Consider the following 53,978-nt stretch of genomic DNA (forward strand, 5'->3'; position numbering starts at 1 on the left):
ACCAGCACCGACCGCTCGCTGTGGAAGGACCGGGCGCTGGTCGAGCTGAACCGGGCCGTGCTGTTCTCGTTCGACCGGGCGGGCGCGCGCATCAGCGACCACCACACCGAGTCGGAGCGGTTCCTGGCCCACCTGACCAGCGAGGAGCGCTCGGGCCGGGCGACACCGGCGGACTGGTCGTGGATCGTGCCACCGATGAGCGGGGCGACCACGGGGGTGTTTCACCGGTACTACACCGAGGCCGACCAGCGACCGGCGTTCTACCTCGACCCGGAGGCCCGGGAGCTGGGCCGGCGGGGACGCTCCCCGATCACGCCGGAAGCGGTGGACGGGCGCTCGCCCGCCCACCGCCCGTCACTGCGCCGCTGGTTCGGCCGCCGTTCCTGAGGCCGCTGTTTCTAGGCCGCTGTTTCTAAGGCCGCTGTTCCTGCGGACGCTGTTTCTGAGGCCGCCGCCCGGCGCGGGCTCAGCTCCCGTTCTTGAGCACCTCGGTCAGCGCGTCCGCGGCCGCGTCGATCTCGTCCACGGTGACCACCAGCGGCGGGGCGAGGCGCAGCGTCGAGCCGTGCGTGTCCTTCGCCAGGACGCCGCGGGCCATCAGGCGCTCGCTCGCCTCGCGGCCGGTCATCAGGGCCGGGTCGATGTCGATGCCGGCCCACAGGCCGCGCCCGCGGACCTCGGTCAGCCCGTGGCCGACCAGGTCGGCCAGGCGGGCGTGCAGGTGCGCGCCGACCTCCCGGGCGCGCGCCTGCGGCCCGCCGGTGTTCAGCAGCGCGATCACGGCGCGGGCGACCGCGCAGGCGAGCGGGTTGCCGCCGAACGTGGAGCCGTGCTCGCCGGGGCGCAGCACGCCGAGCACGTCGGTGCCGGCGGCGACCGCGGACACCGGGACGATGCCGCCGCCGAGCGCCTTGCCCAGCACGTACATGTCGGGGACCACGCCCTCGTGGTCGCAGGCGAACGTGTCGCCGGTGCGGCCGAGGCCGGACTGGATCTCGTCGGCGACGAAGAGGACGCCGCGCTCGGTGCACAGGGCGCGGACGCCGGTGAGGTAGCCGGCGGGCGGCACGAGGACGCCGGCCTCGCCCTGAATCGGCTCCAGCAGTACCGCCACCGTCGTCTCGTCGATCGCGGCGGCGAGGGCGTCGAGGTCGCCGTAGGGGACGACCCGGAAGCCCGGCGTATAGGGCCCGAAGTCGGCCCGCGCCTCCGGGTCGGTCGAGAAGCTCACGATCGTCGTGGTGCGGCCGTGGAAGTTGCCGCCGGCGACCACGATCGTCGCCGTGCCGTCGGGCACGCCCTTGACCTGGTACCCCCACTTGCGGGACACCTTGATCGCGGTCTCGACGGCCTCCGCGCCGGTGTTCATCGGCAGGACCATGTCCTTGCCGCACAGCTGCGCCAGCTCGTGGCAGAACGGGCCGAACTGGTCGTGCAGGAACGCCCGGCTGGTGAGCGTGACCCGGTCGAGCTGCTCGCGGGCCGCCGCGACGAGCGCCGGGTGGCGGTGGCCGAAGTTCAGCGCCGAGTAGCCGGCCAGGCAGTCGAGGTAGCGCCGGCCGTCGACGTCGGTGACCCAGGCGCCCTCGGCCTCGGCGATCACTACGGGCAGCGGGTGGTAGTTGTGCGCCGTCCAGCGCTCCGCCTCGGCGACCGCGGGGGCGGTCCGGTTGGGGACGACCGCGGTCATGAACGCACCTCCAGCGTGCAGCACTTCGGTCCGCCGCCGGCCTTGTGCAGTTCGGACACGTCGACCGGCACCGGTTGGAACCCCTTCGACGCTAGCGCTCCGGCGAGGCGGGTGGCGGCGGCGGGCAGGACGACCCGGTGGCCGTCGCTAACGGCGTTGAGGCCCAGCACGGCGGCGTCCTCGGCGGTCGCGACGACCGCGTCGGGGTACATGCGGCGCAGCACCTCGCGGCTGCCCGGCGAGAACGCGCCCGGGTAGTACGCGACGTTCGTCGGCGACAGCACGGTGAGCGCGGTGTCCAGGTGGTAGTAGCGCGGGTCGACCAGCTGCAGGCCGATGACCGGCCGGCCGAAGAGCTCCTGCGCCTCCAGGTGCGCCGCGTGCTCGGTGCGCAGCCCGGTGCCGGCGAGGATGAGCTCGCCGGCCAGCAGGATGTCGCCCTCGCCCTCGTTGACGTTCTTGGCGGCGTGGACGTCGAAGCCGTTGCGCGCGAACCAGGACAGGTAGGCCGGGCCCTCGTCGGCCCGCTCCGGGTGGCGGAACTGCGCCCCGTAGACCTTGCCGCCGACGACGGTCGCACCGTTCGCCGCGAACACCATGTCGGGCAGGCCGGGCACCGGGTCGATGAGGTCGACGGTGTGGCCGAGCGACAGGTACAGCTCGTACAGCGTGGTCCACTGCGCGACCGCCCGCTCGGTGTCGACCGGCGCGGTCGGGTCCATCCACGGGTTGATCGCGTAGTTGACCGTGAAGTACGTGGGGCGGCACATCAGATAGCGACGGCTCATGACGAAAAAGCTACGGCGGTCCCGGGCGGCGAACCATTGCGATCCGCTGCTTGTTGGCGCAGGTTCGTTGTCTGATATTGAACCGTGACGGCGATTCGTTGCTACTTCAGCTCGCGCCAGCTCCCCGGCTGGGCCAGCAGCCCGGAGACGCAGTTCATCGCCTCGTCCTCGTCGGTGAACTCATAGCGGCGGCTGCGCCCGTCGGCGCCTCCGTCGCGGGACTCCACCCACCAGAGGCCGGCGTCCTCGAACAGGTACACGTCGCGGCGGGCGAGCCGCCCCCAGGCGCCGTTCCACCAGTGCTTTCTGCGCTCCATAGGAGCGTATTCGAACACACGTGCCAACGTCGCGGAAGTCCGACCCGCCCATATCGATCAGGACGGTTAGCCCGCGCCCCGCCCGGGTACGCCGTTTGTGCCGTTTCGCTCCTGGGGGTGCCGCCATGCCGTCCGACCTCGTCGCCGGACTGGTGGCCGAGCACCGCCGGATCGAGGAGCTCTTCGCCGAGATCGAGACGTCCCCGGACCCGGCCGCACGGCGGGCGGCGCTGGACGCGGCGCTCGCGCTGCTGGCCCGGCACACCGCCCGCGAGGAGGAGCACCTGCACCCCCTGCTCGGCGCCGAGCTCGCCGCCTACGAGGCCGCCGAGCACGCCCGGGTCGCCGAGCTGTCGACCGGGCTCGACGACGCCGGGACACTCGCCGTGCTGCTCGACACCGTCCGCGAGCACATGCAGGAGGAGGAGACGGAGCTGTTCCCCCGCCTCCTCCCGGGTGAGAATCGGCGGGTGTGACGGATCGGATGGGCGGGTAAACCACCATTCATGGCAGTTCCGGAAGACAGGCAACCGCTCATCGCCACGCTCAAGAAGGCCGCCTTCCACCTCAAGGAGTCGGGCATCCCCTTCTGCCTCGCCGGCAGCTTCGCGGTCTACGCCCGCGGCGGCGAGTCGGTCGACCACGACATCGACTTCCTCATCAAGGAGGAGGACGCCGAGCGGGTGCTGACCGCGCTGCGCGAGGTCGGGTTCCGCGGCGAGGTGCCACCCGAGGGCTGGCTGGTGAAGGCCTGGGACCAGACCGACGACGGTGACCTGCTCATCGACATCATCTTCTGCCCCGTCCAGCGCCCGGTCACCGACGCGACGCTCACGGACACCGATGTCATCGCGGTCAACGCCTGCCACATGCCGGTGCTGTCGGCGACCGAGCTCATGATCCACAAGGTCCTGACCTGGTCGGCGCACTACTGCGACTTCGCCCGCGGACTGCCCGTCGCCCGGTCGCTGCGCGAGCAGATCGACTGGCCCCGGGTCTACCGGGAAACGGCCCATTCGCCGTACGCGCATGCTTTCCTGTTCCTGATCGACCGGCTCGGCGTGATGTCGCTCGCCGAGGCCAGCGCGCTGTCCGCAGCCGTTTAGGGGGCTCCCACCATGACCGTCGACCAGTACGTCGAGAGCCGGCTGCAGCACCTGCTCGCCGAGGACGACCGCATCACCGAGCAGGGCATCCGGTTCGTGCACACCGAGGGCGGCGGGATCAGCCTCGTCGGCGAGGTGGAGAGCGCCGAGCGCCGGGACCTGATCTGCCGGGTGGTCGGCGAGGCATTCCCGCAGCTGCCGGTGCGCTGCAACATCGGGCTCACCCGGGTGCACGAGCCGGAGGAGGTCGAGGAGCTGTGAGCAACCCCGACGACTGCGTCCGCGTGGCGGCGGTGGGCGACGTCCACCTCGACGCCGACGTCCTGGGCCGCTACCGGCCCGCCCTGGAGCACCTCGGCGACAAGGCCGACATGCTGCTGCTGGCCGGCGACCTGACCCGGCACGGCACCCCCGAGGAGGCGCGCTGCGTGGCCCAGGAGTTCGGCGGCCTGGCAGTACCGGTGATCGCGATCCTCGGCAACCACGACTACCACAGCGACCAGCAGGACGAGGTGGCGAAGATCCTGGAGGACGCCGGCCTCATTGTCCTGGAGTGCTCCGGCACCGTGCTCGGCTGCGGCCCCCTGCGGGTCGGCGTGGCCGGCACGAAGGGCTTCGGCGGCGGCTTCGCCGGCGCGTGCGCGAGCGAGTTCGGCGAGCCGGAGATGAAGGCGTTCACCCACCACGGCCGTGAGCTGGCCGAGCGGTTCGGCCTGGCCCTGGCCGCGCTTGAGTGCGACGTGCGGATCGCGTTGACCCATTATTCGCCGGTACCGGAGACGCTGCTGGGCGAGCCGCTGGAGATCTACCCGTTCCTGGGGTCGTACCAGCTGGCCCAGGCGATCGACGGCGCGCCCGGCGTGGGCCTGGCGGTGCACGGCCACGCCCACGCGGGCTCCGAGCGCGGCACGACGCCGGGCGGCGTGCCGGTCCGCAACGTGGCCCACCCGGTGATCCGGCAGGCCTACAACGTCTACCAGCTCTCCGCTGTCCTGGCCCCGGCCTAGCTAGATCGGATCCACCAGGTCGGTGCGCAGCCGGGTCAGGGCGTGCGCGAGCAGCCGCGACACGTGCATCTGGGAGATGCCGAGCTTCGCCGCGATCTGGGTCTGGGTCATGTTGCCGAAGAAGCGCATGGCCAGGATGTGCTGCTCGCGGGCCGGCAGGCGGGCGATCAGCGGCCGCAGCGACTCGCGGTCGTCGACCGCCTCCAGGTCGCGGTCCACGCCCCCGAGCAGGTCCGCCAGCTCGGCGCCGCGGTCCTCGCCGCTCGCGGGGACGTTGATCGACAGCGCGCGGTACGCGTGGCCGGCCTCCAGGCCCTCGATGACCTCCTCCTCCGACACGCCCAGGCGCTCGGCGAGGTCGGCGACCGTCGGCGAGCGGCCCAAAGCTTGGGCCAGAGGCTCAGTGACGCGGCCGAGCTCCAGGCGCAGCTCCTGCAGCCGCCGCGGGACGCGCACGTCCCAGCCCTTGTCCCGGAAGTGCCGCTTCAGCTCACCGACGATCATCGGGATCGCGTAGCTGGTGAAGACCGCGCCGCGGGCCGGGTCGTAGCCGTCGACGGACTTGATGAGGCCCAGGTTGGCGACCTGGTTGAGATCGTCCTGCGGCTCGCCGCGGTTGCGGAAGCGGCGGGCCAGGTACTCGGCGAGCGGCAGGTACAGCTCGATCAGCCGGCCGCGGACGCGGGCCCGGTCGAGGCTGTCCGGCGGGAGGTCGCCGAGCAGGGTCAGCAGGGCCTGGGCGGCGGACTCGGCCTCCTGGCCGGCCGGTCGCTTCGAGGCGGTGCAGTGGGCGGTGACGGTCATGAGGGGGGTCTCCCTCCAGCTGCCACGGCCGGGCACGAGCGGCGATGGTGTCCACGCCGGCTCCGGCCGGGGACGAGTGCGCCGGCCGGCACCCGTGGTCTCGAGCGCCTGGCGCATGCCCGCCGCCGCCGACCGGTGGAGTGACCACTAGCCGTTCGGATGATGCGGGTTAGCTAAACGTACCGCTCGGTCACCGCGGAGGCAAGCCGGTGCACGCCTAGGAGGAGACCTCGGTCAGTGCCTCGTCGTCCTCGTCGACGTCCTCGTCCGACGGACCGGCGGCGCCGCCCGTGACGGCCGCGTAGACGCGCTCCAGGTCGGTCGCGGTGCGCTCCCAGGTGTACCGGCTGCGCACCCGGTCGATCGCCGCGCTCGCGTAGCTCATCCGGCGGACCTCGTCGCCGAGCAGCCCGCGCAGGGCCGCAGCGAGGGCGTTCGTGTCGCGGGGCGGGACGAGCACGCCCGTGACGTTGTCGATGACGCTCTCGGCGATCCCGCCCACCTCGTAGGCCACCACGGGCACGCCGCAGGACATCGCCTCCAGCGGGGTCAGGCCGAACGGCTCGTACCACGGGGCGCAGGCGAGCACGTCGGCCGAGCGGTACCAGCCGGGCAGGTCCTCCAGCGGTACCGCACCGATGAGCCGCACCCGGTCCCCCACGCCGCAGCGGTCCGCGAACTCCATGAGGCGGCGGGCCTCCGGGTCGCGGTCGAGCCGGGCCGGGTCCGGGCCGCCGACCACGACGAGCTCCGCGCCGGGCACCCGGCGCAGCGCCTCGATCAGGTCGGCGAAGCCCTTGCGCTCCACGAGCGGGCCGACGCTGAAGATGCGCCGCAGGCCGGGCCGCGGCCGGTCGGCGACCGGGCCGCCCGGCGTGAACCGCTCGCCGTCGACGCCCGACGGGATGATGACCGTGTCGGCGCGCCGGATGCCCATCCGGCCGAGCTCGGTGACCTCGTCCTCGCACTGGGCGACGACCCGGTCGGCGAGCGTGCCGAGCGTGCGTTCGAGGCCGATGCGCGGCTCGGGGCTGGTGTCGCGGTCCTTGAGGAGGCGGCGGCGGACGGTGCCGAGCCCGTGGTACGTCTCGACGACCGGCCGGCGGCGGTCCGCCGTGGCCGTCAGCGCGGCCAGGCCGCTGAGCCAGAAGTGGGCGTGCACCACGTCGGGGCCCTCGCCCTCCTGCCAGCGGGCGGCCAGCGCGCGGCCGAAGTCGCCCATCAGGGGCAGCAGCTCGTCGGCCGGCAGCGGCTCCGGCGGCCCGGCGGTGACGTGCTCGACGGTCACCCGCTCGGCGAACGGCACCTCGCCGGGGGTGTCGGGGTCCTCGCGCCGGGTGTACACGCGCACGTCGTGCCCCTGCCGGCCGAGGGCCTCCGCCAGCGCGGCCACGTGCGTGTGCTGCCCTCCCGTCGCCGGCCCGCCGAGGGCCAGCGGGCTGGCTTGGGCCGAGACCAGGGCGACCCTCAACGCTCACCTGCCGACGACGAAGATGCCTGTTGCACCTCGCGCACCTCCACCTGGCCGACCGGGCTGACCTGCCAAAGGCTCCTACCCGAGCCGGTTGGTGGTAAACATCAACGGGCGAGTCGGTACCGAGCGATTGGAGAACCAGCAATGGCGGACAAGCCACCCGTCGAGGGCGGCAGCGCCGAGCCGGCCGAGGCGCTCGCCGCGCTGGTGGCCAAGCTGCGCGCCGAGCTGACCGGGGTGCGCACCGCCATGCGGAACCGGGCCGTCATCGAGCAGGCCAAGGGCGTGCTGGTCGAACGCCTCGGCATCACCCCCGACCAGGGGTTCGACCAGCTGGTGCGGCTGTCCCAGCGCACCAACATCAAGCTCATCGAGGTCGCCGCGGCGATCGTCGGGACCACCTCGCCCGACCCGAACGCCCCCGACGTGGTGAACCTCATCGACGACGAGCTGCGCCAGCACGTCGCCCGCCGCCGGGCCGAGGCGGCCGCGAAGCCGCCGGCCGCGCCGGCGCCCTCCCCGGCCCGCCGCCGGGCCGGCCGCAGCCCCGAGGTCGAGGCGCTGCAGTCCCAGCACCAGCTGCTCAGCGCCCGGATCGCCGCCGCCCGCAGCTACGACGAGATCAGCGAGGTGCTCGGCACGGCGCCGACCGCCTGGCCGGCGCCGGCGACGGTGTGGCTCACGCTGCTCGACCCGGACGGCGCGCAGCGCGGGGTCGGCTCGTTCGGCGTCGCCGGCGAGGTGCGCAGCCGCTGGTCGCGCATCCCGCCCGACCCGGCGCTGCCGCTGGTCGTCGCCGTGCAGGACGTCGAGACGATCTGGCTCAGTGCCGGCGACGTGCGGTTCCCGGTCATGGGGCAGGTGCCGTTCAGCGGCGCGACGATCCTGGCCTCGCCGCTCATCGCGGGCGAGCGGATCGTCGGCGGCATCCTCCTGACCTGGGACGAGGCGCTGCCCGGCGCCGAGGAGCTGCGGCGGTACGTCACGGCGCTGCTCGAGCCCGTGGCCCGGCAGGTCGACGCGCTCATCGGCGACGAGATCGCCAGCGCCTGGTACCACGTCGAGGGCGACGACACCGCGCAGGCGGCCCCCGCGCAGGTCTGGCTGCCGACGGTCGTCGACGCGCTGCACGACCCGGCGGCGCTGCTGTCCCCGGTCACCGAGGACGGGCAGCTCGTCGACTTCCGCGTGGAGTACGCCAACGTCCTGGCCCGGCAGATCTTCTCCGGCGCCCGCGTCGACCCCGACGAGGCGACGCTCCTGGCGGCGTACCCGGCGCTGGGCAGCGCGACGCTGCTGCCCGAGTTCGCCCGGCTGCTCCAGGACGGCCAGCCGCGCCGGCTGGAGGGGCTGCGGGCCGACCCGCGCACCGACGGGGTCCCCGGACCGCAGACGCTGTCGGTGCACGCGGTGCGGCTGTGGGACCGGGTGTTCGCCGTCTGGCGGGTGGCGACCGAGGCCGACCTGCTGTACGACCAGCTGCTCCAGGCCGAGCGCATCGCCGGCATCGGCTCCTTCTGCTGGGAGCTGCGCGACCCGGAGCCGCGCTGCTCCCCCGAGCTCGTCCGGCTCTTCCACGGCGGGCGGGACGCGGCCCGGGTGCCGGTCGACGAGCTCACCTCCAGCGTCCACCCCGACGACCTGCTGGCCGTGCAGGACGCGGTCCGGCGCACCCTGGTCGAGGGCAAGCACCTGCTCGCCGAGGTCCGCGGCGCGGGCCGGGTCAACGGCCGGCGGCTGCGGCTCACCGCCGAGCCGATCTTCGACGAGACCGGCAACGTGACCGCGGTCCGCGGCACCGTGCAGGACGTCACCGAGGAGCGGGCGATCGAGGGCCGGCTGCGCCGCGCCGAGGAGGCCCTGGCCGCGCAGCGGCACCGGCTGGCCGACGAGCGGCGGGCCGCCGAGGCGCTGCAGCAGGCGCTGCTGCCCACCGACCCGGAGCTCGGCCACACCGAGGGCGTGGAGATCTGCGGGCGGTGCCGCTCACCCGAGCGGGTCGGGACGGTCGACGGCGACTGGTTCGACGCCGCGTCGCTGGCCGGCGGCGGGACGATGCTGGTGCTCGGCGACGTCGACGACCGGGGCCTGTCGTCGATGACGACGGCGGCGCGGCTGCGGTACGCGGTACGGGCCTACGCGATGCTCGACATGTCGCCGGCGGACATCCTGACCGCCGTCAACAGCATGCTCTGCAGGATGGAGGTCGAGCACACCGCGTGCCTGGTGGTCGCCCGCTTCTCCCCCGCGACCCGCGAGCTGCGGTGGGCGGCGGCCGGTCAGGTGGCACCGATCCGCTACGCGGCGTCCGGCCAGGGCTCGGTGCTGTCCGGGCCGCTGGGGCTGCCGCTCGGCGAGGTGGACGAGATGGCGTACACCGAGACCACCGTGACCCTCGAACCGGGCGACCGGGTGCTGCTCTACACCGGCGGGAACGCGCGCGTCGACCGGCGCCGCGGCGGCGGGCTCGACCTCGTCCGGCGCGCGGGCGAGCACGTCGACCTCAGCGACTTCGACGCGGTGGTCCGGCACCTCGTCGGCGCGCTCAACGTGGCCGACGACGAGGACGTCTGCGCGCTGCTGGTGCACGTGCGCTAGCACTCAGGCCGCGCGGGTGTCCCAGTCCCACTCGATGCCGAGGCCGTCGAAGCGGCCCAGCGCGTCGCGGTGGCGGGCCGCGAGCACGATCCGGTCGGGCCCGAGGTGCCCGAGCAGGTCGTCGTCGCCGAAGTACCGCGTCTCCGGGTCCGGCCAGGCCCAGAGCGCGTCGTCGAGCTCGCGCAGCCGGATCTTGACCGCGCGCAGCGCCTCCGGCCCGGGCTCCATGCAGACGAGGCCGTGCAGCGGCGCGTACGTGGCCTCGTAGACGGCGACGTAGACCAGGAAGCGGCTGAGCGTGAGGCCGGTCGGGGACTCGTCGTTCTCGTGGACCTCGGGGTCGTCGCCGGCGTCGGCCGCGTAGGAGTACCAGTCGGTCGAGCCCTCCCAGAACCGGACCAGGCCGCGCCGTTGCCGCAGCTCGTCCCACGGGTGCATGAGGTGGTCACGGCTGAGCGGGAGGGAGTAGCGGGCGGCGATGCGGTACCACCCGGCGAGCGGCTCCGGCACGCCCGGCAGCGGCAGGTCGACCGGCGGGCGATCGGGCAGCCCGTACCAACGGTGGACGAAACGGGCCAAACTCTCGGGCGTCACGACGTCCAGCTCGTACACCCGCACCATGATGCCGGGTGCGCCCCCGCCGGGACGCGGGGGTCTGGACGCCGAGGGCATCTCGCCGGAGACGATTCGGTTGGCCCCGGGCTCCTGCGCCGGAGGACACGGTGTTGTGGCCGCGCCCGCTGCTTCAGTGGTGGTCCCGCCCACCCGGCAGCTGCCGGAGCACACCGACCAGATGCGCATGGACGGCCCGAGCGGCATCGACGGCAGCACTGACAGCGGCGAGCTCGTCGGCATCGTGCGGAAAGAAGGTCAACCGCCCGTCGTCCCGCAACACGACGTGCACCTCGACCCGCTCAAGAATCGCGGTGAGCGCAGTCTGCGCACTTCGTAAGGCGGCCCGCACTTCGCGAGCCTCGCCAACGGGCGCGGCAGGCACCCGCCAGACGTCCTCGACCGTGCACTCCCCCACCGCGGCCACGTCGATAGCCATACGTTGACGGTAAGTACGCCACCACACCAAACGCCAGCACCACGCTCGCCCTGTGGATAACCCCACGGCCGTCCGACCCGGCCGACAGCCACGACAGCTGGTAGGAAAACTGGTGCCAGGACCCCAGTTTTCCTACCACGTAACGCGCGAACGACTGGGACAGACCAGCGCGCCAGGCAGACGGCACCGCGGCGCACTGGGACCGCGACCGTGGAATCACGAGGGTCACTGCACCGCGCACCACGAGCCCCGAACACCCCGCGCCACGAGGCCCCGCGCCGCGGGCAGCCCGCAGCGCGGCGGGGCGGGGCGGCTAGACCGTGGTTGTCTTGGCTACCGCTACCAGTTCGCTTGAGTGGCTGCCGAAGACGCCCACCTTCGGCGGGCGGGGGGTGAAGCCCGGCAGGGCCGTCAGGCCGTCGCTGCCGTCCACCACCCGTAACGTGAACGGGGCCGAGTCGGACAGGACCAGTTCGACCTCGATGCCGTCCGCCGGCGGGGCGTGGAAGACGACGCCGAAGCGGTTCTGGTCGGTCAGGTACGTCACGGCGTCGCGGCCCTCCACCGTCGCCTTCACGACGCGGTGGTCGCCCACGTCGCCGTAGAACGAGATGAAGCGGACCGTGCGCTCCGACTCGATGCGGAAGCGGACCGTGCGCTGGCCGCCGGAGCCTCCGCCGGTGTCGGGGATCGTGGTCACCACCGGGGCCGGGAGGTCGGCCGCCTGGGCCGGGCCGACCGAGAGCATGCCCTCGGGCAGGACCGGGAACTGGCGGTTGAGGGACTGCTGGTTGCGGACGTAGCCCGAGGTCCAGTCGCCCGGGGACTGCTCCAGGCTCACCCACTCGGCGGTGTTGGTGTCGCGGTCGAGCGCGTACATCAGGTGGGTCGGCTCCGGGTGGCCCGCGTCCCAGCGGTCGACCACCATGCCGACCGTCGTGCACACGAGGGCCAGGACCAGGGCCGCGGCCGCCGGGGCCGAGCCGAGCAGGCGGTGCCGGGGCTCGCCGGCCGGGCGGAACAGCGGCTCCAGCACCGGCAGCACCGCGAGGCCCAGCAGCATCGCGAACAGGGCCGGGGCGGCGCCCGTCGCCAGGCCCAGCGCCGGGAAGAACAGGGCCACCGTCGGGGCCAGGATCAGCGTGGCGACGCCCGCGCCGGCGGTCAGGACGGCGACCTTCAGGACGTGGTGGGGCACGTAGAGGGCGCCGATGCCGGCCAGGGCGCCGACCAGGGCCGGGATCGCCACCAGGTAGGACCCGCCGGGGATCGCGGCCGCGAACACCAGGCCCAGCAGGGCGAGCAGGGCCAGGCCGCCGGTCGCCAGCGGGACCGGGCCCAGCCGGCGGCGGCTCAGCGCATACCACGCCAGGAGCACGCTCGCGGTCAGCGCGACCACACCGAAGCGGAACCAGGTCGGGCGGGCCGGGTCGAGCAGTTCGCCGTAGCCGGGGCGGATCGCCACCAGCAGCGCCCACAGGAGCTGGGCGGCCACGGCGACGACGATGACCGGCACGAGCGCCAGGCCGAGGCCGGCAAGGGTGCGCGGCAGCGAGGTCAGGCCCCGGCGGCGGGCCAGGAACGCCAGCGCGGCGACGGCGACCAGGGCGAGGGCGGCGATCGGCCAGGTGAGCGCCGACGGGTAGCGCAGCAGGAACCCGGCGAACGGGAAGTACACGGCGTCGCCGGAGGCGGGCTTCATGAGCGGCGGCAGGTCGGCCCCGCCGAACGCGCGGGCCAGCGCGAGCGCGTTGTCGCCGTGGTGCTGGAGGCTGGAGCGGTTCATCGTCGACGGGCGGTCGAACGGGCTGTGGTAGACGCTGGAGCCGTCGATGTAGGCCGTGTTGAGGCCGGTGAACCGGCTCTGGCCCAGGAACGGCGTGAAGTCGGTGTCGTTGGACAGCAGCCGGTACACCTCGACGGCGAGGCTGGTGCCGACCGGGTGCGGGGTGCGCGCGTAGACGTCGATGAGGTCGGCGTTGCCCACCGAGGTCTGGAACATGACGGCCGGTCCGCTGCTGCCGCGGGCCTCGAAGTTGAGCACGACGGACGGCTTCTGGCCGAGCGGGTGCCGGCTCACGAACGCCTCGGCCCCGCACAGGCAGGCCTCCTCGGCGTCGGTGAAGAGGAAGACGACGTCGTTGCGCGGCCGCTCACCGGTCGTGAGCGCCCGGGCCACCTCCAGCAGCGTGCTGGTGCCGGCGCCGTCGTCGTTGGCGCCGAAGCTCACCTGGACCGAGTCGTAGTGCGCCATGAGGACGACCTGGCCGGTCGAGGCGCTGCCGGGCAGCACTGCCACCACGTTGCGCACGTGGGCCATGCCGCCGTCGCCGAACTTGCCGGCGTTGACCCCGACCGCGTCCTGGACCTCCGGCCGCAGCCCCAGCCCGGTGAGGGTCTCCACGAGATACTCCCGGACGCGGTCGTTGGCCGGGCTGCCGGTGACGTGGACCTCCTGGCCGATCCGCTGGACGTGGGTGAACGCCCGGCCGGCGGAGAAGTCGCCGGCCGGCGCCGACGCCGGGCGGGGCGACGGGGGCTGGACGTCGGCGATGCCGAGGAAGGCGAGCAGCGCGAGCACGGCCACCGCGGCGGCGGCGACGAGCGGTCGCCGCGGCGGTGCGGCGAAACTGCGGTCGGACAAGGTTCGGTCCTCCAGGTGGGGTGAGCACATTCTGCACGCCCCCACCGACGAAAACCGCTGGACCGTCCCGGGCCTGGTCGCCGTCTGTCACCTGGCCGACGCAGCCGACGCGTTCTGCCGGTAAACCAACCCGGGGGCAGGCGCGTCGATACGGAACCCACCAGCGAAGGGGATCCCGATGCAGCGCCTGCTCACCCTGCTGGCCGCGACCGCCCTGCTCGCGGCATGCGCGAACAACGATCCGACGAGCGCCACGGCGAACGCGACGCACAGCAGCACCACGCAGAACAGCACAGCGCCGGCGACACCGGCCACGAGCGACAAACCCGCCGAGACACCGGCAGACGACCCGGGACTCACCATTCGGTACAACTGGGGAGTCCCGACCGAAGAGGTCACCGTGGCGGACCGCGTGAGCGTCCCCCCGGTGCCGATCCTGGTCGAGGTCAAGGCCGGCGACCACACCGCCGACGGCTACGAACGCGTCACCTTCGCGTTCCGGGGCGAGAACTACCCGGGGTACCGCTTCCACTACGTCAAGCAGGTCGTGCAGGACGGCAGCGGAGACCCGGTCCACCTCCCCGGCCGGGGCTACTTCCAGATCGTCTTCAACCCCGCCCACGCGCACGACGACGCCGGCCGGGCCACGGTGCCCAGAGGCCTCCAGCGCCCCGGCTTCCGGCAGATCAGCGGCTACCAGCTGGCCGGCGACTACGAGGCCTACGTGACCTACGGGTTCGGCTTCGCGGCGAGCCGCCCACAGGTCCGCATCGGCGAGCGCCGGCGCCCGGACGGCACCTACGTCGTCGCCGTGGACGTCAGACGGGCCTAGCGTCCGCGCCGGCCGGAGGACCGGCCGGTGGACTCGTTCCAGCGGAAGTGGACGAAGAGGCGGCCCCAGTTGTCGGAGTCCTTCTCGATCCGGTGGTACAGCGCCTTGATCTCGCGCTGGTCGAGGAAGCGGATCACCCGCTTCTTCAGCTGGCCCGACCCCTTGCCGGGGATGATCTCGACGAGGCTGGCGCGCTTGGCCACCGCCTCGTCGATGATCCCGCGCAGCGCGCGGTCGATGTCGCCGCTGCGGTTGAAGATGTCGTGGAGGTCGAGCTTGAGCTTCACCCCACCAGCGTAGTCACCGGGTGGCCGGCGGCCTTCCACGCCTGGAAGCCGCCGGTCAGGTCGGTCGCCCGGTGCAGCCCCAGGTCCTGCAGCGCGGCGGCGGCCAGCGACGATGTGTAGCCCTCCGAGCAGAACACGACGACGGGCAGGTCGTAGCGGTCGGCGACGGGCAGCCGGGCGTCGCTGCGCGGGTCGAAGCGCCACTCCAGGACGTTGCGCTCGACGATCAGCGCGCCCGGGATCTCCCCTTCGTGCGCCCGCTGCGCCGCCGGGCGGATGTCCACCAGGAGGGCCCCCTCGGCGAAGGCGAGCCGGGCCTGGTCGGCGTCGAGCCGGGCCAGGCGGGCCCGCGCGTCGGCGAGGATCTCGTCGATGCCGCGGCCGCTCACCAGTCCGCTCCCGCCTTCGTCACGGACTCGACCGTCAGCCGGCCGTCGTGCAGCCGGTACCGCGTCATGGCGGTCAGCGCCGGCCCGTACACGTGGACGGTGACGGCCGGCCGGGTGCCCGCGTTGACGACGCGGTGCACATGGTGCGGGCCGAAGCGCCGCCCCCGACCGGCCGGCATCGGCGTGTTCATCAGCGAGCCGCCCTGCACGGTCTGCTCCACGATCTCGCCGGAGACGACGGTGAAGGCGCCGGCGGAGCCGCCGTGGTCGTGCAGGTCGGTGGCCTGGCCGGGCAGCCAGGTCAGCACCCAGACCTCGTGGTCGTCGGCGGCGGTGAGCCGGCCGTACCAGCGGGAGGCGGGGTCGAAGCGGGGCGCGAACGGCCAGTCGTCGGGCGTCGAGGCGTACGACTGGGCGACCGCCAGGTGGTCCAGGGCGAGCGAGAGCGTCACGGAAAACTCCAGTATTCGCACGTACTAGATAGGAATTAAAGCACAAAAAGAGGCCACGCGAACCAACCGAGGGGGCTCTAGCGAGGACAGCGCGCGCTGGCGTGTCGAACGAGGTCGACAAACAGCCGTTGGGTCAGCAGCGCCACGTAACCGATGGTGCCGACGCGGACCGGAGATCGTCAACCCGCGTCCACCATTCGAGACGAAACACACTGTCAGGCCGTGTCAGGGCGATGTGCGCGGTTTGACAGCGGCGTCCGGCACGCTGTGAGCGTCAAGAACCATCCACAGGGGGAACACGCCATGAGTTTCGCTTTCCAGGCCACCGGCCTGGTCAAGCGGTTCGGCAAGACCACCGCGCTGGCCGGGGTGGACCTGGCCGCCGAGCCCGGCACGGTCCTCGGGGTCCTCGGCCCCAACGGCGCCGGCAAGACCACCGCCGTGCGCATCCTCGCCACGCTGCTACGCCCCGACGCGGGACAGGCCGTCGTCGGCGGCTACGACGTCGTGCGCCAGCCCGCCGAGGTACGCCGCATCAGCGGCCTGACCGGCCAGTTCGCGTCGGTCGACGAGGACCTCACCGGCACCGAGAACCTCGTCCTCATCGGCCAGCTGCTCGACCTGCGGGCCAAGGAGGCGAAGGCGCGGGCCGCGCAGCTGCTCGCCGAGTTCGACCTCACCGAGGCGGCGAACCGGCCGGTCAAGACGTACTCGGGCGGCATGCGCCGCCGGCTCGACCTGGCCGCGAGCCTGGTCGGGCGGCCGGCCGTCGTGTACCTCGACGAGCCCACCACGGGCCTCGACCCGGCCAAGCGCGAGGACGTCTGGAACATGGTCCGCGCGCAGGTCGAGGAGGGCACGACGGTGCTGCTGACCACGCAGTACCTCGAGGAGGCCGACGCGCTGGCCGACAACATCTCCGTGATCAACCACGGGAAGGTCATCGCGCACGGCACGCCGGCCCAGCTCAAGCACATCGTCGGCGGCCAGACGATCAGCGTCCGGCCGACCGACCCGGCCCACCTGGCGACCGTCGAGACGATCCTGGCCGCGGTCTCCGGCAACCAGGTCGAGTCGCGCGGCCGCGGCGTGCTGTCGGTGCCGGTCAGCGACGACCGCGCGATGACGGCGGTGGTCCGCCGGCTCGACGAGGCCGGGATCGGCGTTATCGAGCTGTCGCTGCACCTCCCGAGCCTCGACGAGGTGTTCTTCACCCTGACCCGCGGCGAGACAGCCGGTAAGGAGGAGGTGCCGGTATGACCGGGCAGATGATTGCGGCCGTGCCCGCCCGGCCGTTCGGGCTCGTACGGCACAGCCTGGTGATGGCCCGCCGGAGCCTCATCAAGACCATGCGCACGCCGGAGCAGCTCCTGGACGTCACGCTCCAGCCGATCATCTTCATCGTGCTGTTCGTGTACCTCCTGGGCGGCGCCATCGCCGGCTCGCGGCACGACTACCTGCAGTTCCTGCTGCCGGCACTGCTGGTGCAGAACGTGCTGTTCGCCTCGGCGCCGACCGGCGTCAGCCTCAACACCGACATCAAGACGGGCGTCTTCGACCGGTTCCGCAGCCTGCCGATCGGCCGCTCCGCGCCGCTCATCGGCGGCGTGCTCGGCGACATGATCCGGTTCGTGGTGTCGATCGTGGTGATGCTCGGCTTCGGGTACATCGTGGGCTTCCGGTTCCAGACCGGCGTGCTGTCGGTGCTCGCCGCCTGCCTGCTGGTGATGTTCCTGGCGTTCTGCTTCAGCTGGATGTTCGTGCTGCTCGGCATGGTCGTCCGCGAGCCGGGCGCGGTGCAGGGCCTCGGGTTCGTCATCATGTTCCCGCTGACGTTCGGCACGAATGTGCTGGTGCCGACGAACACCCTGCCCGGCTGGCTCCAGGCCTGGGTGAAGGTCAACCCGGTCGCCGACGCCATGCAGGCGGCCCGGGCGCTCATGGTCGGCACCGGGCCGGTCGCCGGTCCGGTGATCAAGACCCTGCTCTGGTCGGTGGCGATCCTGGCGGTCTTCGCCCCGCTCGCCGTCCGCGCCTACCGCCGCAAGGCGTGAGCACCTAGTTCAACAGGTCGAGCGCGTCCGCCCGCGGCATCGTCAGGCCGCGGGCGTGCGCCGTCGCGAAACCGGCGGCGCCGAGGGCGGCCCGCAGGCGCGCGGTCCCGGCCAGCCAGTCGGGATCGGACAGGTCGGCCCCGCCGGCCAGCTGCTCGGCCACGCCGAGGAGCTCGGCGCCCCGCCCGGGATCGCCGCCGGCCGCGGCCAGCGCCGCGCAGGCGACCGCGATCCGCGCCACGACCGGCATGTCGCGGACCGGCAGGGCCAGGCCCAGCGCCTCGTCCAGCCGGCCCCGGGCGGCACCGGGCTCGCCGCGCGCGATGTCGACGTAGGCCCGCGAGACGTGCACGACCGCGCGGTATTGCGGCGCCACCAGCGGCACCGACTGCTGCAGCCGCCAGGCCTCGGCGTAGCGGCGGTCGGCCTCGTCGACGTCGCCCTCGGCCCGCTCCAGGTGGCCGAGCTCCAGCATCGCGTGCGACACGTCGCGGGGCGCCGCCGCGGGGTCCTCGGTGAACGCGTGCAGCTCGGCCCGGGCGACCTGCGGGCCGGCGGTGCGGGCGCGCAGCGCGGCGATGCGGATCCGCTGGTAGCCCTCGCCGCCCGAGATGCCGAGCTCCCGGTGCAGCCGGACCGACTCCTCCAGGCCCGCGACGGCGGCGGTGAGGTCGCCCTGGCGCGCGTACGCCTCGGCGAGCGACGAGACCGTCATCGACAGCCCCCAGCGCTCGCCGACCTGGCGGAACTCGGCCTCCGCCGCCTCCAGTGCCTCCCGCATGCCGGCGACGTCGCCGTCGTTCTCCCGCATGTGGCCGAGGATCGACAGCAGCATCGCCCGCGACCACGCGTCGATCGGCTCGGCGAGCCGCTCGGCGATCACGGCGGCGCCGGTCTCGCTGTCGTCGTGGAACATCGCCACCACCGGCTCGATGAGGCTCACGAACGGGTGCGCGCCGGCCGGCGGTACCGTCGCCGCCACGCTGAGCAGCTCGTCCAGGTCCTCGTCGGCGAAGACGAAGTCGCCGGCGAACCCGCTGTTGACCAGGTGGACCGCCAGCACCACGACGCGCAGGTCGGCCGGCACGTCGCCGGGGACCCGCCGGATGCGGTCGAGCGACGCCGCCGCCTCGGCGTGGGTCTCCTCGAACGTCCACAGCCAGGCGGCCGCGCCCCCGATCCGGTAGGCGCCGCGCGCGTCGCCGGTCTCGCAGAAGTGCGCGACGGCGGCGTGGACGTTGTCCCGCTCGGGCCGCAGCCGGTCGAGCCACTCCACCTGCGCGCCGGTGCGCAGGTGCGGCTCGGCCTCCTCGAGCAGGGCGAGGAAGTGTGCGGCGTGCGCGGCCCGGGCCCGGGCCACTCCCCCGCGCCGGGCCAGTTCCTCGAGAGCGAACTCGCGAATGGTCTCGAGCATGCGGTACCGCACGCCGCCGCTCACGCTCACGACCTGCAACAGGGAGCGGTCGACGAGGGCGTCGAGGTGCTCGTCGGCGTCCGGCACACCGGCGACGGCCGCGGCCGCCGGCGCGTCGAACCCGCCGGGGAACACGGCGAGCGCCTCGGCGAACCGGCGCTCCGGCTCGCCCAGCAGCTCCCAGCTCCAGGCGACCACCGCGTGCAGCGTGCGGTGCCGGGGCAGCGCGGTGCGGCTGCCGCCGGTGAGCAGCCGGAACCGGTCGTCGAGGCGGGCCGCGACCTGCTCGGCGGTGAACGAGCGCAGCCGGGCCGCGGCCAGTTCGACGGCGAGCGGCAGCCCGTCGAGGCGCCGGCAGATCTCGACCACGGCGTCGACGTTGTCGTCGGTGACCGCGAACCCCGGGCGCACGGCGGCCGCCCGGTCGGCCAGCAGCTGCACCGCCGGGCTGGCGCGGGCCACGTCGGCCGGGACGGCGTCCTCGGGGTGGGCCAGCGGGCCGACCGGGAACAGCTGCTCGCCGAGGATGCCCAGCGGCTCGCGGCTGGTGGCCAGGATGTGCAGCTTCGGGCAGCGGCCCAGCAGTTCCTCGCTGAGCCGGGCGGCCGCGTCCACGACGTGCTCGCAGTTGTCGAGCAGCAGCAGGACGCCGGGGACGGTCAGGGCGTCGGCGAGCTGGTCGACGGTGTCGTGCCGGCGCGGCCGGTGCGGCGACTCACCGGGCACGAGGCCGCCGGCGACGAGCGTCCGCAGTACCGTGGCCGGCACTTCTCCCGCCTCGGTCACCGGCGCCAGCTCGACCAGCCAGGCCCCGCCGGCCGCGGCCGCGACCGTCGTGGCCAGCCGGGTCTTGCCCGCCCCGCCCGGGCCGACGAGGGTGACCAGCCGGCCGTCGAGGATCTGCGCGGAGAGCCGTTCGACGTCGGCGGCGCGGCCGACGAAGCTGGTGAGGGCCGCGCGCAGGTTGCCACCGCGGGCGGGCGCCGGCCGCTGGGCGCGCAGCACGGCCAGGTGGGCCTCGCGCAGCGCCGCGGACGGATCGACGCCCAGCTCGTCGGCGAGGCGCCGGCGGCACTCCTCGAACGCGGCGAGCGCCTCGGCCTGCCGCCCGTCGGCGTGCAGCCGGCTGATCAGCACCGCGACGAGCCGCTCGCGCAGCGGGTGGGCGGCGACGAGCTCCTGCAGCTCCGGCACGTCGCCGCCGGCCTCGGCGAGGTCCTCGGTCGCGGCCAGCCGCAGCTCCTCCCAGCGCGCCGCGAACGGCTCGGCGAACGGCGCGCCGGAGACGTCGGCCAGCGCGGGGCCCCGCCAGAGCGCCAGGGCCTCCCTCAGCAGGCGCGCCGCAGCCGCGTGCTCGCCGGCCCGCAGCGCCCGCCGGCCCTCCGCGGTGAGCCGCTCGAACCTTGCGGCGTCGACCTCGCCGACGTCGAGCCGGTAGCCGCCGGGGACGGAGACCAGCGCGTCCGGGTCGCCGAGCGTCTTGCGCAGCCGCGAGACGAGCGACTGGACGGCGTTGGCGGGGTCGGTCGGGGGACTCGCGGGCCAGAGCGCGTCGGCCAGCTGGTCGACCGGCACCAGGCGCCCCGGCTCGACGGCGAGCCGGACCAGCAGCGTGCGCAGGCGGGCCCCGCCGACCTCGACGGGGCGTCCACCGGCCTCGACGGTGAGTGGTCCGAGCAGCCCGACACGCATGGCGTCAACTCTGCCACCGCACACGCGGATGCCGCGGACCGGACGGTGCCCGGCCCGCGGCCCCTTCCACCAGGGATCAGTAGATGCTCACGCCGTAGACGCTCAGCGGCTCGGTGACCGGCTGGAAGTAGGTCACACCGCCGGAGGTGCAGTTGCCGCTGCCGCCCGAGGTCAGGCCGAGGGCCGTGGTGCCCGCGAAGAGCGAGCCGCCGCTGTCGCCGGGCTCGGCGCACACCGTGGTGCGGATCAGGCCGGTGACCCGGCCCTGCGAGTAGGTCACGGTGGCCCCGGTCTGGGTGACGGAGCCGCTGCGCACGCCCGTGGTCGAGCCGCTGCGACGGACCGACTGGCCGACGGTGGCGTTGCCGGCCGAGGTGATCTCCTGGTAGCTGCCGTTGTAGAGGTACACGTTGCCGGGGTGGGCGACGCCGGCCGCGTAGCGCACGATGCCGTAGTCGTTGCCCGGGAAGCTCGTGCCGGCGCGGGTGCCGAGGACCGAGCCGCTGCTCGTGGTCCACGTCGACCCGATGTTGGTGCAGTGGCCGGCCGTCAGGAAGTAGTACGTGCTGCCGCTGACCACGTTGAAGCCGAGCGAGCAGCGGGAGCCGCCGGAGTAGATGGCCTGGCCGCCCGAGATCGTCGGGCGCAGCTCGCCGGAGAGCCGCTCGACGCGCGCGCCGCCGCCGAGGCCGGCGACGGTGGCTTCGAGGGTCTTGACGTGCTCGGCCGGCACCGTGCTGTCGATCGACACGACGACCTGGTTGCTCACCGGGTCGACGGCCCACGCCGTGCCCGGGACGGCGGCCTTGGCGTCGAGCGTCGCGGTGATGCGGGCCAGCTCGGCGCCGCTGTGCTGGACCTTGCGCGCCTTGGCACCGGTCGCCTCGACGCTCTTGGCGGTCGCGGCGTCGGTGACGTTGACGACGAGGTTGCCCTGGGCGTCGAGGTACGAGCCGGCGGACCTGGTGCCGAGCTGCGCCACGAGCGCCTCGGCCGAGGCCGCCTGGGCTTCCGTCGCCGCGGCGGCGACGGAGGGTGCGAGGATCGAACCGGCGACGAGACCGGCACCCGCGGCGATGACCGCGGCCCGCCGGAGCGAGGACCTTGTGAGTCTCACGTGAGCCTCCCCTATATCGGAGCCGATAAATATCGGCCGCGACCGATGCTGTCATCGGAAGGGGAAGCACACAAGAATCACTGTCAAATTGGTCCATAGCACCCGCGTCATATCACAAGGTGCTGATCCCGACGCCGTCCAGCAGGAACTCGCTCACCGGCCCGTACAGGTGGGGCTGCACGTTGTCGTCGATCGGGACGGTCACCGACACCCGGCCCTCGGCCTCGGCGACGAACAGGGCGGGGTCGTTGCTGTCGGCGAACGCCACCACGTCGAGCCCGGCCGCCGCGGCCGCGCCGGCGAACCCGTGGTCGGCGACGACCAGGTCGGGCAGCGGCTCGCCCTGCCGCTCCAGCTCGGCCAGCATGATCCGCATGCCGTCCGGGGAGTGGGTGTGCCACAGCGCGATGCCCCGCTCCGCGGCGACCGCCACGCCGCCGATGTAGCGGACCGCGAGCTGGTACTCACGGCCGTCGTACCGCCCGGGCGAGGCGAACACCGCGCCCGGCGCCGGCCGCAGCAGCTCGCAGCCGGCGGCCCGCAGCGCGGCCGCGATCGCGAGATGCACCTCGATCATCCCGGCCGGGTGGCCGGTCGCGACCAGCACCCGCTCCCGCCGCTGCGCGGCCAGCCGCAGCCGGTCACGCATCCGCCCCAGCGCCCGCACGGTCTTGTCCGGATCGATCACGTCGGTGCCTGTCGCCCGGCCGGGATCGGGGTCGATGCCGACCCGCTCGGCCATCACGGACAGCACCTGCGGCACGGACCAGGTCTTCAGCGGGATCAGCCCGAAGAGGTAGCCCTCGTGCCCTTCGGCGAAGGCGGTCGCGTTGCCGTGGTTGGAGGAACGGGTGGTCTCGACATCCCCGGCGAGCCGTGCTTCGCGAAGATAACTCACAAGATCCGGCATATGACCAATGGTAGGGACACACCACCCCACCGCCGAGCTATCAGGCTTAAGGTCACAGATATGGCCGACGTGTACCTCGAGGTGGGCAGGAAGAAGGTCTTCGCGGGCAGTCTCGACTGGCCGGGCTGGGGCCGCTTCGGCAAGACCGAGGAGGAGGCCCTGGAGGCGCTCGCGGCCTACGGCGAGCGCTACGGGCCGATCGCGACGGCGGCCGGCTACAAGTTCCCGGCCGCGCCGGGGCTCACCGTGGCGGAGCGGGTGCCCGGCACCGCGACGACCGAGTTCGGCGCCCCGGACGGCCACCCCGCGGCCGACGGCGCCGCGGTGACCAGGGCCGTCGCCGACCGGCACACCAAGCTGCTGGGCGCCGCCTGGGCGGCGTTCGCCGACTGTGCCGCGACGGCGCCGGAGTCGCTGCGCAAGGGCCCGCGCGGCGGCGGCCGTGACCGGGACAAGATGATCGGGCACGTCCTGGAGTCCGAGGCCGCGTACGCCCGCAAGATCGGCGTCAAGCACAAGCCCCCCGCGATCGACGACCCGGACGCGGTCGCGGCGCTGCGCGAGGCGGTCCTGTCGGCGCTTCGCGCGACGAACGACGGCGGCCCGCTGACGGACAACGGCTGGACCGCCCGCTACGCCGCCCGCCGCTTCACCTGGCACGTCCTGGACCATCTCTGGGAGATGCAGGACCGCACCGAGTAACGACCGGCGGGTCGGGATCAGGGGTGCGGCTGGCCGGCCAGGCCGTGCAGCAGGAGGCGGGTCAGGGTCTCCACCGCCTCCTCGTCGGTGAGCCGCGGCTCCGGCGCGGTCAGGTGGGCGTAGGCGAAGAACGCCAGCATCGCGCCCATCGCGCCCGCCACCACCTCCGGGCGGCCCGGCAGCGGGTGGCCGGTCGAGGCCATGTACTCCAGGTGCTCACGCAGCGTCGCGGTGTCCTCGGTCAGGCGGAACCGGGCCGTGCCGCCGAACGGCTCCTCGGCCAGCGACGCCTGGAACAGCGCCACCATCACCGGCAGGTGCTCGCGGAACGTCGTCCAGGCCGCCGCGACGTGTGCCCGCAGCTGCGCCTCCTCGGCCAGGTCGTGCTCGGGGTCGTGGTCCGGCAGCTCGCCCTCGGCGGTCGCCTCCATGTCCGCGAGCAGCGCCCGGAGCAGCTCCTCCTTGCTCGCGAAGTGGTCGTAGAACGAACCGACCGCCCGCCCGGCCTCGGCGGTGATGTCGCTGATCTTCGTGTTGAGGTAGCCGCGCTCGGCGAACAGCGTCCGGGCCGCGTCCTTCAGCGCCGCCTGCGTCTGGGCGGCCTTCTCCTTCCGCGTGGCCATCGCACCATCCTCGCGCAGCCCTTGACGACGGGTCCCCCGGGTCGCCAAACTGAATCTAAGTTCACCGAATCAGTATTCACCCAAGGGGCGGGCAATGCGAGCAGTGGTCATCGGCGGAGGGGTGGCGGGGCCGGTCGCGGCGCTCGCCCTGCGGCGGGTCGGCTGGGACGTCACGGTGTACGAGGCGTACGCCGACCCGGCCGGCGACGTCGGGTCGTTCGTGAGCCTCGGCGCCAACGGGTTGCGGGCGCTCGCCGCGGTCGGCGCCCGCGACGCCGTCGCCGCCCGGGGCACGGCGATCCCGCTGCTGCGGCTGTGGAGCGGCCGGGGGCGGCTGCTCGGCGAGGCGGCCCGCGAGCGGGTCACGCTCATGCGCGGCCACCTGGTCGAGACCCTGCGCGACCTCGCCGTCGCGGCCGGGGCCGAGGTCGTCACCGGCCGCCGGCTGGTCGACGTGCGCGACGATCGGGCGGTCCTCGACGACGGCACCCGCGACAGCGCCGACCTCGTCGTCGGGGCGGACGGCATCCGCTCCAGGCTGCGCACGATCGTCGATCCCCAGGCAGCGACGCCGGTCTACGCCGGGCTGTGGTCCGTGGGCGGGCGGTCCACCCACCCGGTCGAGCCCGGCGCGTTCAACCTCACGTTCGGCGCGAAGGCGACGTTCGTCCACGCGGCGGCGGCGCACGGCACGCTCTGGACCGCGCAGTTCCCGGCGCCGGCCGCTCCGGCGCGCCCGCCAACAGCGGAGGAGCTGATCGCGGCGTTCGCCGGCGACCGGAGCCCGGCCGCGCGGGTCATCGAGCGCACCGACCAGTGGCATCCGTTCACCGTCTTCCGGCAGCTGCCGGCGACGCCGGCCGTCCATCGCGGCGCCCTGGTCCTGATCGGTGACGCGGCGCACCCGATCGGCGCCGGCCAGGGCGCGTCGCTGGCCATCGAGGATGCCGTGGTACTGGCGAAATGTCTCCGGGACGGGCAGACCCTGGAGGCGTTCGCGGCGCTGCGGGCGCCCCGCACGGCGCGGATGCTCAGGACGGCCGGCGCCAACGTCGACGCGAAGGTCGCCGGGCCGCTCGCCGCACGGGTCCGCGACGTGATGATGCCGTTGCTCTTCCGCCGGTTCGCGGCGAAAGGCAGCGCGTGGATGTACGACTACGACGTCGAGTGGGCGACGCCGGCTCAGCCGTGAAAGTCGGCCAGCCGGTCCGCCTCCGCGGTCACCTGCCTGCGCACGCGGGCGGGCAGGGTCGCGAAGGGCTCCCAGGTCAGGCCCTGGCCGGCGGTGTACCTCCACGTGCCCGCGACCTGCCCGTCGACGAGGAACGTGCCGATCGACTGCGGCATCCGCACGTGGAACACCTTCGAGCGGTGCTCCTCCGGCAGGATCCGGGTGCGCCGGGCGTGGGCGAGCAGGGCGGCGTCCCAGGTCGGCAGGAAGCGCACCGGCGCCGGCGTCTCCGGGTCGGGCAGCGGCGCGCCCGGGAGGTCGACCAGCTCGCGGCCGGCCTCGTCGCGGTACACCTGAAGATCGAGGCCCTTGAGGATCTCGGCGACGGTGGCGACGGGCAGGCCCGCCCAGTCGGCGATCTCGGTGCGGTGGGCCGGGCCGAACGCGCCGAGGTACCGCCGGACGAGCAGCTCCTGCCCCTCCCGCTCGGTCGCGTCGGGCGCGCCGACCCAGTCCTCGGCGGCGCCGAACAGGTCGGCGCGGCGCCGGGCCCAGGTGCCCGACGGCGGGACGCGCACCAGGTCGAGGTACATGCCGAGGCCGTTGCGGATCGGTGCGCCGAAGCGCTTGTCCAGCTCCGTGCGGCGGACCGGGCCCTCGCGGAGCAGCTCCCGCAGCTCGGCCACGGCGGCCTCCATCGCCGCCGGGTCGTACTGGCTGCGCGTGGCCCGCACGTACCACTCGAGGCGGGTCTTGTGGACGCCCGAGGCGAACGGCCAGAAGTCGGCCCGCGACACGAGGTGGATGGTGCCGCGCAGCAGGGTCGCCTGGACCACCTCGCGGCGCTCGAGCAGGCGGGTGACCTCGTCGCGGTCCAGGTCCGCGACGCGCGACCAGAGCCCGATGTACATCGATGGCGCGTACTGCGCCTGCAGCCCACCCATCCGTTCGAGCGCCTCGGGAACGGGCAGCGCCGCCCGCTCCAGCAGCATCTGGCGGGCCAGCAGCGCCCGGTTCAGCGCGCGCCAGGTGAGGGTCTGCTCCATGGGAGCACCGTAGTTCAGGCCGCTTCCCGCAGTGCGGTGCGCACCAGCTCGACGGTGCGGTCGTAGCTCATCCCGTGCTCACGCAGCAGCCGCGCGCCGAGCCCGCGCTCCTCCTTGAGCACGCCGAGGAGCAGGTGCTCGGTGCCGATGGAGCCGTGCTTCATCGACAGCGCGACCCGCAGCGACAGCTCCAGGGCCTTCTTCGCGCCGTGGTTGAAGCGGTTGGGCACCTTGCTGCGGCGGAGCAGGAAGCCGCCGCGCTCGGCCGGCTGGGCCCGGTCGAGAGCGCCCGGGCCGAACGTCCGCTCGACGCTGGAGCGCACCGCGTCGAGATCGATGCCGATCGAGCGCAGCACGGTGGCGTCGTCGCCAGCCGCGAGCGCGTCCCGCCATTCGCCGTACTCGATCCCGCACGCACGCAGGACCGTGTGCCCCACACCGCCCTCGGTGACGAGCATGGCCAGCACCAGGTGCTCGGTGCCGATGGCCCGGTGGCCGAGGGACTCGGCCTCGCTCCACGCGGTCCGCACGGTGGTGCGGGCGCTCTCGGTGAACCGCTCGAACATCACTCCTCCTCGTGCTTTCCGGCAACGCCCACCCGGCAGTCGCCCTCAGTCGCGCTCAGTCGCGCTCTGTCGCGCCGGCGCTCCGACCGGCGTGCTTCTTGTGGACCGCCTGCTTCGTCACGTCGAGCGCGTCGGCGATCTCCTGCCAGGACCAGCCCTGCTGACGGGCGTTGTCGACCTGGAGCACCTCGAGCGCGTCCGCCAGCCGGCGCAGCGCGACAGCGGCCCGCAGGCCCACGCGCGGATCGGGACTGGCCGCCGCTGCGGCGAGGTCGTTCGCCTCCGTCATGCGTCAACCATAGTTGACGCGGCGAACGGACGTCAACCCAAGTTGACGCCCCGGGCCGACAACCCTCTGCTAGGTTCCGAGCGTGCAGCAGGACGTGAAGCTCTACGCGCGTGGCATCACCAAGCGGTACGGACGGCGGACCGTGCTCGACAACGTCCACCTCGCGGTCGGCGCCGGCCAGATCGCGGCGATCGTCGGTGCCAACGGCTGCGGCAAGAGCACCCTGCTGCGCATCTGCGCCGGGCTGGCCGGCCCCGACCGCGGCACCGTCCAGGTCCACGGCACGCTCGGCTACTGCCCGCAGGACGGCGGGACGGTCGACTTCCTGATGCCCGAGGAGCACTTCCTGCTCGTCGGCGCCGGCCGCGGCCTGTCCCGCGGCGCGTCGCGGGACGCCGGCCGGGCCGGGGCCCGCGCGCTGGACTGGGAGCCCGACCCGGGCGTGCAGGCGCGCCGGCTGTCCGGGGGCACCCGCCAGAAGCTCAACCTCGTAATGGCCGGCATCGGCGAGCCGGACGTGCTGCTGCTCGACGAGCCCTACCAGGGCTTCGACCGGGGCACCTACCTGGACTTCTGGCAGCAGCTCTACCGCTGGCGCGACCGGGGGAAGGCCATCGTGGTCGTCACGCACCTGCTGACCCAGCTCGACGGCGTCGACATCGTGCTCGACCTGACCCCGGCGGGAGTGCGCCCGTGAGGAAGACGCTCACCGTGGCCGAGATGGCCCTGCGCGAGATCGCCCGCCGGCGCAGCGTCCTGGCGATCATCCTGCTGCTGCCGCTCGCGTTCTACCTGACCCGCCGCGAGGAGCACCTCGGCCAGTCGATCCGCTTCGTGTTCCTCGGGCTGAGCTGGGCGCTGAGCACCGCGGCGCTGTTCGCGGCGAACGCGGCCCGGGGCATGGAGCCGCGGCTGCGGCTCGGCGGCTTCCAGACCTGGCAGCTGGTGCTCGGCCGGCTCGGCGCGCTGTGGGCGCTCGGCGGGGCCCTCAGCGTCCCGTACTTCCTGCTCATCCGGTTCGACCAGCACAACGTGCGGTACGGATCGATCGCCCTGACGATGGTCCTGCTGACGCTGGTCGCGCCGCTCTTCGGCGTGCTGCTCGCCGCGGTGCTCCCGCGTGAGCTGGAGGGCACGCTGGTGCTGCTGGTCGTCGTGGGCCTGCAGATGATGATGGACCCGTCCGGCGACGCGTCGCGGCTGCTGCCGTTCTGGTTCAGCCGGGAGATCGGCACCTACGCGGTCGACCAGACCGGCGCCGACTACCTGGCGCGCGGGCTGGTGCACGCCGCGGTGATGCTCACCGTCCTGCTGGCCGCGGTCGGGATCGCCTCGGCGGTCCGGCTGCGCCGGCGCGGGCACCTGCGGCTGGCCGGCTGATGCTCGAGCTGCCGATCGTCGACGTCTCCGGGCTCGTCCGCGACGGGGAGGACGCCGTCGCCGCCGCCCGGATCGAGGCCGCGTGCCGCGCCAGCGGGTTCTTCTACGTCACCGGCCACGGCGTCCCCGACGAGCTGGTCGAGCGGCTCGACCGGCACGCCCGCGAGTTCTTCGCGCTGCCGGAGGCCGGCAAGCTGGAGATCGCGATGGCCCGGGGCGGGCGGGCCTGGCGCGGGTTCTTCCCGGTCGGCGCCGAGCTCACCTCCGGCGCGCCGGACGAGAAGGAGGGCCTCTACTTCGGCACCGAGCTCGGCCCGGACGACCCGCGGGTGCGCGCCGGGCTGCCACTGCACGGCGCGAACCTCTTCCCGCGCCAGGTCCCCGAGCTGCGCCCGGCCGTGCTGTCGTACCTCGACGCGCTCACCGCCACCGCGCAGGCGGTGCTGCGCGGTGTGGCGCAGAGCCTGGGGCTGGCCCCGGACTACTTCGCCGCCGGCTACACGGCGGACCCGACCGTGCTGTTCCGGATCTTCCACTACCCGCCGGCCGAGCCGGGCACCGACGCGTGGGGCGTCGGCGAGCACACCGACTACGGCCTGCTGACCCTGCTGCTGCAGGACGGCAACGGCGGGCTCCAGGTGCGCACGCCGTCCGGGTGGATCGATGCGCCGCCGGTGCCCGGCACGTTCGTGTGCAACATCGGCGACATGCTCGACCGGATGACCGGCGGCTGGTACCGCTCGACCCCGCACCGGGTGCGCAACCGCAGCGGCAACGAGCGCCTGTCGTTCCCGTTCTTCTTCGACCCGGACTTCGCCGCCGAGGTGCCGCCGCTGCCCGGCCGGGCCGCCACCGGCGCCGGCGGCGAGCGCCGGTGGGACGGACAGGACCTTCGCGCATTTACCGGTACCTATGGTGATTATCTGGTCGCCAAGGTGGGCAAGGTCTTTCCAGGCCTCAGCGCGGACGTCGGGACGGCCTGAGCCGATCGGACCAGGGACCCACGGATGGGTTCGCGGAGCGGTTCACGCAGGTCGGGCTCGTGGCACGATGACGGGAGCAAACCAGTCCGCGGTGTACCTACCGTTTGAGTCACCACACCGCGACCGGAGGCGACGATGTCCACCCCGACCACCACCCCGACCACCCGCAAGCTCACCAGCCTCGACAGCGAGCAGGGCATGCTCGTGCTCCTGGCGGTGATCGTCCTGCTCAGCGTGATCGGCGTGATCATCGTCGGCGGGTGACGGTTCGTGGCCGGCCACGTCGACCTGATCAGCAACGGCTAGGGTCGTCGCATGTCACGGATCGTCGTCACCGGAGCCAGCGGGAAGACCGGGCGGGTCGTCGTCACCGACCTGCTCGCGCACGGGCATCACGTCGTCGCCACCGATGCCGTCGGCAGGGCCGGGCACCTCAGCGACCTCGGCACGCCCCTGCTGATCGCCGACCTCACCGACTACGGGCAGGCGGTCGAGGTGCTCCAGGGGGCCGACAGCGTCGTGCACCTGGCCAACATCCCGGCGCCGGGGATGTACCCGCCCGCCGTCACCCTCAACCGGAACTCGGCGATGAACGCCAACGTCTTCCTCGCCGCGCAGCTCCACGGGCTGCGCGGCGTCGTGTGGGCGTCGAGCGAGACCACCCTCGGGCTGCCGTTCGACACGCCGCCGACCTACGCCCCGGTCGACGAGCACCACTTCCCCTTCCCCACCACGACGTACGCGGTGTCGAAGGTGCTCGGGGAGACGCTGGCCCGCGAGGTCGCCGGCTGGAGCGGCATCCCGTTCGTCGCGCTGCGGCTGTCGAACGTGCACACCCCCGAGGACTACGCGAACGTCCCCGGCTACTGGGCGGACGCGCACGCGCGGAAGTGGAACCTGTGGGGTTACGTCGACGCCCGCGACGTCGCCGCCTCCTGCCGGCTCGCGCTGGCCGCCGCCGAGCGGGGCGACGTGCCGGGTGCGAGCGCGTTCGTCGTCGCCGCGGCCGACACCATCATGAACCGGCCGTCCAAGGACCTTCTCGCCGAGGTCTTTCCCGATGTACCGCTGAACAAGGAGATCGGCGAGTTCGAGACACTGCTGTCGATCGACCGCGCCCGCGAGGTGCTCGGGTACGAGCCCCAGTACTCGTGGCGGGACCACGTCAGATAGCCGGGCGGGAGAGCAGCTCCAGCAGCACCGCCAGCGCCGCCGGTGAGTCGTGGGCGGCCCGCGCCAGCAGCGTCAGGTTGTGCTGCTCGCCGTCCGGGCCGACCAGCACGCCGGCCGCGGCCGGGTGGACCCGCCGCCAGCCCCGCTCGGCGAGCGCCGCCTCCGCGACGACCACGACCGACGGCGTGCCGTCGAGCTCCGCGGGCTCGGCCGGCGGCTCGGGCTGCGCGGCCGGCCAGTTCGCCGCGACGAGCTCGTCGAGGCGGGTGAGCAGCACCTCGACCACCTCGGCCGGCCCGAGCGGCGGCCGGCGCAGCAGCGTCGCCACCTGCTCGGTGACCGACCGGGCCTGACGGGCCAGCCAGCCCGGCCACTCCTCGTCGGGGAGGGCGGCGAACGTCACCCACTGGTTGCCCTGCCGCTTGAGCACGTGACCGGCCAGGGCGCGCTCGGTCGCCGGGCTCAGCGGCGCCATCGGTACCGGATCGAGGGCGCGCAGCGCCACGTGCGCGTCGGTGAGCGACCCGATCGCGCCGGCCAGGCTGGGGTGGCGGGCCATCAGCGTCGCCCGGGTGTCCTCGTCGAGCTCGGCGACGACCGCCCCGGCCCGGGCCACGGCCTGCCAGCCGGCGTGCAGGTCCTGGACGGCGGCGCCGGTGCGCTGCCAGACCTGCTCCTCGACGTCGAAGGCCAGGTCGGCGAACTCGAACTCGGCGAGGTCGGCCTTGACGACCGCCCGGGCCGCGGTGTGCAGGCCGGAGGCGCTGCTCGCCGCCTGGTCGGCCCGCCGCTCCAGGGCGTCGGCGAAGTGCTGCGTCGCCCGCAGGACGCTCAGCGAGCGGCCGCGCGGCAGGCCCGGCTCGACGGCGTCGTCGTGCAGCTCGCGCAGCCGGACCACGAGGTGGGCCCGGCGGTGGTCGATGACGGCGAGCTCGTGGGCGACGAGCGCCCGCACCTCGTCGACGGCGAGGCAGTACAGCACCGGCACCCCGACCAGCAGGATGCGCCGGCGGCGGCTGGCCCAGCCGCGGACCACGCCGTGCCCGCTGAGCAGGACGACGTCCGGCGGCGCCACCCCGACCCGGGCCGCGACGTCGGTGATCAGCGAAACCAGCTCGGCCTGGGCGGACGCCTCGACGCCGCGCGGCGGGGCCCCCGGTGGCCTCCCGTAGCGCATCAGCAGCCACCGGGCCCGCCAGACGCTGATCTTGCCGGGCAATCCGTTTCTGGGTTCGTCCACTACGGCAACCGACACAGCGAAGCATCCTCACGTCGATATCGCGCAAGGTCAACGAGCACAGTCCACGTGCCCGGGGTGAAACCCGAAAGTCACCCGGACCGCCGCCGATTTGTGCAGGCGGGGGCTCGGGGGTGAGATGTACGGGCGGCTCGGTCGGGAGGGCCGCGACCAACACGCTCGAGGACGGAAACGACCATGACGTTGACGCTCGTCGTCGCCGGCGTGCTCGGGCTCGCCGTCGGGTCGTTCCTCAACGTCGTCATCCACCGCGTGCCCCGCGGCGAGTCGCCGCTGCGCCCGCCGTCGCACTGTCCACAGTGCTCATCCCCGGTCCGCCCGTGGCACAACGTGCCCGTCCTCGGCTGGCTGCTGCTGCGCGGCCGGTGCGCCGGCTGCGCGGCCCCGGTCAGCGTCCGCCGCCCCCTCGTCGAGCTCGGCACGGCCGCCCTCTTCGGCGCCGTCGCCGCCCGCTTCGGCCTCAGCGCGAGCCTGCCCGCCTGGCTGTACCTCGCCGCCATCGCCGTGGCGCTCGCCCTCATCGACCTCGACGTGCTCCGCCTGCCCGACGCGATCGTCCTGCCGTCGTACCTCGTCGCGCCGCTCCTGCTGCTGCCCGCCGTCGTCGCCGGGCGCGACTGGAGCGCGGGCCTGCGCGGGCTGCTCGCGATGGCCGTGCTGTGGATGTTCTATTTCGTGCTCTCCCTGGTGTACCCCGGGGGCATGGGCTTCGGCGACGTCAAGCTCGCTGGCGTCCTCGGCCTGTACCTCGGCTGGCTCGGCTGGTCCTCGGTCGCCGTCGGCACGCTCGTCGCGTTCGTCATCGGCGGCGTCGCCGCGCTGGCCCTGCTGGCCACCGGCCGCGCCGGCCGCAGGACGGCGCTGCCCTTCGGCCCCGCGATGCTCGCCGGCGCGCTCGTCGCGCTGTTCGCCGCCGCCCCGATCACCGGCTGGTACACGTCCCTGCTGCTGCCCGCGTAGCGCCCTTCCCTGAAGGACGTCGGGGAGGACCGGCCCGATCCCTAGGGGTACTCCTGAACCGGCGGGGCCGCCGAGTTCAGGGTGAAAGTCGGTGCATCGCCTGGATGGCATCGAGCCAGGTCACGACGAAGCTGAACGCCATGACCATCACCTGGGAGGAGCCCGACACCGCGACCCGCGCGGCCACACCCCGGGTCGCGCTCGGCCGGCAGATCGGCATCGTGACCGCGGCCGTGGCCGCCTACTTCCTCGTCCGCGGCGCCACCGAGGCGGCGACCGACCGCGCCCTCGACAACGCCGGCAGCGTCGTGGCCCTGGAGCGCAGGCTCGGGCTGTTCCACGAGGGCTGGCTGCAGGACACGTTCGCCGGCGCCCCGGCCGTCGCCACGTTCTTCAACTGGGTCTACATCTGGGGGCACTGGCCGGTCATCATCGCCACGCTCATCTGGCTGGCCCGCACCAACCCGCGCATCTACTACCGCACCCGCAACGCGATGCTGCTCTCCGGCGGCATCGGGCTGTTCATCTTCACGCTGTTCCCGGTCGCCCCGCCGCGCCTCGCGGAGCTGGGCCTGGTCGACACGGTCACCGAGACCTCCGACGCCTACCGGGTGCTGCAACCGGCGATGTTCACCAACCAGTACGCGGCGATGCCCAGCCTGCACGTCGGCTGGGACCTGCTCATCGGCCTGGCCATCGTGGTCGCCGCGCGGCGCCCGCTCGTGCGGCTGGCCGGCGCGCTGCTGCCGGTGCTCATGGTCTCCGCGGTCGTCCTGACCGCCAACCACTACATCGTCGACGCGATCGCCGGCGCGGCGCTGACCACGGCCTGCTGGGTGTGGCTGGTGGCCCGCGAGCGGCCGGCCGGCCCGAAGGGCTACGCCGGCTGGGACGGCCTGCGGCTGACCTGACCCAGGGGCGCCACCGCGGCCCACGCACACCGGATCTGCACACCTCGGACCTGCGCATCCGGCTAGATTTCGGGGATGCGACGCAGGCTCGCCGTCATCGGCGTCATCGCCGGGACGCTGCCGTGGGTCGTCATGATCCTGATCCCGGCGCCGCGGGGCCGGCGGGTCAGCCTCGACCCGGTCCAGGGGCTCTCCGACGTGCTCACCGGTGACCCCTGGACGGCGGTCGTGCAGCTGGGCGGCAACCTCGCGGTGTTCGCCGCGTTCGGCGCGCTGGGCCCGATCGCCTGGCGGATCGGGCCCTGGGCGGTGACCGCGCTGGCGGCGGGCGGTGCACTGACCCTGGAGATCCTGCAGTACCTGCTGGACCTCGGCCGGGTCTCGGCGGTCGACGACGTGATCGTCAACGCTGCGGGTGCGGGACTGGCGGCGCTGCTGACCCGGCGGTGGCACCGGCGCCGGACCGCCGGGCCGCCCAGCCCGTCGCGATCAGCGCCAGTGCCGCAGCGTACGTCGACATGACCACCAGGTCCCGGCCGGCGAAGTCCATCCCGGCGGCGCCCACGCCGATGAGCAGGTCGGAGAGCAGGAACAGCACGGCGCCGGCCGCGACCCGGGCGCCGACCGCGGTCGCCCAGGCGGCCATCGCGGTGAGGGCCAGGCTGTAGGCGAGGATCGGCACCCGCAGCGGGCCGAGCCGGCTCCACAGCAGCGCGTTGAGCCCGGCCCAGAGGATCGCGGCGGCCACCAGCACCGCCGCCGGGGGCCGGCCGGACCGGCGGAAGGCGGCCAGGAAGCTCAGCTGCGTGCCGAGGAAGCACGCCATGCCGATCATGAACCAGGTGTCGCCCGGCACCAGCAGCGCGACGTCGCCGGCGAAGGCGAACACGAGGCCGGTCGCCACGGCGTCCAGGCCGGTCCGCCGGCTCCAGAGGTACCCGAGGAGCAGCGGAGCCAGCAGCGGCTTCGACGCCCACTGGATCACGCGCTCGTCGAGGGCCACGCCGGTCAGCTCGACGGCGGTGGCGAGCGCGAACAGCCCGAGGAACCAGTGCTTCATGCGGCCGGCTGCCAGCCCGGGTGGCCGAACACGAAGCGCAGCCGGTCGCGCCAGCCGCGCGCCGCGCGGACGTCCTGCCAGATCGCCCGGTACTCGTGGGTGGCGACGCGCAGCGGGTTGTACGTGCCGATGTTCTTCGTGAGGCCGTAGACGACCCGGGCCCGCTCCGGCTCGAACGTGCCGAACAGCCGGTCCCAGACGATGAGGATGCCGCCGTAGTTGCGGTCCAGGTACTCGGCGTTGGCGCCGTGGTGGACCCGGTGGTGCGACGGCGTGTTGAACACCCACTCGATCGGCCGCCACAGCCGCCCGACCCGCTCGCTGTGCAGGAAGAACTGGTAGGCGAGGCTGATCGACTGCTGCAGGAAGACCATCCACGGCGGGATGCCCAGCAGCGGCAGGACCAGCCAGAACGGGGTGGAGGTCATCGGCGTCCAGCTCTGCCGCAGGGCGGTCGACAGGTTGAAGAAGACGCTGGAGTGGTGCACGACGTGGCCGGCCCAGAAGACCCGGACCTCGTGGTGCAGGCGGTGGAACCAGTAGTACGCCAGGTCGTCGGCGAAGAACAGCAGGACCCACGTCCAGGGGCTGTGCGGGTCGAGCTTGAGCGGGGTGAGCACGTACAGCCCGGCGTAGGCGACGGCCACGACGAGCTTCCAGGGCACGCCGATGATCTGGCTGCCGAGCCCCATGCTGAGGCTGGTGGTGGTGTCGCGGACCTCGTAGCCGCGCTCGTCGTCGTCGGGCAGGAAGCGGTACGAGACCGCCTCCATGACGATGAGCAGCAGGAAGGCCGGAACGGCGTAGAGCACGGCGGGGATCATGCTCTGCTGTCCTTTCTGTCACGTTCAGGCGACCGTCCCGAACGGCGGCCGCGCTCGGTCACGCTCTGTCGTGCAGGAACGGGGGCGGTGACGGGGGCGGTGAGCAGTGCCTTCGCCTGGGCCTCGGCCTCGTCGGCGGCACCGGCGGCGATGTGCGCGCCGAGGCGGCGGTGCCCGGCGACGTCGAGCAGCTCGGCGGTGCGGTGACCGGCCGGGACCCGGCCGACGGCGAGCGCGCCGCCGACGAGGGAGTTGAACGCGAGCAGGTAGGCGATGTTGCCGCTGCCGGCGATGACGGCCCGCCAGAGCGCGACGTTCGCCTCGCCCATCCGCTCCAGGTCGGGCGCGGCGGCCGCGTACACCTCGACGGCCGCGACGACCTCGGCCCTCGCCCCGGGGGTCCCGCGCTCGGCGCACAGCCGGGCCGCGTCGGCGCCGAGGCAGGCGCGCATCTCCACGACGTCCCGCGCGAGCGTCTCGACCGGCAGCACCTCGGCCCCGGCCATGGCGAGGTCGAGCCCGGCGTGCCGGCGCCAGTCGAGGACCCGGGTGGCCCCGCCCTGCGCGACCCGGACCAGCCCGAGCTGCTGGAGCCGCCGCAGCGCCTCCCGGACGGCGTGCCGGTTCACCTCGAAGACGGTGGCGAGCTCGCGCTCGCTGGGCAGCCCGTCGCCGGGCGCATACCCCCCGCTGACGATCGCGTCGCGGAGCTGGGAGAACACGTGGTCCGAGACGGAACTACGACTGGCGGGCCGAAACTCCATGCCGTGCAGTGTGGCACTCATCAACTGGTTGGACCAGTGGCCTTCCGGAAAAACCGCCGGGATCGCGGCCCGGCTCAGTCGGTGAGCTCGTCGACGATCCGCTGGGCCGTCGTGGCGTGCTTGGCGTAGGCACTCGCAAACGCCGAGCGTTGGACCGCTTGAGCAGCCCCCGTCACGCTCATGTTCTGCCAGCCGTCGATCTTGACCAGTTTGTTGTAGAACTTCGCCGACGCGAACGCGGGGTCCATCAACTGCTCGGGGGTGCCCCAGATACTGGCCCGCTGCTGGAAGATGCCCAGCGAGTCGTGGTCGGTGCCGGTGCCGTCGTGCGGGAGCTTCAGCGACGCGGGGACCTTCGGGTTGGCCAGGTTGCGCAGGTACGTCTCCTGGAGCGCGGTCGCGATGGCGACCACCATCGCCCGCTCCGGCAGCCGCATCTGGCGGGCCACCTCGATGACGATGAAGGCGTTGTTCGTCTGCGCCTGGTTGAGCCCGGCGACCGGGCGGGGCACCAGCGACGCGCCCGGCGCGGAGGCGACCACGACACCGCGGGCGGCGTTGGCCCGCGCATGGGTCTCGTAGAACTTCGCCGCGTCGAAGTCGGTGTCATCGGCCACGGGAACAGGTTCATTCGGGAAGATCGCCCAGGACACACCGACACTGATCAACGAGGCAGCGAGGGCGACCACCGCCAGGAGCGCCATTCTGCCCATGTGCAGACGGCGTCCCGCGGTGCGCCCGCGCCGTGAGGTGGCGCCACGCACCGCGACAGCTTAGGGAACGTGACGCCACCAACGAAAGCGTTGAAATTGTTGCTTGAACAAAACCTAAGGTTTGGTTGTCAATCCACGCCGTTTGAGTAGCGGCTCGATCAACGGATCGCGACCGCGGAACGCTCGATAGACCGCCATCGAGTCGGCGCTGCCGCCCTTGGCGAGCAGCCCGTCGCGGAACGTGTCGCCGAGCTCGCGGCGCAGCCCGCCCTGCTCGGTCAGCCAGTCGACGGTGTCGGCGTCGAGGACCTCGCTCCAGATGTAGGAGTAGTAGCCGGCGCTGTACGCGGCGCCGCTGAAGATGTGGGCGAAGTACGGCGTGCGGTACCGCGGCGGCACGAACGGCACGGCGACCCCGGCGCGATCCAGCGCGGCCGCCTCGAACGCGGCGACGTCGACGTCCTCGGCGTCCTCCACCCGCAGCGTGTGCCAGGCGAGGTCGAGCAGCGACGCGGCGAGGTACTCCGTCGTCGCGAACCCCTCGTTGAACTGCTTGGCGGCCTGGAGCCGGTCGACGATCTCCTGCGGCAGCGGCTCGCCGGTCTCGTGGTGCGTGGCATAGTTGGCCAGCACCTCCGGCCAGAGCATCCACACCTCGTTGACCTGCGACGGGTACTCCACGAAGTCGCGCGGGACCCGGGTGCCGGCGAACTTCGGGAAGTGCACCTGCGAGAACAGCGTGTGCAGCGCGTGCCCGAACTCGTGGAACAGGGTGCGCACCTCGTCGAGCGTCAGCAGCGTCGGCTCGCCCGCCGGGGCCCGGTTGATGTTGAGGTTGTTCACCACCACGGGCGCGGTGCCGAACAGCCGGGACTGCGGCACCAGCGCGTTGGCCCAGGCGCCGCCGCGCTTCGACGCGCGGGTGAAGAAGTCACCGACGAACAGCCCCAGCGGGCCGCCGTCGTGGTCGAGCACCTCGAAGACCCGGGCGTCCGGGTGGTACGCGGGAAGGTCCGGGCGCTCCTCGAAGCGCAGCCCGTAGAGCCGGCCGGCGGCGTAGAAGACGCCGTCGCGCAGGACCCGCTCCAGCTCGAAGTAGGGGCGCAGCTCGGCCTCGTCGATCGCGTACCGCTCGCGGCGCACCCGCTCGGTGTAGAACGCCCAGTCCCACGGCTCGAGCGTGAACGTCTCCCCCGTCGCGGCGATCGCCGCCTGGAGGTCCTCGGCCTCCGCGAGGGCGTTGGCGACGGCGGCCGGGGCGAGCTTGGCGAGCATCTCCTCGACGGCCTGGACGGTGCGCGCCGTGTTGTCGGCGATGTTGTACTCCGCGTGGTGCTCGAAGCCGAGCAGCCGGGCCCGCTCGGCCCGCAGCCGCACGATGCGGCGGACCAGGCCGGTGGTGTCGTGCTCGTCGCCGCGCCCGCCCCGGGTCGCCGAGGCGGTGTGCAGCCGCTCCCGCAGCGCCCGGTTGGTGAGCGAGGCGAGCTGCGGCTGGGCGGTCGGCAGGATCAGGTTGAGCACGTAGCCGCGCTCCAGGCCGCGGTCGCGGGCCGCCTGCTCGGCCGCCGCGATCGCGTCGTCGGACAGCCCGTCGAGCTCGGCGACGTCGTCGACGACGACGGCGCTCGCGTTCATCTCATCGCGCACCTTGTTGCCGAAGTCGGTGGCGAGCCCGGCCAGCTCGGCGTTGAGCTCCCGCAGGCGCACGTGCTGCTCGTCGGACAGCTGGGCGCCGGCCCGCACGAAGTCGGTGTGGTACCGCTCGAGCAGCCACGCCGACTCGGCGTCGAGGCCCAGCTCGGCGCGCCGCTCGTGGAGGTCGCGCACCCGCCCGTACAGCGCGCGGTCGAGCATGATCGCGTCGCTGTGGGCCGACAGCTGCGGTACCACCGCCTTCTCGATCTCCTGCAGCTGCGGGCTGGTGTCGGAGCTGGCCAGGTTGAAGAACGCGGCCGACACGCGCTGCAGGATCCGCCCGGAGCGCTCCAGGGCGACGAGGGTGTTCTCGAACGTCGGCGGCGCCGGGTCGGCCGCGATCGCCGCGACCTCCGCCCGCTGGTCGGCCATGCCACGCTCGAAGGCCGGAAGGTAGTGGCCGATCTCGATGCGGTCGAAGGGTGGCAGCTGATACGGCAGGTCGCTCGGGGCGAAGAACGGGTTGTCCGTGGTCACCCACCGACTGTATCGAGTGCGGCGGCCCCCTACTCGCTTTGGCAGTGTCCCGCGCCCGCCACCCGCGCCTACCGTGACGACGTGTACCGATACGTGATCGCCGACGTCTTCACCGACACCGCCCTCGCCGGCAACCCGCTCGCCGTCCTGCCGGACGCCTCGGGCCTGCCGGCTTCGCAGATGCAGCGCATCGCGCGCGAGATGAACCTGTCGGAGACGACGTTCGTGCTGCCCCCGGAGGCTGGCGGCGACGTGCGGGTGCGCATCTTCACCCCGCTGGGCGAGCTGCCGTTCGCCGGCCACCCGACGTTCGGCACGGCCGTCGTCCTGGCCGCACGGGGCATGGCGGGCGCGCAGCTGCGGATGGAGACCGGGATGGGCGTCGTGCCGTTCCGGTTCACCCCCGGCGACCCCGTGTGGGGCGCGCGGATGCTCCAGCCGGTCCCGGTGCTGGAGCCCTACCCCCGGGCGGGCGAGCTGCTCGCGGCGCTCGGCCTGAGGACGTCGACGCTTCCCATCGAGGTGTACCGCAACGGCCCGCGCCACGCCTTCGCGGGCCTGCCGGACCCGTCCGCCCTGGCCGCGCTGCGGGTCGACCTGCGCGCGTTGGCGACCCACGACGACCTGGCCCTGAACTGCTTCGCCCCGACGGCGGACCCGGCGGTGTGGCGGACCCGGATGTTCTCCCCCGCGTACGGCGTGACGGAGGACGCCGGCACCGGCTCGGCGGCGGGCCCGCTCGCGCTGCACCTGGCCCGCCACGGCCGCCTCCCGCTGGGCACCCCGCTGACGGTCCACCAGGGCGTCGAGATCGGCCGCCCGTCGACGATCCACGCCGTCGTGGAGGGCACCCTGGACCGGGTGGAGCGCGTCGAGGTCTGGGGCCAGGCCGTGGTCGTGGCCGAGGGCACGCTCTATATCTAGGGCAGCGGGCCGGTGTACGAGGCGCGGAGGCGGAGCTTCGTCGGGTTCGCGTACTCCTCGATGGCGTGGGCCAGCCAGCCGACCGTGCGGGCCACGCCGAACACGGCCTCGCCCGCGCCCCTCGGCATGCCGGCGAGGTGGGCCAGCAGGCCGAGGGCGAAGTCCACGTTGACGGCCGGCAGCCGGCGCCGCGCCGCCTCCTCCAGGATCGCGTCCGCGACGGCGAGCCGCGGGTGGCCGGGCACGGCCGCCCGGATCCGGTCGAGCAGCGCGGTGGCCCGGGCGTCGCCGGCGCGGTAGACGGCGTGGCCGAAGCCCGGGACCCGCTCCCCCTGCCGCAGCCGCCGGCCCATCACCGCCGACGCCTCCGCAGCCTCGGACGTCTCGGCGAGCATCGCCTCGGTACCGAGCGCGGCCCCGCCGTGCAGTGCCCCGCTCACGACGCCGAGGCCGGCCGCGACCACCGCGTAGGGGTCGGCCCGCACGGACGCGGCGACCCGCGCGGCGAGCGTCGAGGAGGCCAGCTCGTGGTCGGCGACCAGCACCATCGCGTACCGCAGCACGTCCGCGAGCGCCGGCGCCGCCCCGGCACCGGCCAGCTTCGTCCAGAGCCGGCCGGCGACCGGCCCCTGCGGGTCGGCGGTCCGCTTCGGGTCCACGGCCGGCAACGCGTCGACGAGGCCGGCGACCAGGCTCTGGCCGATGCCGGCGACGGCCGACGGTTCGAGGGTCAGCCGGACCGGATCCGCGGCGGCGAGCGCGGCCACCACGACCTGCAGGCGCTCCAGCGGCAGCACCGACGCCGGCAGGCCCGCCTGCGCCGCCCGGGCCGCCGCGACCGCCTCCTCAGGCGCCGTCCACGGGTCGAGGTGGTCGCGGTCGGCGCCCGTCCACAGCCAGCCGGCCGCGTGTTCCAGGTGCCAGGTCCGCGCCAGTACCGTGGCATCACGACCCCGGTAGTAGTGGCGGTCGTCGCCGAGCAGCGTGACGGCCGACTCGATGACCAGCTCCGGGCGGCCGTCGCGGCGCGGGCGGCCGCGCAGGGCGAGCCGCTCGACCTCCTCCGAGTCGAGGACGCTGCGGCCGTCGGCGCCGCGGCGGCGGGCCAGCACGCCCCGGCTGACGTACGCGTAGACGGTGGCGGTCTTCACACCGAGCCGCCCGGCCGCCTCCTCGACGCTCATCCACCTGGTCACGCCGCTTCTCCCGCTCGATGGAGGTTGATTTTCGTCAACATTGACACAAATGCAGCACGACAGTCAACGTGGACGACATGGCTGCACGAATCCACTTCCTTGACGTCACCAACCGTGACGGCGTCCAGACGGCCCGGACCGGGCTGTCCAAATTCGGCAAGACGATGGTCAACTTCTATCTGGGCCGGCTCGGCGTCGCGCAGTCCGAGATCGGGTTCCCGTTCCTGTTCCACGAGGTGCCGTACATCCGCGCCCAGACGGCGCTGGAGGAGGCGGGCGCCTTCGGCGGGCTGCGGCTGTCGGGTTGGTGCCGGGCCGTCGCCGCGGACGTGGAGAAGTCGGCCGCGCTCGGGCTCAGGCACTACAACCTGTCGATCTCGACGTCGGACCAGATGCTGCAGAACAAGTTCAAGGGGCGGCTCGACCGGCCGGCGCTCATCCGCGAGATGACCGACGCCGTGCGCACCGCCAAGGCGGCCGGCGCGCAGACCGTCGGGGTCAACGCCGAGGACGGCTCGCGCACCGACGACGGCTTCCTCACCGAGTTCGCGATCGCGGCCCGGGAGGCGGGGGCGGACCGGCTGCGGTACTGCGACACGATCGGCGGCGACACCCCGGGCCGCATCGGGGAGCGGTTCGCCACGCTCGCCGCCGCGGTCGGCATCCCCATCGAGACGCACTGCCACAACGACCTCGGCATGGCGGTCGCGAACTCCCTCGCCGGCGCGTTCGGCGACCTCGCCGCCGGCCAGGACGCGTGGATCAACACGTGCGTCAACGGCATCGGGGAGCGCTCGGGCAACGCCGACCTGATCTCGTGCATCCTGGCGCTGCGCCACGGGTTCGGCGTGCCGGAGGGGGCCGAGATCGGCGACCCGATCGACCTGGCGTGGGCCCGGCGGTTCGCGCGCTGGGCGTCGTACGCGTTCGGCCAGCCGCTGCCCAACCACCAGCCGGGCGTGGGACCCAACGCGTTCGCGCACGAGTCGGGCATCCACGCCGACGGGGCGCTCAAGGACCACCGCAACTACGAGCTCTACGACGAGGACGAGCTCGGGCCGTTCCCGGCCGAGCGGCACGCGCGGGACGGCCGGATCGTGCTCACCGGCGAGTACGGAGGGCTGGCCGGGTTCCGCCACGTCATGGACGACCTGGCGGTCGGCGTGAAGGACGAGGAGCTGACGTTCAAGCTGGTGCAGCTGTGCAACGCGGCGACCGGGCGGCCCCTCACGGACGACGAGCTGCGGCTGATCGCGGGGTACCCGGACGAGCTGGCCCTGCTGTACCCGGGCCTGCTGTGACGGCTACAGCATCCCGTGCTCGACGATCCAGTCGAGGCGCAGCAGCTCCTCGCCGGAGAACTCGAGCGCGACCATCTCGTGGAAGCGGCGGGTGACCTGCAGCGGCGTGAACCGGTGCACGGCGCACTCCATCCAGATCGGGATGCGCGAGGCCGGGTTGGCCAGGACGACATGCTTGCCGCAGCGATGCTCCATGCCGGATCAAGCTAGCCCCGCCCGCCCGCCCGGCCCACCCGGGTAGCCGGAACACCGCGGTGTACTCCATTTGGTGCAGGCGCAGGTGTCACCGCGCGGACGACGACCGCGCGGCCGTCCGTCCATAGCGTCGGCGACATGCTTCCAAAGCTTCCGGTGCTCCCGGACATCGTCCGCTTCGTGCTGGCCGGCCTCGTCGCGGGCCTCGTCACCGCGCTCGCCGGCGCGCTGCTCGTGCTGGCCGGTCCGGCCGGCGGCTCGACCACCGTGACCTTCGTCGAATATGGGACGGTGACGGTATGCCAGCGCTGAGCCGCCCCGTCACCGCCGCGTTCTCGGTGTTGACGTTCGTCGGCGTGCTGAGCGGCGCCGCCCTCGCCGGCCAGCCGCTCGGCGCGCCCGGCCCGGTCTCCCTGGCCACGACCCTCGCCGGCCTGCTGTGGCTGCAGCGCCGCTGGCCGGTCGCCGGGCTGCTGCTGGGCATCTCGACCGTGGCGGCCCTGCGCACCGCCGACCTCACGGTGGCCGGCTGGCTGTGGCCGGCCACCTTCCTCTACGTCACCGCGCTGCTCGCGGCCCGCCCGCGCACCAGGCTCGTCATCGTCGTGGCGGCGGTGCACGCGCTCTGCGCGTTCAACTTCGAGTGGACCGTGCTCCAGCACCCCGCCGGCCGGGCGATGGCGGCGGTCGGCACCGAGTCGCTGTGGATCGGCGCGGTCGTCGCCGCCACCCTGTCGTACCGCAACTGGCTCGGCTGGCGCGACGAGATCCTCCAGCGGCTGCGCGCCGACCTGGAGGAGCAGCGCACCGCCGAGCGCCTGCGGGTCGCCCAGGAGGTGCACGACACGGTCGCCCACACGCTCGCCGTCGTCGGGGTGCACGTCAACGTGGCCGCCGACGCGCTGGACTCCGCCCCCGAGGAGGCGCGGGAGGCGCTGCGCCTGGCCCAGGAGGTGCGGCGCAAGGCGATGGCCGACCTGTCCTCGCTCGTCGGCGTGCTGCGCGACGAGCGCCGGCCGCCGGCCGCGCCGCTCCCCCTCGGCGAGCTCGCGGAGCGGGTGCGCGGGACCGGCCTGGACACGGTCCTGACCGTGACGGGCGACGAGGAGGGGTGTCCGCTGCCGGTACTCCTGGTGACGTCCGCGATCGTCCGCGAGGCCCTCACGAACGCCGTCCGCCATGCCGCCGCCGCGAAGGTCACGGTGACCGTCCACTATGGAGCGGTGACGGAGGTGACCGTGCGGGACGACGGCCGCGGACCGGCCGGCCGGCCGGCGGGGCACGGGCTGGCCGGGCTCGCGGAGCGGGTGGCGGCGCTCGGGGGCGAGTTCAGCGCCGGGGCGGCGGACGGCGGCGGCTTCCTGGTCCGTGCGAGCATCCCGGCATGACGATCTCCGTGCTGCTCGCCGACGACCAGGCCCTGGTCCGGGCCGGGTTCGGCAGCCTGCTGCGCCGGGCGCGGGACATCACGGTCGTCGGCGAGGCGGCGACCGGCGACGAGGCCGTCCGCGAGACCCGCCGGCACCGGCCCGACGTCGTCCTCATGGACATCCGCATGCCCGGGCTCGACGGGATCGCCGCGACCGCCCGCATCACCGGCGACCCCGAGCTGGCCGGCACCCGGGTCGTCGTGCTGACCACGTTCGAGACCGACGAGAACGTGTTCGCCGCGCTGCGGGCCGGGGCCAGCGGCTTCCTCACCAAGGAGGTCGAGCCCGACGACCTGCGCCGCGCGGTCCGGGTCGTCGCGGCCGGCGAGGCGCTGCTGTCGCCGAGCGTGACGGCCCGCGTGATCGCCCGGTTCTCCCCGGGAGCCGCCGACCCCGCCGCCCCGGCGAGCCCCGCCCGCGACCGGCTGGCCGTCCTGACCCCGCGCGAGGTCGAGATCGTCCGGCTGGTCGCGAGCGGGCTGTCCAACGACGAGATCGCGGCCCGGCTGGTCATCAGCCCGCTCACGGCCAAGACCCACGTCACCCGGGCGATCGCCAAGGCCGGCGTGCGCGACCGGGTCCAGCTGGTGATCCTGGCGTACGAGTCGGGCCTCGTGCACCCCTGACTAGGGTTTGTGCTGGTCGACGCCGAGGCCGTTGCACTGCCGGCCGCCGTTGACGCAGTGCGCGACGAGCTGCGCCTGGCGCGCCGCGTCCCAGCCGTTCATGAAGTCGTAGTGGAACGACTGCGCCTCGCCCGACGAGTACCGCAGGCCGCCGGTGTTGCCGCCGGGCAGCTTGTACGGGACCTTCAGCTCGAACATCGGCAGCGGCACCGGGTGGTCCTTCGGGCACACGCCGCCGACCGGCCAGGCCATGTGCGACCTGTGGTCGGCCGAGTCCAGGTGCACGCCGTCCCAGCAGCTCGGCGCCTGCATCCGGACGATGAGCGAGGAGCCGGCCGGGCAGGACGCCGGGACGGCCTTTCCGAGGTACCCCGTGCAGCTCCAGGTGCCGGTGAACTGCTCGGCCGACGCCGTCTTCACGTCGCCGACCACGAGGCGGAACCCGGCCGGGAACGGCTGGACGGTCCGGTAGTCCTTGACGCCGGACTTGTAGTACACGGTGACCATCTGCGGCTGGACGACCGTGCCGTTCTGGTACAGCGTCGGGAACCAGTACGACGACGCGTCCAGCTTGTCCTGGCACGACGTCTTCCCCTTGAGCAGGCTCTCCGGCGTCGAGGTCGCGGTCGTCGCCGGGTTGCCGACGAACGTGTGGTCGTGGGCCGCGCCCGGCAGGCCGGGGAAGACGATCGGGTCGTCGCCCGCGCGGTGGGTCTCGGTGCAGTTCGCGGCGAACTCGCGGTACTGCGCCTGCGGCGGCTTGTCGGTGAACGTCTTCACCGGCTGCGGGGTCGCCGTCCCGGCGCTGACCGACGGGGCCGGCGAGGACGGCGGAGCGGGCGGGGCCGCGGACGACGGCGCCGCGGACGGGGAGCCCAGCGGCGGCTGGGCGATGACGGGCGCGGACGGATCGCACGCCCCCACGGAAGTCAGCAGGGCGCCGGCGGCGAGCACGGCGAACAGCGGTCGGAGACGCACGTCTGAGCAGGCCTTTCGAGTCGGTGCCACCCGCCGCCGACGCTAGGCGCCCGGCGCGGCCCGGTCATGAGTCGAAAGGCCCAGCCCAGCGCACGACCGCCTCGGTCCGGCTGCTCACCCGCAGCTTGGTGAAGATGTTGTACAGGTGGTTCTTCACGGTCTTCTCGGTGAGCCGCAGCCGCCCGGCGATCGCCGCGTTCGACAGGCCGGCGCTGAGCAGGTCGAGCACGTCGCGCTCGCGGTCGGTGAGCCCGAACGCGGCCCGGCCCCGCTCGGCGTCGCCCTGCGAGCGCAGCGCCGAGGTGGCGACCGAGGCCGCGACCGGCGAGAGCCAGCCCTGCCCGCCGGCGACGGCCAGCACCGCCCGCAGCAGCTCCGGCGGGTCGAACTGGCCGTGCACGAGGTACCCGCGGGCGCCGCCGCGCAGCATCGAGCCGATGACGGCGGGGCTCGCGTCGCTGGTGAGCGTGAGGACGGCGGTGAGCCGGGCCAGCTCGGTGACGATGGACAGCCCGTCGGCGATCGGCATGCGGTGGTCGAGCAGCGTCACGTCCGGCCGGTGCCGCAGGGCCAGCGCGAGGGCCTCCTGCCCGTTGCCGGCCTCGCCGACGACCCGGGTCGCGCCGTCCGCGTCGAGGAACCCGCGCAGCGCCTCCCGCACGACCGGGTTGTCGTCCACGACCAGCACAGTGACGGTCACGACCGCTCCAGCGGCACGCTCACCACGAGTTCCGTCCCCTCCCCCGGCGCCGCCGCGACCCGCAGCGACCCGCCGGCGTTGCGCGCCCGTTCGGCCATCCCCACGATGCCGAGGTGCCCGCCGGCCTGCAAGGCGGCCAGGTCGCGCGGCACGAACCCGCGGCCGTCGTCGGCGACCCGCAGCTCCAGCCGCCTGCCCCGGGCGGTCACGGTGACCGCCACGCGGCGCGCGCCCGCGTGGCGTTCGACGTTCTGCAGCGCCTCGGCGAGGACGCGGACGAGCTCGTACCGCGCCTCGACCGACGGCTCCACCGGTACCGCCGAGACATCCACGGCGATCATGGACCGGTGGGCCCACGCGTGGCAGGTCTCCCGGACGGCGTCGGCGAAGCCCAGGTCCAGCGGGTCGGCGCGCAGCTCCTCGAGCAGCTGCCGGGCCTCCCGCGCGGCCGCCTCGGCGCCCCGGGACACGGTGCCGGCGAGCTGCTCGGCGAGGGCCGGGTGGCGGCGCAGCGACGACGGCAGCGCGAGCGCGGCGAACGACACCCCGCGCAGCGTCTTGGCCACCGAGTCGTGCAGCTCGCGGGCGAGCCGGGCCCGCTCGGACGCGGCGGCCGAGCGCTGGGCCTCGGCGACCATGGCGACGGCCAGGTCGAGCTGGCGCTGCAGCGCGCCGGTCGCGGCCGCCGCGCCGAGCCCGGCGAGCACGCTCACCATCGGGAACGCGGCCACGAACGCGGCCACCTCGGGCGGCGGCGCGCTCGTGCGCAGCACCGCGCCGGCGGCGGCGAACCCGAGCGCGGCCTGCCCGATCCAGAGCGGGACGGCCCGCATCCCGAGCAACGCCCCGCCGAGGGCGGCGGAGCCGGCGACCCAGGCGAAGAACGCCATCCCGCCGCCGCTGAGCACGGCGAGGGCCACCGCCACGGCGAGGTCGGCGGCGAGGGCCGGCCACGGGTGGCGGGCCAGCGCCGGCCAGCGGGTCAGCAGGCTCACCTGGGCGACGGTGACCCCGGCGACCGTCGCGAGCACGGCCACGACCCGGGCCGGGTCGTCGACGAGCAGCAGCCCGGCCCCGGCGCCGGTCGCCGCGACGGCCGCGCGGCCCAGCAGCACGGCGCGCGCGACCGCGGCCGGGGCGATGCTCACGACAGCTGGACGTCGTCGACGAAGAAGCGGTACGCGTTGGGGACCATGTCGGTCGCGATCACCAGGTCGATGCGCCGCAGCGCCCGGCCGGGCAGCAGCTCGGCCAGGTCGAGCTCGAACGCCGTCCACACGTCGACCGGCGCGGTGAGCACGACGGGCGCCGCCGCCGGCCGCCCGGCGGTCTCCGCGACCGTGACGCGCAGGACGGTGCCGTGGACGCGCCCGCCGTACACCCGGAACCGCAGCGTCGTGGCGGTGACCGCGGCGGTGGCGACGAGGGCGACGAAGGCGGTCTTCTCCTTGGGCTCGACCCGCAGGGCCACCTGGTCGGTGCCGGGCACGACACCGGCCGGGACGACCTTCACGCCGGCGCTCTCGATCGACCATCCGGTACCGAGGGCGGCCCCGTAGACGGCACAGGCGGGCCGGCTGCCGGCGCCGGTGCCGCAGGGCGGGACGCTCGGCGCCGGCGTGGGCGACGGCGTCGCGGCCGGCGGCGGTGACTGCGCGGGCGGCGGATCGGCCTGGGTGCGCGGCAGGAGGAGCGGGGGCACGCCGACCGTCGCCAGGCCGATGCCGACCGCCAGCAGACCGTTCCTCAGCCGTCGCGGAAGTATGCCGGGGACGGTACCCCGAACGCAGCCGCCGCGGTCAATCCGGCCGGGCAGCATAACCGCTCCCGGCGCCCGCCGCACGGCGAGAAACCGCAGGTCATCGGACGTACCGAAATGAGATTCCCGCGAAACGCACAGTTCACCCGGACAACGCCGTTTCGGCCTGCGCGATCCGGCGCGGCGGGTCATGATTTGCCCGTGACAAGCCAACTGCGCGTGATGTCGATCTATGAGGGATTTTTCGCCGGTGGCGCCCGGGCCCTCCACAGCACCGTCGTGGCCGGGCTGCACACCGGGGGCTCGCACCGGCACTCGGTGCTGAGCCTGCACAGCGCGATGCGCCGGGAGACCGTCCTGCAGCGGATGGAGGACGACGCCTCGTACCGCTCGTTGCACGCGGCCGGCGTCGAGGTGCGCTCGCTGGGCCGCCGCGTCGGCGGCGACACCGCGGCCCGCAAGGGGTTCAGCGCCGCCGAGGTCGCGACCGCGGTCGCCCACGCGGAGCGGGCCGACATCATCCTGTCGCTCAAGGAGCAGCCGCTGCGGCTGGTGAACCGGCCGGACTTCCCGCGCAAGCCGGTGATCGTGTGCCTGCACCGCTCCGACCCGCACCACCAGGGCAGCGCGCTCGACGAGCTGAGGACCGCCGTCGCCGACGGCCGGATCGCCGCCGCGATCTGCTGCGCCGAGTCGACGCGGGCCGCCTACCGGGACGCCGGGGTCCCGGAGCGGCTGCTGCACGTCATCCCCAACGGCGTGGACCTGGCGCGGTACCGGCCGGTGCCGGCCCGCCGCCGCACGGAGCTGCGCCGGTCGCTGGGCGTGCCGGCGCGGGCCCGGGTGGTCACGCTCGCCGCGCGGTACGACCCGATGAAGAACGTCCCGCTGTTCCTGCTGGCCGCCCGGGAGTACCTGCGGCGCGAACCGGCCGGGCACGCGCTCATGTGCGGGGCCGGGATGAGCGCCGCCAACCCCGAGCTGTGCGGGCTGCTCACCGATGTGTTCGCCGGCGAGCCGCGGCTGCTGGCCCGGCTGCACCTGCTCGGCATCCGGCGCGACATGGAGCTGGTCTACGCGGCCACCGACGTGGTCGCGCTGACGTCGGCGAGCGGCGAGGCCGCCCCGCTGTGCCTCATCGAGGGCGCGATGTGCGGCGCGGTGCCGGTCTCGACCGACGTCGGCGACACCGCGCGGATCGTCGCCGGGCACGGCCTGATCACGCCGCCGGAGCCGGACGCGATCGCCGCGGCCTGGTCGGCGGCGGCCGACGGGCGGGCCGGGCTCACCCCGGCGCTGCTCGCCGGCCGGGAGCGGTTCAGCCACACCCGGATGATCGCCTCGTACGCGACGCTGATCGACCACGCCCACCGCGAGGCGGGCCTGCGGGTCTGACCCCCGTCCCCGGCGTCCGCGCCGGGATGCGCGATGTCATGCCCGGGGCATGACATCGCGCATCTGGGGTCTGCGCAGCCGGTGCCCGAGGCTCGACGCATGTCGAAGTTCGTCTGGCCGGCCGTCGTCGCCGGTTTCGTCGTCGGGGCGGCCGAGTTCGCCGACCTCGCTCCGTTCGCCGCCGCCGGGCCCGCGCTGTGGATCCCGCCCGCGGTGGCCCTGCTGTACCTCGTGCTGGCCCTCGTCAAGCACCGGCTCGTCGCGCGGCAGCTCGCCGGGGTCGCGCTGTTCGCCGCGGTCGCCGGGGTCGCGCTCGTCGTCGACCCGGTCGCCGGGCAGTACGTCGTCGCCGCCGGCTGGGCCGGCCACGCCGTCTGGGACTGGTTCCACCGCGACGGCACCGTGATCCCGCGCTGGATCATCGGCTTCTGCCTGCCGTACGACCTGCTCGTGGCGGCCGCCCTGGTCTACGGCGCGGCTACGATCGCCCGATGACCACGGCGGACCGGCAGCTGCGGCGGGCGCGGCTCGTGGGCATCGTCTCGCTGGGCCTGCATGCCGTCACGGGTCTGGTACTGCCGCTCGCCACCGCGCCCTGGAGTGCGCTCAGCCCGTGGCGGTCGGCCGCCGCCCTGGCCGGCGTCCTGGCCTTCACCGCCGGCCAGGGCGCGGCCACCTACGCGGCGATGACGCCCTGGCTGGGGCCCGCGGCCCGGCGGCGGCTCCTGCTCGGGTACGCGGTCGCCGCCGCCGCGTCGCTGCCCCTGCTCGGCCCGGGCGATGCCTGGGTCTGGATCGGCGTCTCCGTCGTCGGTACCGCCCCGCTGCTGGGCCACCGCGGATGGGCCCTGGCCAGCTGCGCCGCCGCGGTCGCCGCGGGGCTGCTGATCGACCTGCGGGCCGTCGCCGCCATCGCGGTCATCGGGGCCGGGGTCGCGCTGGTGAGCTGGTGGCAGGTGTGGTTCTGGGACCTGCTGCTCCAGGCCCGCGAGGGGCAGCACGCGCAGGCCCGGCTGGCCGCCGCCGAGGAGCGGCTGCGGTTCGCCCGCGACGTCCACGACCTGCTCGGCCACAACCTGTCGATCATCGCGCTCAAGGCGGAGCTGGCGTCCCGGCTGGCCGCCGCCGACCCCGAGCGCGCCGGGCGCGAGGCGGCCGAGGTGCAGCGGCTCGCCGGCGCCGCGCTCGACGACGTCCACGAGGCCGTCCGCGGGTACCGCACCGTGGACTTCGGCGAGCACCTGGCCTCCGTCGCCGCGCTGCTGCGCTCGTGCGGCATCCGCTGTACGGTCTCGGGCTCGCTGGGGGTCGAGGTCCCGGAGTTCGCGGCCGTGCTCCGCGAGGCGAGCACGAACGTGCTGCGGCACAGCCGGGCCGCGTGGTGCACGATCGAGCTGTTCTCCGGGGAAGGAACAGACGACGGGAAAGTGGTGCTGCGGGTGACGAACGACGGGGTGTCGGCGCCGTCCAGGGCCGGCGGCTACGGGCTGCGCGGGCTCGCCGAGCGGCTGTCGGCCGTCGGCGGCACGCTCACCGCCCGTGCCGGGGACGGCCGGTTCGTCCTGGAGGCGCGTGCGTGATCCGCGTGCTGCTCGCCGACGACGAGGAGCTCATCCGGGTCGCGCTGGCCGCGCTGCTCGGGCTGGAGCCCGACCTCGACGTCGTCGCGCAGGCTGCCGACGGCCGCGCGGCGGTCGGCGCGGCCCTCGCCCACCGGCCCGACGTCGCCGTCGTCGACCTGGAGATGCCGGCCCTCGACGGGCTCCAGGTCACGGCGGAGCTGGCCCGGACGCTGCCCGGCTGCGCGGTCGTCATCCTCACCGGCCGCGGCCGGCCCGCCCACCTGCCCCGGGCCCTCGCCGCCGGCGCGAAGGGGTTCCTGCCGAAGGGGTCGCCGGGCGGTGCGCTCGCCGACGTGATCCGGCGGGTCCACGGCGGGGACCGGTACGTCGACCCGTCGCTCGCGGCCGACGCCCTGGCCGCGCCGCCGTGCCCGCTCACCCCGCGGGAGCTCGAGCTGCTGCGGCTCGCCGAGCCCGGCACACCCGTCGCCGCGATCGCCCGGCGGACGCATCTGTCCAGCGGTACCGTGCGGAATCATTTGACCGCCATAGTGCAGAAACTCGGGGTGTCCGGCCGCGCCGAGGCACTGCGCACGGCGCGCGACCACGGCTGGATCTAACGGCCGCTTAACCGTGGCTTGAACGGGCCCGCGCGGATTGCTTAACCGGTCCGCCGGCACGTGCCCGGAAGGGCGGTTTGGCGGAGACAAACTTAAATTGACCGGATTCGGCCGCAGTCGTACGTTCGGCCGGTGGACAGGCGGAGTTCACGATCCGGCGCGCACCCTCCCGCCCGCTGGATCACGATCACGGCGTTGGCCGGCATGGTGGTGCTGGGCACCGCGACCGGCGGCCTGCAGCATCTGTGGACGTTCCTGCGCTTCTACGGCGGCGTGTTCACGCTGGTGTCGCTGACCCTGACGGTGATCGGCGGCCTGGTCGCGACCGACCGGGTGCTGCTGCTGCCCCGCCACCGGGTCTGGCTCCAGTCGATCCACCGCACGCTGGGCGTCATCGCGGTGTCCTGCCTGGCCGTGCACGTGCTGAGCGAGGTCCTGTCCGCGCGGGTGTCGGCGGCGGCCGCGGTCGTGCCGTTCGCGCTCGCGCCGGTCGCGGTCGGCCTCGGGACCCTGGCGGCGTACCTGATGGGGGCCGTGCTCTGGACCGGCATCGCCCGGGCCCGCTTCGCCGGCGAGGCGCGGGCGGGGCTGTGGCGGCCGGTGCACGCGGCGGCGTACCTCTGCTGGCCGCTCGCCCTGCTGCACGGCCTGAGCGCGGGGCGGCCGCCGGCGGTCTGGGTGACGGCGTCGTACCTCATCCTGTTCTTCCTCACGGCCGTCGCGCTGGGCCTGCGGCTGTCGGCGGAGTCCCGCCACCGCCGCCGCCAGCGCGCGGCGGACCGCACCACGACGAGCATCCCGCACACACCGCACCGCGCCACGTTCCACTGGGGCGCCCCGTCCGCCGAACACCTCTGGTCCGAACCAGCCCGCCCGCGGGTTCCGGCCGACGCGGACCGGCCCGCGCCGCCGCCGGAGCCCCGCGTCGCCCCGCCCGCCGAACCTGCCCGCGCAGAGCGCCCCGCCCCGGCCTCGGCCTCGCCGCGTGAGACCACTCCGCCCGGTCGGCCCGCTGAACCCGCGCGGCCCGTCATGAGCCTCCGGGACCGGCTCGACGCGCGGCGGGACGCGGTCGCGGGTGCGCGGGACCTGTATCCGACCGACGACGACACCCCGACCCTCGTCAACCTGGACTCCCAGCGCATCATGCGGCGCGGGGCCGGCCAGCCGCCCGCACCGGCCCGCTCGCCGCGGCCCGTCCGCCGCCCGCAGGCCGGACGGCAGCGGGACCGGACGCACGACCTGGACGACGAGCAGTACTGGCGGGTCCTGCGCGGCCTGGGTCAGTGAGGGCCCCGATGATCCGCCTCGGCCCGCGCGACCGGCCCGGGCCCGGGGCGCCGGCCAAAGTGCCCGAGGTGCTCGCCCTGGGGCCGCCGCGGCTCACCGCCGGGCTGCACGGGCCGCAGCACCGCCTCGACCTGCGCGGCCACCTCGCGGTGCACGGGCCGCTCGGGCCGCTCACCGCGCCCGGGCTGATCGACCTCGCGGAGCGGGTCAGGCTCGCGGGCCGCGGCGGGGCCGGGTTCCCGTTCGCCAGGAAGGTGCGGGCGGTGCTGGCCTCGGTCGACCGCCGTACCGTCGCGCCCGCCGTCGTCGTCAACGCCACCGAGGGCGAGCCGGCCGCCTGGAAGGACAAGGTGCTGCTCACCCGGGCCCCGCACCTGATCCTCGACGGCGCGGCCCTCGTCGCCTGGGCGCTGCACGCGGCGGAGATCGTCATCGCGGTCGCCGACGACGGGGTCGGCGAGGCGTCGATGCTCGCGGCGCTGCGCGAGCAGCCGCTGCCGGCGCCCGCCCGGCTGGTCCGCGTGCCGCACCGGTTCATCTCCGGCGAGGGCGGCGCCCTGGTGCAGGGCATCAACGGCCTGCCGCACATCCCACCCGGCATCAAGCGCCGCGCGAGCGACGCCGGCGTCGGCAGCCGCCCGACGCTGCTGTCCAACGCCGAGACGTTCGCGCAGCTCGCCGTCGCCGCGCGCCGCGGACCCACCCGTTACGCGGAGCTGGGTGCGGACGAGCCGGGGACGGTACTGCTGAGCGTCACCGGCAGCGCCGCCCGCCCCGCGGT

Annotated in this window: 60 protein-coding genes (2 of these 60 only partly in view); 30 read left to right on the plus strand and 30 right to left on the minus strand. The window is 74.0% G+C overall.

From position 1 onward, the window contains the following. Positions 1-387, plus strand: the end of a protein-coding gene (locus tag ABZS66_RS04405) for a nitric oxide synthase oxygenase (protein ID WP_354755034.1). The gene continues 849 nt to the left of window position 1, outside the view; 387 of the gene's 1,236 nt are visible here — the last part of the coding sequence; its start codon lies off the left edge, out of view; its stop codon occupies positions 385-387. A gap of 79 nt (positions 388-466) precedes the next feature. Here the strand turns inward: ABZS66_RS04405 and rocD are convergent, their stop codons facing one another. From rocD to ABZS66_RS04420, 3 genes are all read right to left on the minus strand, one after another. Next, positions 467-1,690, minus strand: coding sequence for an ornithine--oxo-acid transaminase (gene rocD / locus ABZS66_RS04410; RefSeq protein ID WP_354755036.1), 1,224 nt, complete (start codon positions 1,688-1,690; stop codon positions 467-469). Further along, positions 1,687-2,478 (minus strand): dimethylargininase, encoded by a 792-nt coding sequence (gene ddaH / locus ABZS66_RS04415; RefSeq protein WP_354755038.1) that lies wholly within the window; start codon positions 2,476-2,478, stop codon positions 1,687-1,689. The genes rocD and ddaH overlap by 4 nt, the downstream gene beginning before the upstream one ends. Positions 2,479-2,579: 101 nt before the next feature. Beyond that, positions 2,580-2,795 carry a hypothetical protein gene (locus ABZS66_RS04420; RefSeq protein WP_354755040.1) on the minus strand — a complete coding sequence of 72 codons (216 nt, stop codon included), beginning with the start codon at positions 2,793-2,795 and terminating at the stop codon, positions 2,580-2,582. Between the two features lie 125 nt (positions 2,796-2,920). On the opposite strand from ABZS66_RS04420, the gene ABZS66_RS04425 reads away from it, so the two are divergent. From ABZS66_RS04425 to ABZS66_RS04440, 4 genes are read left to right on the plus strand one after another with little or no spacing between them, the layout of a single operon-like run. Then, positions 2,921-3,271, plus strand: coding sequence for a hemerythrin domain-containing protein (locus tag ABZS66_RS04425; RefSeq protein ID WP_354755042.1), 351 nt, complete (start codon positions 2,921-2,923; stop codon positions 3,269-3,271). 30 nt (positions 3,272-3,301) lie between these two features. After that, positions 3,302-3,901, plus strand: coding sequence for a nucleotidyltransferase family protein (locus tag ABZS66_RS04430; protein ID WP_354755044.1), 600 nt, complete (start codon positions 3,302-3,304; stop codon positions 3,899-3,901). 12 nt (positions 3,902-3,913) lie between these two features. Then, positions 3,914-4,162 (plus strand): hypothetical protein, encoded by a 249-nt coding sequence (locus ABZS66_RS04435; RefSeq protein ID WP_354755046.1) that lies wholly within the window; start codon positions 3,914-3,916, stop codon positions 4,160-4,162. Then, positions 4,159-4,908: a metallophosphoesterase gene (locus ABZS66_RS04440; protein WP_354755048.1), complete on the plus strand. Its 750-nt coding sequence runs from the start codon at positions 4,159-4,161 to the stop codon at positions 4,906-4,908. The genes ABZS66_RS04435 and ABZS66_RS04440 overlap by 4 nt, the downstream gene beginning before the upstream one ends. Here ABZS66_RS04440 and ABZS66_RS04445 read toward each other — a convergent pair whose 3' ends face one another. After that, on the minus strand, positions 4,909-5,712 hold the full coding sequence (locus ABZS66_RS04445) for an RNA polymerase sigma factor SigF (RefSeq protein ID WP_354755049.1): 804 nt from the start codon (positions 5,710-5,712) through the stop codon (positions 4,909-4,911). 217 nt (positions 5,713-5,929) lie between these two features. After that, complete coding sequence (locus tag ABZS66_RS04450) at positions 5,930-7,183, minus strand: glycosyltransferase (protein WP_354755051.1); 1,254 nt, start codon at positions 7,181-7,183, stop codon at positions 5,930-5,932. Positions 7,184-7,330: 147 nt separating this feature from the next. Between ABZS66_RS04450 and ABZS66_RS04455 the strand changes: the two genes are divergently transcribed. Next, entirely contained in the window at positions 7,331-9,784 is a 2,454-nt protein-coding gene (locus ABZS66_RS04455; protein ID WP_354755053.1) for a SpoIIE family protein phosphatase, read from the plus strand. A 3-nt stretch (positions 9,785-9,787) separates the two neighbouring features. Here ABZS66_RS04455 and ABZS66_RS04460 read toward each other — a convergent pair whose 3' ends face one another. From ABZS66_RS04460 to ABZS66_RS04470, 3 genes are all read right to left on the minus strand, one after another. Beyond that, on the minus strand, positions 9,788-10,396 hold the full coding sequence (locus ABZS66_RS04460; protein ID WP_354755055.1) for a hypothetical protein: 609 nt from the start codon (positions 10,394-10,396) through the stop codon (positions 9,788-9,790). A 133-nt stretch (positions 10,397-10,529) separates the two neighbouring features. Continuing rightward, a complete protein-coding gene (locus ABZS66_RS04465; protein WP_354755057.1) occupies positions 10,530-10,835 on the minus strand; it encodes a hypothetical protein in 306 nt (101 codons plus the stop codon). A 313-nt stretch (positions 10,836-11,148) separates the two neighbouring features. Next, positions 11,149-13,479 carry a M28 family peptidase gene (locus ABZS66_RS04470; RefSeq protein WP_354755059.1) on the minus strand — a complete coding sequence of 777 codons (2,331 nt, stop codon included), beginning with the start codon at positions 13,477-13,479 and terminating at the stop codon, positions 11,149-11,151. Positions 13,480-13,657: 178 nt separating this feature from the next. On the opposite strand from ABZS66_RS04470, the gene ABZS66_RS04475 reads away from it, so the two are divergent. Further along, positions 13,658-14,311, plus strand: coding sequence for a hypothetical protein (locus ABZS66_RS04475; RefSeq protein WP_354755061.1), 654 nt, complete (start codon positions 13,658-13,660; stop codon positions 14,309-14,311). On the opposite strand, the gene ABZS66_RS04480 is transcribed toward ABZS66_RS04475, so the two are convergent. The 3 genes from ABZS66_RS04480 to ABZS66_RS04490 are packed head-to-tail and all read right to left on the minus strand — an operon-like array spanning position 14,308 to position 15,439. After that, positions 14,308-14,598, minus strand: a complete 291-nt coding sequence (locus ABZS66_RS04480) for a Smr/MutS family protein (RefSeq protein WP_354755063.1) — start codon at positions 14,596-14,598, stop codon at positions 14,308-14,310. The two genes, ABZS66_RS04475 and ABZS66_RS04480, sit on opposite strands and share 4 nt — an antisense overlap. After that, complete coding sequence (locus ABZS66_RS04485) at positions 14,595-14,990, minus strand: rhodanese-like domain-containing protein (RefSeq protein ID WP_354755157.1); 396 nt, start codon at positions 14,988-14,990, stop codon at positions 14,595-14,597. Before ABZS66_RS04485 ends, ABZS66_RS04480 begins: the two co-directional genes overlap by 4 nt. Beyond that, positions 14,984-15,439, minus strand: coding sequence for a cysteine dioxygenase family protein (locus tag ABZS66_RS04490; RefSeq protein ID WP_354755065.1), 456 nt, complete (start codon positions 15,437-15,439; stop codon positions 14,984-14,986). The genes ABZS66_RS04485 and ABZS66_RS04490 overlap by 7 nt, the downstream gene beginning before the upstream one ends. 303 nt (positions 15,440-15,742) lie before the next feature. Between ABZS66_RS04490 and ABZS66_RS04495 the strand changes: the two genes are divergently transcribed. Next, positions 15,743-16,699, plus strand: a complete 957-nt coding sequence (locus ABZS66_RS04495; protein WP_354755067.1) for an ATP-binding cassette domain-containing protein — start codon at positions 15,743-15,745, stop codon at positions 16,697-16,699. Beyond that, positions 16,696-17,493, plus strand: a complete 798-nt coding sequence (locus ABZS66_RS04500) for an ABC transporter permease (protein ID WP_354755069.1) — start codon at positions 16,696-16,698, stop codon at positions 17,491-17,493. The genes ABZS66_RS04495 and ABZS66_RS04500 overlap by 4 nt, the downstream gene beginning before the upstream one ends. A gap of 4 nt (positions 17,494-17,497) precedes the next feature. On the opposite strand, the gene ABZS66_RS04505 is transcribed toward ABZS66_RS04500, so the two are convergent. The 3 genes from ABZS66_RS04505 to ABZS66_RS04515 form a co-directional block, all read right to left on the minus strand. Further along, a complete protein-coding gene (locus tag ABZS66_RS04505; protein WP_354755071.1) occupies positions 17,498-20,599 on the minus strand; it encodes a BTAD domain-containing putative transcriptional regulator in 3,102 nt (1,033 codons plus the stop codon). A gap of 76 nt (positions 20,600-20,675) precedes the next feature. Beyond that, on the minus strand, positions 20,676-21,716 hold the full coding sequence (locus ABZS66_RS04510) for a S1 family peptidase (protein ID WP_354755073.1): 1,041 nt from the start codon (positions 21,714-21,716) through the stop codon (positions 20,676-20,678). A 112-nt stretch (positions 21,717-21,828) separates the two neighbouring features. Beyond that, positions 21,829-22,626, minus strand: a complete 798-nt coding sequence (locus ABZS66_RS04515; RefSeq protein ID WP_354755075.1) for a phosphatase — start codon at positions 22,624-22,626, stop codon at positions 21,829-21,831. A 60-nt stretch (positions 22,627-22,686) separates the two neighbouring features. Here ABZS66_RS04515 and ABZS66_RS04520 point away from each other — a divergent pair, with 60 nt between their 5' ends. Beyond that, positions 22,687-23,328, plus strand: a complete 642-nt coding sequence (locus tag ABZS66_RS04520) for a hypothetical protein (RefSeq protein WP_354755077.1) — start codon at positions 22,687-22,689, stop codon at positions 23,326-23,328. 17 nt (positions 23,329-23,345) lie between these two features. Here ABZS66_RS04520 and ABZS66_RS04525 read toward each other — a convergent pair whose 3' ends face one another. After that, complete coding sequence (locus tag ABZS66_RS04525; protein WP_354755078.1) at positions 23,346-23,951, minus strand: TetR/AcrR family transcriptional regulator; 606 nt, start codon at positions 23,949-23,951, stop codon at positions 23,346-23,348. Positions 23,952-24,045: 94 nt separating this feature from the next. Here ABZS66_RS04525 and ABZS66_RS04530 point away from each other — a divergent pair, with 94 nt between their 5' ends. Next, positions 24,046-25,143, plus strand: coding sequence for an NAD(P)/FAD-dependent oxidoreductase (locus ABZS66_RS04530; RefSeq protein ID WP_354755080.1), 1,098 nt, complete (start codon positions 24,046-24,048; stop codon positions 25,141-25,143). Here the strand turns inward: ABZS66_RS04530 and ABZS66_RS04535 are convergent. The 3 genes from ABZS66_RS04535 to ABZS66_RS04545 are packed head-to-tail and all read right to left on the minus strand — an operon-like array spanning position 25,134 to position 27,023. Further along, positions 25,134-26,168 (minus strand): winged helix DNA-binding domain-containing protein, encoded by a 1,035-nt coding sequence (locus tag ABZS66_RS04535; protein WP_354755082.1) that lies wholly within the window; start codon positions 26,166-26,168, stop codon positions 25,134-25,136. The two genes, ABZS66_RS04530 and ABZS66_RS04535, sit on opposite strands and share 10 nt — an antisense overlap. A 14-nt stretch (positions 26,169-26,182) precedes the next feature. Further along, positions 26,183-26,734, minus strand: a complete 552-nt coding sequence (locus ABZS66_RS04540; protein ID WP_354755084.1) for a Clp protease N-terminal domain-containing protein — start codon at positions 26,732-26,734, stop codon at positions 26,183-26,185. Positions 26,735-26,789: 55 nt separating this feature from the next. Further along, positions 26,790-27,023 (minus strand): helix-turn-helix domain-containing protein, encoded by a 234-nt coding sequence (locus tag ABZS66_RS04545; protein ID WP_354755086.1) that lies wholly within the window; start codon positions 27,021-27,023, stop codon positions 26,790-26,792. Between the two features lie 82 nt (positions 27,024-27,105). Here ABZS66_RS04545 and ABZS66_RS04550 point away from each other — a divergent pair, with 82 nt between their 5' ends. The 5 genes from ABZS66_RS04550 to ABZS66_RS04570 all read left to right on the plus strand — a co-directional run bounded on the left by ABZS66_RS04550 (position 27,106) and on the right by ABZS66_RS04570 (position 30,559). Then, on the plus strand, positions 27,106-27,720 hold the full coding sequence (locus ABZS66_RS04550; RefSeq protein WP_354755088.1) for an ATP-binding cassette domain-containing protein: 615 nt from the start codon (positions 27,106-27,108) through the stop codon (positions 27,718-27,720). Then, positions 27,717-28,403: a hypothetical protein gene (locus tag ABZS66_RS04555; RefSeq protein ID WP_354755090.1), complete on the plus strand. Its 687-nt coding sequence runs from the start codon at positions 27,717-27,719 to the stop codon at positions 28,401-28,403. Before ABZS66_RS04550 ends, ABZS66_RS04555 begins: the two co-directional genes overlap by 4 nt. Further along, positions 28,403-29,386: a 2-oxoglutarate and iron-dependent oxygenase domain-containing protein gene (locus ABZS66_RS04560; RefSeq protein ID WP_354755092.1), complete on the plus strand. Its 984-nt coding sequence runs from the start codon at positions 28,403-28,405 to the stop codon at positions 29,384-29,386. The genes ABZS66_RS04555 and ABZS66_RS04560 overlap by 1 nt, the downstream gene beginning before the upstream one ends. 135 nt (positions 29,387-29,521) lie before the next feature. Beyond that, positions 29,522-29,650 carry a hypothetical protein gene (locus tag ABZS66_RS04565; protein ID WP_354755094.1) on the plus strand — a complete coding sequence of 43 codons (129 nt, stop codon included), beginning with the start codon at positions 29,522-29,524 and terminating at the stop codon, positions 29,648-29,650. A 51-nt stretch (positions 29,651-29,701) separates the two neighbouring features. Next, positions 29,702-30,559: an NAD(P)-dependent oxidoreductase gene (locus ABZS66_RS04570; protein WP_354755095.1), complete on the plus strand. Its 858-nt coding sequence runs from the start codon at positions 29,702-29,704 to the stop codon at positions 30,557-30,559. Here ABZS66_RS04570 and ABZS66_RS04575 read toward each other — a convergent pair. Further along, positions 30,552-31,799 (minus strand): hypothetical protein, encoded by a 1,248-nt coding sequence (locus ABZS66_RS04575; RefSeq protein ID WP_354755097.1) that lies wholly within the window; start codon positions 31,797-31,799, stop codon positions 30,552-30,554. The genes ABZS66_RS04570 and ABZS66_RS04575 overlap by 8 nt on opposite strands. 195 nt (positions 31,800-31,994) lie before the next feature. On the opposite strand from ABZS66_RS04575, the gene ABZS66_RS04580 reads away from it, so the two are divergent. The 3 genes from ABZS66_RS04580 (at position 31,995) to ABZS66_RS04590 (ending at position 34,210) form a co-directional block, all read left to right on the plus strand. Then, the gene (locus tag ABZS66_RS04580; RefSeq protein ID WP_354755098.1) at positions 31,995-32,777 is read left to right on the plus strand and encodes a prepilin peptidase; all 783 of its coding nucleotides are present in this window, start codon (positions 31,995-31,997) and stop codon (positions 32,775-32,777) included. 140 nt (positions 32,778-32,917) lie between these two features. Then, a complete protein-coding gene (locus ABZS66_RS04585) occupies positions 32,918-33,688 on the plus strand; it encodes a phosphatase PAP2 family protein (protein ID WP_354755100.1) in 771 nt (256 codons plus the stop codon). Between the two features lie 75 nt (positions 33,689-33,763). Next, on the plus strand, positions 33,764-34,210 hold the full coding sequence (locus ABZS66_RS04590) for a VanZ family protein (RefSeq protein WP_354755101.1): 447 nt from the start codon (positions 33,764-33,766) through the stop codon (positions 34,208-34,210). Here the strand turns inward: ABZS66_RS04590 and ABZS66_RS04595 are convergent. The 5 genes from ABZS66_RS04595 to ABZS66_RS04615 form a co-directional block, all read right to left on the minus strand. Then, the gene (locus ABZS66_RS04595; protein ID WP_354755103.1) at positions 34,092-34,748 is read right to left on the minus strand and encodes a lysoplasmalogenase; all 657 of its coding nucleotides are present in this window, start codon (positions 34,746-34,748) and stop codon (positions 34,092-34,094) included. The genes ABZS66_RS04590 and ABZS66_RS04595 overlap by 119 nt on opposite strands. After that, positions 34,745-35,572 carry a sterol desaturase family protein gene (locus ABZS66_RS04600; RefSeq protein ID WP_354755105.1) on the minus strand — a complete coding sequence of 276 codons (828 nt, stop codon included), beginning with the start codon at positions 35,570-35,572 and terminating at the stop codon, positions 34,745-34,747. The genes ABZS66_RS04595 and ABZS66_RS04600 overlap by 4 nt, the downstream gene beginning before the upstream one ends. After that, positions 35,569-36,336, minus strand: coding sequence for a GntR family transcriptional regulator (locus ABZS66_RS04605; protein ID WP_354755107.1), 768 nt, complete (start codon positions 36,334-36,336; stop codon positions 35,569-35,571). The genes ABZS66_RS04600 and ABZS66_RS04605 overlap by 4 nt, the downstream gene beginning before the upstream one ends. Positions 36,337-36,410: 74 nt before the next feature. Continuing rightward, positions 36,411-36,953 (minus strand): hypothetical protein, encoded by a 543-nt coding sequence (locus ABZS66_RS04610; protein ID WP_354755109.1) that lies wholly within the window; start codon positions 36,951-36,953, stop codon positions 36,411-36,413. Between the two features lie 210 nt (positions 36,954-37,163). Continuing rightward, on the minus strand, positions 37,164-39,221 hold the full coding sequence (locus ABZS66_RS04615) for a M3 family metallopeptidase (protein ID WP_354755111.1): 2,058 nt from the start codon (positions 39,219-39,221) through the stop codon (positions 37,164-37,166). Positions 39,222-39,302: 81 nt separating this feature from the next. Between ABZS66_RS04615 and ABZS66_RS04620 the strand changes: the two genes are divergently transcribed. Then, the gene (locus ABZS66_RS04620; RefSeq protein ID WP_354755113.1) at positions 39,303-40,145 is read left to right on the plus strand and encodes a PhzF family phenazine biosynthesis protein; all 843 of its coding nucleotides are present in this window, start codon (positions 39,303-39,305) and stop codon (positions 40,143-40,145) included. Here the strand turns inward: ABZS66_RS04620 and ABZS66_RS04625 are convergent. Beyond that, entirely contained in the window at positions 40,142-41,341 is a 1,200-nt protein-coding gene (locus ABZS66_RS04625) for a citrate/2-methylcitrate synthase (protein ID WP_354755115.1), read from the minus strand. The genes ABZS66_RS04620 and ABZS66_RS04625 overlap by 4 nt on opposite strands. Before the next feature lie 77 nt (positions 41,342-41,418). Here ABZS66_RS04625 and ABZS66_RS04630 point away from each other — a divergent pair, with 77 nt between their 5' ends. Beyond that, positions 41,419-42,642 carry a hypothetical protein gene (locus ABZS66_RS04630; RefSeq protein ID WP_354755116.1) on the plus strand — a complete coding sequence of 408 codons (1,224 nt, stop codon included), beginning with the start codon at positions 41,419-41,421 and terminating at the stop codon, positions 42,640-42,642. A gap of 3 nt (positions 42,643-42,645) precedes the next feature. Here ABZS66_RS04630 and ABZS66_RS04635 read toward each other — a convergent pair whose 3' ends face one another. Next, positions 42,646-42,837 (minus strand): hypothetical protein, encoded by a 192-nt coding sequence (locus ABZS66_RS04635; protein ID WP_238006018.1) that lies wholly within the window; start codon positions 42,835-42,837, stop codon positions 42,646-42,648. 138 nt (positions 42,838-42,975) lie between these two features. Between ABZS66_RS04635 and ABZS66_RS04640 the strand changes: the two genes are divergently transcribed. The 3 genes from ABZS66_RS04640 to ABZS66_RS04650 are packed head-to-tail and all read left to right on the plus strand — an operon-like array spanning position 42,976 to position 44,893. Then, complete coding sequence (locus tag ABZS66_RS04640) at positions 42,976-43,149, plus strand: hypothetical protein (protein WP_354755118.1); 174 nt, start codon at positions 42,976-42,978, stop codon at positions 43,147-43,149. Further along, a complete protein-coding gene (locus tag ABZS66_RS04645; RefSeq protein WP_354755120.1) occupies positions 43,137-44,225 on the plus strand; it encodes a histidine kinase in 1,089 nt (362 codons plus the stop codon). Before ABZS66_RS04640 ends, ABZS66_RS04645 begins: the two co-directional genes overlap by 13 nt. After that, positions 44,222-44,893: a response regulator transcription factor gene (locus tag ABZS66_RS04650; RefSeq protein WP_354755121.1), complete on the plus strand. Its 672-nt coding sequence runs from the start codon at positions 44,222-44,224 to the stop codon at positions 44,891-44,893. The genes ABZS66_RS04645 and ABZS66_RS04650 overlap by 4 nt, the downstream gene beginning before the upstream one ends. On the opposite strand, the gene ABZS66_RS04655 is transcribed toward ABZS66_RS04650, so the two are convergent. From ABZS66_RS04655 to ABZS66_RS04670, 4 genes are all read right to left on the minus strand, one after another. Next, complete coding sequence (locus tag ABZS66_RS04655) at positions 44,894-45,871, minus strand: DUF1996 domain-containing protein (protein WP_354755123.1); 978 nt, start codon at positions 45,869-45,871, stop codon at positions 44,894-44,896. It lies immediately after the preceding gene. 64 nt (positions 45,872-45,935) lie between these two features. Continuing rightward, positions 45,936-46,571, minus strand: coding sequence for a response regulator transcription factor (locus ABZS66_RS04660; RefSeq protein ID WP_354755125.1), 636 nt, complete (start codon positions 46,569-46,571; stop codon positions 45,936-45,938). Then, positions 46,568-47,719, minus strand: coding sequence for an ATP-binding protein (locus ABZS66_RS04665; protein WP_354755127.1), 1,152 nt, complete (start codon positions 47,717-47,719; stop codon positions 46,568-46,570). Before ABZS66_RS04665 ends, ABZS66_RS04660 begins: the two co-directional genes overlap by 4 nt. Then, the gene (locus ABZS66_RS04670) at positions 47,716-48,273 is read right to left on the minus strand and encodes a hypothetical protein (RefSeq protein WP_354755129.1); all 558 of its coding nucleotides are present in this window, start codon (positions 48,271-48,273) and stop codon (positions 47,716-47,718) included. Before ABZS66_RS04670 ends, ABZS66_RS04665 begins: the two co-directional genes overlap by 4 nt. Before the next feature lie 258 nt (positions 48,274-48,531). Here ABZS66_RS04670 and ABZS66_RS04675 point away from each other — a divergent pair, with 258 nt between their 5' ends. From ABZS66_RS04675 to ABZS66_RS04700, 6 genes are all read left to right on the plus strand, one after another. Continuing rightward, positions 48,532-49,725, plus strand: a complete 1,194-nt coding sequence (locus ABZS66_RS04675) for a glycosyltransferase (protein WP_354755131.1) — start codon at positions 48,532-48,534, stop codon at positions 49,723-49,725. 99 nt (positions 49,726-49,824) lie between these two features. After that, positions 49,825-50,220, plus strand: coding sequence for a hypothetical protein (locus ABZS66_RS04680; protein WP_354755133.1), 396 nt, complete (start codon positions 49,825-49,827; stop codon positions 50,218-50,220). Next, positions 50,217-51,305, plus strand: a complete 1,089-nt coding sequence (locus ABZS66_RS04685; RefSeq protein WP_354755135.1) for a histidine kinase — start codon at positions 50,217-50,219, stop codon at positions 51,303-51,305. The genes ABZS66_RS04680 and ABZS66_RS04685 overlap by 4 nt, the downstream gene beginning before the upstream one ends. After that, complete coding sequence (locus ABZS66_RS04690; RefSeq protein WP_354755136.1) at positions 51,302-51,907, plus strand: response regulator transcription factor; 606 nt, start codon at positions 51,302-51,304, stop codon at positions 51,905-51,907. Before ABZS66_RS04685 ends, ABZS66_RS04690 begins: the two co-directional genes overlap by 4 nt. Positions 51,908-52,039: 132 nt before the next feature. After that, positions 52,040-53,197, plus strand: a complete 1,158-nt coding sequence (locus ABZS66_RS04695; RefSeq protein WP_354755138.1) for a hypothetical protein — start codon at positions 52,040-52,042, stop codon at positions 53,195-53,197. 8 nt (positions 53,198-53,205) lie between these two features. Next, positions 53,206-53,978 carry the 5' portion of an NADH-ubiquinone oxidoreductase-F iron-sulfur binding region domain-containing protein gene (locus ABZS66_RS04700; RefSeq protein ID WP_354755140.1) on the plus strand. Its footprint extends 736 nt past the window's final position, so 773 of the gene's 1,509 nt are visible here — the first part of the coding sequence; it begins with the start codon at positions 53,206-53,208; its stop codon lies beyond the right edge, outside the window.

The sequence above is a fragment of the Dactylosporangium sp. NPDC005572 genome (assembly GCF_040605515.1).
Taxonomy (GTDB): domain Bacteria; phylum Actinomycetota; class Actinomycetes; order Mycobacteriales; family Micromonosporaceae; genus Dactylosporangium.

Bases quoted from the DNA above. Each gene is read 5' to 3' on its own strand.
- rocD (WP_354755036.1), bottom strand. From the start codon at position 1,690: ATGACCGCGGTCGTCCCCAACCGGACCGCCCCCGCGGTCGCCGAGGCG.
- ddaH (WP_354755038.1), bottom strand. From the start codon at position 2,478: ATGAGCCGTCGCTATCTGATGTGCCGCCCCACGTACTTCACGGTCAAC.
- ABZS66_RS04420 (WP_354755040.1), bottom strand. From the start codon at position 2,795: ATGGAGCGCAGAAAGCACTGGTGGAACGGCGCCTGGGGGCGGCTCGCC.
- ABZS66_RS04425 (WP_354755042.1), top strand. From the start codon at position 2,921: ATGCCGTCCGACCTCGTCGCCGGACTGGTGGCCGAGCACCGCCGGATC.
- ABZS66_RS04430 (WP_354755044.1), top strand. From the start codon at position 3,302: ATGGCAGTTCCGGAAGACAGGCAACCGCTCATCGCCACGCTCAAGAAG.
- ABZS66_RS04435 (WP_354755046.1), top strand. From the start codon at position 3,914: ATGACCGTCGACCAGTACGTCGAGAGCCGGCTGCAGCACCTGCTCGCC.
- ABZS66_RS04445 (WP_354755049.1), bottom strand. From the start codon at position 5,712: ATGACCGTCACCGCCCACTGCACCGCCTCGAAGCGACCGGCCGGCCAG.
- ABZS66_RS04455 (WP_354755053.1), top strand. From the start codon at position 7,331: ATGGCGGACAAGCCACCCGTCGAGGGCGGCAGCGCCGAGCCGGCCGAG.
- ABZS66_RS04465 (WP_354755057.1), bottom strand. From the start codon at position 10,835: ATGGCTATCGACGTGGCCGCGGTGGGGGAGTGCACGGTCGAGGACGTC.
- ABZS66_RS04475 (WP_354755061.1), top strand. From the start codon at position 13,658: ATGCAGCGCCTGCTCACCCTGCTGGCCGCGACCGCCCTGCTCGCGGCA.
- ABZS66_RS04495 (WP_354755067.1), top strand. From the start codon at position 15,743: ATGAGTTTCGCTTTCCAGGCCACCGGCCTGGTCAAGCGGTTCGGCAAG.
- ABZS66_RS04500 (WP_354755069.1), top strand. From the start codon at position 16,696: ATGACCGGGCAGATGATTGCGGCCGTGCCCGCCCGGCCGTTCGGGCTC.
- ABZS66_RS04505 (WP_354755071.1), bottom strand. From the start codon at position 20,599: ATGCGTGTCGGGCTGCTCGGACCACTCACCGTCGAGGCCGGTGGACGC.
- ABZS66_RS04515 (WP_354755075.1), bottom strand. From the start codon at position 22,626: ATGCCGGATCTTGTGAGTTATCTTCGCGAAGCACGGCTCGCCGGGGAT.
- ABZS66_RS04520 (WP_354755077.1), top strand. From the start codon at position 22,687: ATGGCCGACGTGTACCTCGAGGTGGGCAGGAAGAAGGTCTTCGCGGGC.
- ABZS66_RS04525 (WP_354755078.1), bottom strand. From the start codon at position 23,951: ATGGCCACGCGGAAGGAGAAGGCCGCCCAGACGCAGGCGGCGCTGAAG.
- ABZS66_RS04530 (WP_354755080.1), top strand. From the start codon at position 24,046: ATGCGAGCAGTGGTCATCGGCGGAGGGGTGGCGGGGCCGGTCGCGGCG.
- ABZS66_RS04535 (WP_354755082.1), bottom strand. From the start codon at position 26,168: ATGGAGCAGACCCTCACCTGGCGCGCGCTGAACCGGGCGCTGCTGGCC.
- ABZS66_RS04540 (WP_354755084.1), bottom strand. From the start codon at position 26,734: ATGTTCGAGCGGTTCACCGAGAGCGCCCGCACCACCGTGCGGACCGCG.
- ABZS66_RS04545 (WP_354755086.1), bottom strand. From the start codon at position 27,023: ATGACGGAGGCGAACGACCTCGCCGCAGCGGCGGCCAGTCCCGATCCG.
- ABZS66_RS04560 (WP_354755092.1), top strand. From the start codon at position 28,403: ATGCTCGAGCTGCCGATCGTCGACGTCTCCGGGCTCGTCCGCGACGGG.
- ABZS66_RS04565 (WP_354755094.1), top strand. From the start codon at position 29,522: ATGTCCACCCCGACCACCACCCCGACCACCCGCAAGCTCACCAGCCTC.
- ABZS66_RS04570 (WP_354755095.1), top strand. From the start codon at position 29,702: ATGTCACGGATCGTCGTCACCGGAGCCAGCGGGAAGACCGGGCGGGTC.
- ABZS66_RS04580 (WP_354755098.1), top strand. From the start codon at position 31,995: ATGACGTTGACGCTCGTCGTCGCCGGCGTGCTCGGGCTCGCCGTCGGG.
- ABZS66_RS04585 (WP_354755100.1), top strand. From the start codon at position 32,918: ATGACCATCACCTGGGAGGAGCCCGACACCGCGACCCGCGCGGCCACA.
- ABZS66_RS04590 (WP_354755101.1), top strand. From the start codon at position 33,764: ATGCGACGCAGGCTCGCCGTCATCGGCGTCATCGCCGGGACGCTGCCG.
- ABZS66_RS04595 (WP_354755103.1), bottom strand. From the start codon at position 34,748: ATGAAGCACTGGTTCCTCGGGCTGTTCGCGCTCGCCACCGCCGTCGAG.
- ABZS66_RS04600 (WP_354755105.1), bottom strand. From the start codon at position 35,572: ATGATCCCCGCCGTGCTCTACGCCGTTCCGGCCTTCCTGCTGCTCATC.
- ABZS66_RS04605 (WP_354755107.1), bottom strand. From the start codon at position 36,336: ATGGAGTTTCGGCCCGCCAGTCGTAGTTCCGTCTCGGACCACGTGTTC.
- ABZS66_RS04630 (WP_354755116.1), top strand. From the start codon at position 41,419: ATGGCTGCACGAATCCACTTCCTTGACGTCACCAACCGTGACGGCGTC.
- ABZS66_RS04635 (WP_238006018.1), bottom strand. From the start codon at position 42,837: ATGGAGCATCGCTGCGGCAAGCATGTCGTCCTGGCCAACCCGGCCTCG.
- ABZS66_RS04640 (WP_354755118.1), top strand. From the start codon at position 42,976: ATGCTTCCAAAGCTTCCGGTGCTCCCGGACATCGTCCGCTTCGTGCTG.
- ABZS66_RS04645 (WP_354755120.1), top strand. From the start codon at position 43,137: ATGCCAGCGCTGAGCCGCCCCGTCACCGCCGCGTTCTCGGTGTTGACG.
- ABZS66_RS04650 (WP_354755121.1), top strand. From the start codon at position 44,222: ATGACGATCTCCGTGCTGCTCGCCGACGACCAGGCCCTGGTCCGGGCC.
- ABZS66_RS04680 (WP_354755133.1), top strand. From the start codon at position 49,825: ATGTCGAAGTTCGTCTGGCCGGCCGTCGTCGCCGGTTTCGTCGTCGGG.
- ABZS66_RS04685 (WP_354755135.1), top strand. From the start codon at position 50,217: ATGACCACGGCGGACCGGCAGCTGCGGCGGGCGCGGCTCGTGGGCATC.